We start from the raw sequence: 56,650 nt of genomic DNA, 5'->3' as shown, positions 1-56,650 counted from the left end.
GTGCTCCGCGAGGGGTGGGTCTCGGTCGTCGGCCGGGCCGCGGGCGCCTGAGCCGCAGTCCGGGCCGTGCGCCCGTGAGCCGTCACCCGGCCCTCGGACGCGTGAGCCGTCACCCGGGCCGCGGGTGCGTCACTCCTCCGCCGGTCTCCGGCCGGGCCCCGCCCCGCCCCGTGGGCGCGGCCCCCCGCTCACGGGCGCGTGACCCGTATCCGGTAGGTGCCGTCGTCCTCGTCCAGCACGGCTATCCGTACGCCGTTGGCCCGGTCGGTGAAGGTCTGGCCGGGGCGGAACGGGGCGTCGGACAGTTCCGCGTGCACGTTGGGGCGGCGGGTGCACCCGCCGCTGTCCTCCGTGGCGTCGGCGACGGAGACCGGGCCCTGGCCGGTGTCCACGTCCGAGCTGACCTTGTAGATCAGCACCCCGGGCCGGCAGACCGCCTCGTCGTTGCCCGCCGCCGTACGGACCTCCACGGCGTAGCCGGACTCCGCGCTGAGCGGGACGAACGCGAGCTTGGGGCCGCCCTCGGCGGCCAGCGGGCCGAGCGTGTGGTCGCTGACGCCGGGCCGGGACGCGCAGCTGATCTGGTCGTTGTCGAGCCAGCCGAGCTTCCACTTGTGCCAGGCCAGGAAGTCGTTGTTGGCCCCCCAGTCCTCCGACATGATGTCCCAGTGCCCCACCGAGCCGCCGCCCTCCATCGTGTAGAGGTCGGGCAGCCCGAAGACATGGCCGTTCTCGTGCGGCAGGACGCGGTAGCCGGTCTCGGCGTACGACCCCGAGCCGTCGTCCTGGCGGCTGTAGACGAAGGACGTGTTGGAGAGCGGCACGCCGTCCGCCTCCGGGGCCTCGTCGTTGCCGGAGAAGGTCACCGAGAGCACGGTGTCCAGCGCGGAGGGGCCGGCGTTCGGGGTGACGAGGACGTTGACCAGGTCGTACGCCGAGAAGTCGACCCGGGGGTCGGCCGCCGCGACGATGTCCTCCACCAGCCGGCGGTAGCCCGGCTCGAACGGGGAGCCGCGCTCTATCCCGTACTCCGCGAACGGCGCCGGCATCCGCAGCCACTCCTCGACGGGGGCCTCGGGCCGGTAGTCGAGCCGCCCGTAGGAGCTGGTCCTGAACCACTCGGAGGTCTGCGGGAAGAACTCCGCGTACCGGTCCGCAGCGGGTTCCGTGCCCTCCGCGTCCGGGAAGTCGATCATCAGGTTGAGCGCCTTGATCTCGCCGGTCGACCGGGCGTAACCGGGCGGCGTCGGCAGGCCCTCGGACATCTGGACGCCCATGGCGGCGGAGATCCGGCACGGCGCGAGTGCGGCGTCCTGGGAGGTGGCCGCCGGTCCCGCCGAGGCGCGGCCGCCGGCCGGGAGGGTGGTGCTGGCCGAGGCCATGGCCGCTATGACCAGCGCGGTCGCTCCGACCAGGGCGATCGGGCGGCGGTGTCTGCGTATCCGGTGGCGGGGCTGCTGCATAGAGGCGCCTTCGGGGTCCGCGGCAGCCGGCCGTCCCCTGACTGCGCTCTGGCGATCAGCCTGTGCCGGGCGGTCCGCGGGCGCTCGCTGGGTGCGCCGATCGGAGGGTTTTCCTCCCCAGAGGGTGTGGTCCAGGTCACAGGGAGAGGTGGAAATAAGTGGGGAGCTTTTCCCCGTTTACCCAGGTGCCCCGCTGAGCGGGGAGGCGGTCCCCGGCAGGGGGACGGCCGGTCCGGCAGAGGGCGGGAGGAGAAGCACCGTGGTGAAGACCGAGAGCGCCGTCGAGCCCGGCACCGGGAACGGGGGCGGCACCCGGGGCGCGGGCGAGGAGTCCGCACCGGCGGCGCCCTGCCGCTCCGCCCGCCCGCGCGCCGACGCGCTGCGCAACCGTGAGCGCGTCATCGCGGCGGCGCGCGAGCTGTTCGTCGAGTTCGGGCCGGACGTGGCGCTGGACGACGTCGCCCGCCGGGCGGGGGTCGGCAACGCCACGCTCTACCGCAACTTCCCCGACCGCGCCGCCCTCACCCACGAGGTCGTCCTCGCGGTCACCTCCCGCACCACCCTCCGGGCCGAAGAGGCCGCCGCCGCGGAGTCCGACCCGTTCGCCGCGCTCAGCCGCTTCGTCCACGCGGCCGCCGACGAACGGATCGGGGCCCTGTGCCCGATGATCTCCGGCGTCTTCGACCGGGACCACCCCGACCTGCTCGCCGAGCGCCGACGCCTCGAAGAGGCCGTCGAAGGGCTCGTGGCGCGCGCCATGTCCGCGGGGCGGCTGCGCACCGACATCGCCGTCGGTGACGTACTCGTCGCCCTCTCCCAACTCACCCGGCCGCTGCCCGGCATCGCCTGCCAGGGCATCGACCGGTTCACCCACCGCCATCTGCAGCTGTTCCTGGACGGGCTGGAGACCCCGGCCCGCTCGGAACTGCCCGGCACGGCGGCGACCCTGGAGGAGCTGCGGCGCTCCTGAACCCCGTGCCGACCCGCACCTTCCCGGCCCCGCCGCCCCTCACCGCCTGACCCGAACACCGGCCCGTACGCCCCTGTCGCGCACGGGCGGCCCACGTCACCGTCGCGCGTACGCCGCAGTGCGTACCGCCGACGCTCACCTTGCGGCGCCCCGGCGCCCCCGCACCTCCTTAGGCGGCTCCACCCATGCCGAAAACAGCCGGTACACCGCGTATCGCCGACACCGATCTTCCCGATCCGAGCCGCTGGAAAGCCCTGGCCTTCATCGCGCTCGCCCAGCTGATGGTCGTCCTCGACGCCACCATCGTGAACATCGCGCTGCCCTCGGCCCAGACCGACCTCGACATATCCGACGGCAACAAGCAGTGGGTCATCACCGCCTACGCCCTCGCCTTCGGCGGTCTCCTCCTCTTCGGCGGCCGGATCGCCGACCTCTGGGGGCGCAAGCGCACCTTCGTGGTCGGTCTGATCGGCTTCGCGCTGGCCTCCGCGCTCGGCGGGGCGGCCCAGAACGAGGCGATGATGTTCGGCTCCCGGGCCCTCCAGGGGGTCTTCGGCGCCCTGCTCGCCCCTGCGGCCCTCTCGCTGCTCGCCGTGATGTTCACCGACGCCAAGGAGCGCGCCAAGGCGTTCGGCATCTACGGGGCCATCGCCGGCGGCGGTGGCGCTGTCGGGCTGATCCTCGGCGGTTTCCTCACCGAGTACCTGAACTGGCGCTGGACGTTCTTCGTCAACATCCCGTTCGCCGTCGTCGCCGCCGCGGGCGCGTACTTCGTCATCCGCGAGCCCTCCGGCGCCCGTAACCGCGCACCGCTGGACATCCCCGGCGTCGTGCTCTCCACGCTCGGCCTGGTCACCCTGGTCTACGGCTTCACCCGCGCCGAGTCGGCCGGCTGGTCGGACGGGCTGACGATCGCCATGTTCGTCGCCTCGGCCGTGCTGCTGCTGGCCTTCGTCATGACCGAGGCGCGCGTGAAGTCGCCGCTGCTGCCGCTGCGCGTCCTCACCGAGCGCAACCGCGGCGGGGTCTACCTCTCGCTGGGGCTCGCCATCATCGCGATGTTCGGGCTGTTCCTCTTCCTGACCTACTACCTCCAGGTCGTGAAGGGCTACTCCCCCGTCAAGACCGGCTTCGCGTTCCTCCCGATGATCGCGGGCATGATCACCGGCTCCACCCAGATCGGCACCCGGCTGATGACCCGGGTTCCGCCGCGCCTGCTGATGGGCCCCGGCTTCCTGGTCGCCGCGGTCGGCATGCTGCTGCTGACCCAGCTGGACCTGGACACCAGCTACACGGCCGTCATCCTGCCCGGCATGCTGCTGCTCGGCCTCGGCATGGGCACGGCGTTCATGCCGGCGATGTCCCTGGCCACGCACGGCATCGAGCCGCGCGACGCGGGGGTGGCCTCCGCGATGGTCAACACTTCGCAGCAGGTCGGCGGCGCGATCGGCACCGCTCTGCTGAACACCATCGCCGCGAGCGCCACCACCGCGTATGTCGCCGACCACGCGGCCCGTGCCGCGGACCCGAAGCTCCTGGAGCTCCAGGCCATGGTCAGCGGCTTCGCCGCGGCGATCTGGTGGGCGGTCGGCATCCTCGTCGCCGCCGCGGCCATCGCGTTCGCCCTCATCAACACCGGCCGCCCCGGGGTGGGGACGGGCGGGGGAGCGACGTCCGACGCGGGCGCCGAGGAGGAGTTCAAGATCCCGGTCGTCGCCCACTGACGACGGCGGGTCCTTCCCGCCCCGCCCGGCCCCTGCCCTGGCCCCGCTCAGCGGAGCCAGGGCAGGTCCGCGTCCGCGCCCTCCGGCTCCAGGCCGGTGGCGAGGACCCTCATGATCTCCCCGAGGCTGCTCACCTGCTCGGGCGTGAGCCGGTCGAACATCGCCTGCCGGACGGCCTCGACATGGCCCGGCGCCGACCGGCGGAGCATCGCGTAGCCGTCGTCGGTGAGCACCGCGTTCTGGCCGCGCTTGTCGGAGGGGCAGTCCTCGCGGCGCACCCAGCCGTTCTTCTCCAGCCGGGCGATGGCGTGGGAGAGCCGGGACCGGGTGATCTTCGCGTTCCGGGCCAGCTCCGTCATCCGCATCCGGCGGCGCGGGGCCTGCGAGAGCTGGACGAGCAGTCCGTAGTACGTGTGCGGCATCCCGGCATCACGCTGCAACTGGCGGTCGAGATGGTCCTCCAGCAGCGTGGTGGCATGCAGGTAGGCGCGCCAGGTGTGCTGCTCCTCGTCGGTGAGCCAGCGCGGCGCGCCGGGGGGTGCCGTGGTCATGGACTCCACTGTACGACCTTTTCTTGAAAGTTTAACTAGATAAGGCTAAGGTCTCCTGAGGTTGGAACTTGAAGTTTCAATAAACCTGCCCCAGGAGGACCCCGCAGAGGGACCGAAGGAACTCCCCCGAGGATTCCGCAGGACCCCTGAACAACGATCCCCCGGATGACCTCGGGGAACTCCTGCTCTGACGAACTCGTGACCGGATCCGGATCTCCCGGCGCCCCCGCGGCGCCGGGGGGCCGTGCTCCGCGTCCCGTGGATGGGAGTGCCATGACCACCGCCGCGGAGCGCATGCCCGCCCTCTACCTCTCGCACGGCGCCCCGCCGCTGGCCGACGACCCCCTGTGGCCCGGCCAGCTCGCCGCCTGGTCCGCGGAGCTGCCGCGCCCGCGCGCGATCCTGGTGGTCTCCGCCCACTGGGAGGAGGCCCCGCTCGCCCTGGGCGCCACCGGGACCGTGCCGCTCGTGTACGACTTCTGGGGCTTCCCCGAGCGCTACTACCGGGTGCGGTACGGGGCCCCCGGAGCCCCGCAGCTCGCCGACAGCGTGCGCAAACTGCTGCGCGGGGCCGGCACCCCGGTCCAGGACATCCCCGACCGCGGGCTCGACCACGGGGCGTACGTCCCGCTGGTCGAGATGTTCCCGGACGCCGGTGTCCCCGTCCTCCAGATCTCCCTGCCGACCCTCGACCCGCGGAAGCTGATGGACGTCGGGCGCAAGCTCGCCCCGCTGCGCGACGAGGGCGTGCTCATCGTCGGCAGCGGCTTCTTCACCCACAACCTGGCGGCCCTGCGCCACCGGGGCGGCGGGGTCCCCGGCTGGTCGGCGGAGTTCGACGACTGGGGCGACCGCGCGCTGCGGGCCCAGGACATCGACGCGCTGCTCGACTTCGAGCACAGGTCCCCGGCCGGGGCGCTGGCCCACCCGCGCACCGAGCACTTCGCGCCCCTGTTCGTGACGCTGGGCGCGGCCGAGGACGAGCTGGACCGGGGGAAGAGCGTCATCGACGGCTTCTGGATGGGGCTGGCGAAGCGCTCGGTGCAGTTCGGCTGAGAGCGCCGGGGACGCGAGCCGGTGCGGAGTGGCGGTGACGGTGGCGGTGGTGGCGACGGAGTGATCAATACCCCTGGAAGGCCGGTGGATTCAGCTCGATCGCGCGCCGGGCGGCGGCGAACGCGAGCGCGTCGCCCACGTCCAGCGCGGTGTCGGTGAACTTGATGGTGTGGTCGTCCCCGTGGGCCGCCGCACGCGCGAACAGTTCCTCCGCGTCCGCCGGCCCGGCCGGCGACGGGACCGGGACGGCCGCCCGGGGCGTGTAGGCGGCGGTGACCGCAGCGGCGGCCGCCCAGGCGGCCCGCAGGCTCGGTTCCCACAGCCGAGCGGGGAGGGCGGGCAGGGTGCGCAGGACGGCGTTGGGGGCGGTTGCCGCGTGGACCAGCATGATCGGATCGCCGTGCCCGTGGGTCGCGTACCGGTGGGTCGACGCCCGTACCAGCTCCTGGAGCGCGGACCGGGCGGCCTCCGCGCCGAGGGGCTCCTGCCCCGGCCAGTCCGGGAAGCCGGTGAGCTGGACGAACCGGTCCCGGATGCCGCCGCTCCGCTCGGGCACCGGAGGGACCCGGTCCAGGGCCGCCATGGCGCTCGAAGCGGGGGCGAGCGGCGTCAGGACGGGCAGCGGCTGGTGCCGGGCGGCCCAGTAGCCGAGGGCGTGGGCCAGTTCCCGGACGCGCGGCGCGTTCGCCCGGCCGGCCAGCAGGGTCCGTACGGCATGGCCTGCCCGGATCACCGGATGCGTGGCCCCCGCCGCGATCCCCGGCAGCAGCCGGGGCCACCACTCGACCAGCACGTCCCGCCACGGTCGCCCGGCCGTCTCACGCTCGAAGTACGCCGTCCAGTCGGCGACGCGGCGGGGGTCGCCCAGCGCCTCGCGCCAGTTCCGCGCGGTCACCGGGGTGCCGGCCCCCGGCATCTCCTCCAGCTTGGGACCGTAACGGTCCAGCCAGCGGTGCACGGCCGACGCCTGGCCGTGCCGTACGAGCGCCTCCACGGCCATCGGCGCGTGATTGCTGAGCCAGCCGTCGCGCTCCGGCCCCGAGAGGTGGATACGCTCCAGCGCTTCGTCCAGGGTGCCCGTGGTGTCGTCCATGCCGTCAGGCTAGGCAGGCGCGGGGAGCGGGGGATCGGGCCGCGGTCCCGGCGTCGCTCGGTCCGGGGTCCCGGCGGTCCTCGGTCCGGGGCCCTGGTCCGGATGTCCTGGGTCGGAGGCCGTGGGCCGGATGTCCTGGGCCGGTTGTTCTGGTCCGAGACCGCGATCGTCGTCCTGAGCAACCCGCCCGCCGCCCCCGTCGTCCTTCGGGGTGGGTGAGCCGAAGCGGGCACGCGAGTGAGCGCGGTCTCATGGACGCGCCGATCGCGGGTATCCGGCCGAGGAGCCGGGAAGGGCCGCATCGCCTGCGATACCGGCTCTGACCTGCGTTTCCGGGGGAATCCGGGAGCGGCATCCAGCGGCCGGCGGCGGACAGGGTACTGCATGATCACGAAAATGAATGAGTGGCATGGGAATTCTGTCCGGATTCCAGTCGTTGTTTCCATCGGATGCAGGGCACCCGGAAGGGTGTCGCGACCTACTCAGCAAGGGAGCACGCATGGCAACCCGTGCCGTCGCCCGTCGTACGTCCACCGCCTCCGGTGGGACCGACCGGGCCAGCAGTGTTCGCGCCGTGGGCGGGGAAATCGCCGATCGCGACCTGGTCGGCATGTACCTGGACGAGATCGCCCGCACACCGCTGCTCGACGCCGCCAAGGAAGTCGACCTCTCCCAGACCATCGAGGCGGGCGTCTACGCCCAGCAGATCCTCGACGGCGAGGTGGAGAGCGCCGGCGGCGGTGCGAAGCGCGAGGAGCTGGAGGCGCTGGTCGCCGAGGGCGAGCGCGCCAAGGACATATTCATCCGTTCCAACCTCCGACTCGTCGTCGCCGTGGCCCGCCGCTACCCGCGCGCGGGGCTCCCTCTCCTCGACCTCATCCAGGAGGGGAACGCGGGCCTGGTGCGCGCGGTCGAGAAGTTCGACTACGCCAAGGGCTTCAAGTTCTCCACGTATGCGACCTGGTGGATCCGGCAGGCCATCACCCGGTCCATCGCCGACCAGTCCCGCACGATCCGGCTCCCCGTCCACCTGGTGGAGGAGCTCGGCCGGATCCGCAGGGTCCAGCGCGAGTTCAACCGGGAGCACGGGCGCGATCCGGAGCACGCGGAGATCGCCGCCGAGCTCGACTCCAACGCCGAGCGCGTGGGCAACGTGCTCGACTGGGCCCGCGATCCGGTCAGCCTCAACATGCCCGTGGACGACGACGGCGACACCCAGTTCGGCGACCTGCTGGAGGACACCTCCGCCGTCTCGCCCGAGCAGTCCGTGCTGACCCTGCTCCGCAGCGAGGAGCTGGAGGACCTGATCGGCAAGCTCGACAACCGGACCGCCTCCATCATCAAGATGCGGTACGGCATCGAGGACGGACGCGAGCGGACCCTGACCGAAGTGGGGAAGCAGCACGGCCTCACGAGGGAGCGGATCCGCCAGATCGAGAAGCACGCGCTGCTCGAATTGAAGCGAATGGCTCACGACACGGGCTTTGACGCTGTGGCATGAGCCAATAACCCCGTAATCTCCCCATCAAGCCGGTTCGCACCGGCCGGCCGACCGGGTCGTCCCGGTCGACCGACCGGTTTTCCGGTCCCTGAGCTGAGCCCCGGCGCCCACCCCCCCCGGCGCCGGGGCTCATCCCTGTTCCGGGCCTGTACCCGGGCCTGAGCCCGCTCCGGCGGGCCGGGGCCCGGGCCCCCGGGCTCCCCGGGCGGGGCGGCGCGGCTCAGGCGGGTCGTTCTCCGGGCCGGGCGGCGCGAGCCAGCCGGGAACCCAGGTCCGCGAGGTACTCGACCAGTCGCGGCGGCCCGTACGCGGAGAACTCGCAGTCCACCAGCGCCAGCCGCAGCGCCACCCACTCCAGCGAATCGGTGCACGAGGACCGCAGGCGGCAGCCGCCCTCCCCGTCCGGCTCCGGCGCGCCGAGGTGCGCGGGCAGCCGGGCCGCCACGAACTCCGCCGGTGCGCCGAACCACACGTCGAGCCGCAGCTCCGGCTGCATCCGCCGCATCGACCGGGTCAGGAACGCCGCCGCGTCCCCGTCCCCGCCGCTGTCTCCTCGTACGCCGGCTCCACCGCTTCCCCGCGTCCCGCCGCTCTCGTTCCCCACCGGGCCGTCGACCGGCAGCGGTCTCGGGGCGAACCGGGCCCCCGTCGCGTACGGCTCGCCGACCCGGTCCACCCGGAACGTACGCCAGTCCTCCCGGTCGAGGTCGTACGCCACCAGGTACCAGCGCTGGCCGGCGCTCACCAGGCGGTAGGGCTCGACCTGGCGCTTCGTCCGGGCGCCGTCGCCGCTGCGGTACGCGAACCTCAGCCGCTCCCGCCCGGTGACCGCCGAAGCCAGCGTCGTCAGGGTTCCCGGGTCGATGGTGGCGCCGTCCCCCCTGGTCAGCGCCACCGTGGCGTTCTGGAGGGCGGAGACCCGGTGCCGTAGCCGCGAGGGGAGCACCTGCTCCAGCTTCGCCAACGCCCGTACGGACGCCTCGTCGACGCCCTCGATCGCGTGCCCCGCCCCGGCGCGCAGCCCCACCGCGATGGCCACCGCCTCCTCGTCGTCCAGCACGAGGGGCGGCATGGCGGTACCCGCGACCAGGCGGTAGCCGCCCACCGCGCCGCGCGAGGCTTCGACCGGATAACCCAGCTCGCGCAGCCGGTCGATGTCGCGGCGGATCGTGCGGGGGCTGACGTCGAGCCGGTCGGCCAGTTCACCGCCCGGCCACTCGCGCGGGGTCTGGAGGAGCGACAGCAGTTTCAGCAGGCGTGCCGGGGTGTCGGTCATGGCATCCAGGGTGCCGAACCATCAGGTCACGTTCTGACCTATTGGCTCTTTAGGTTCCTCCCATGCCTTCTTCCGCACCTTCGCCGCTCGCGGCGCCCCAGCTCGATCCGCCCTCCCCGGCCGCGTCGCTCGCCCCGGCTGTACCGGCAGCCCCGGCAGCCCCTGTCGTGCCTGCCGCCCCGGCCACATCGGCCGACCGGCGGCGCTGGTTCGCGCTCGCCATCGTGATGACCGCGGCCTTCATGGACCTGGTCGACGTCACGATCGTCAACATCGCGATCCCCACCATCCGGCAGGAGACCAAGGCGTCGGTCTCCGCGATCCAGTGGATCACCGCCGGTTACGCCCTCGCGTTCGCGGCCGGACTGATCACGGGCGGCCGGCTCGGCGACATCTACGGGCGCAAGCGCCTCTTCCTCATCGGCATCGGCGGGTTCACGCTGGCCTCGGCGCTCTGCGGCTTCGCGACCGGCCCCGAGATGCTGGTCGTGGCGCGCATCCTCCAGGGGGCGACGGCCGCGCTGATGGTGCCCCAGGTCCTGGCGATCGTGCACGCCACCTTCCCCGCGCACGAACGCGGCAAGGTCTTCGGCCTCTTCGGCGCGATCGTCGGGCTCGGCGCGGTCTCCGGCCCCCTGCTCGGCGCGCTGCTCACCCAGTGGGACCTCTTCGGGCTCGGCTGGCGGCCGATCTTCCTGATCAACCTGCCCGTCGGCATCGCGGGGCTGATCCTCGGGGCGAAGTTCATCGGCGAGTCGAAGGCCCCCAAGGCGGCCCGACTCGACCTGCCGGGCGTCGCCCTGATCACCCTGGCCATGCTGATGCTCATCTACCCGCTCACCCGGGGACACGAGCTGGGCTGGCCGCTGTGGGGCCATCTGTCCATGGTGGGAAGCCTGTTCGTCTTCGGTGTGCTGGTCCGCTACCAGCGTCACAAGGCGCTGACCGACGGCTCGCCGTTGATCGAGCTGTCCCTGTTCCGGGTCAAGAGCTTCGCCGCCGGTATCGCCGTGCAGCTGGCCTTCGGCGTCGGCCTCGGCATCTTCTTCCTGGTCTGGACCCTCTACATGCAGACCGGACTCGGCTGGAGCGTGCTGCGCGCCGGTACGACGGGCGTCCCGTTCTCGGTGGCCGTCTCGGTGGCCGCCGGGCTCTCCGTGCAGAAGCTGGTACCCCGCTTCGGCCGCAAGGTCCTCCAGGCCGGCGCGCTCCTCATGATCGCCGGTCTGCTGGTCCACCTGTGGGAGAGCGAGCGGTACGGCATGGGCATCACCTCCCTGCAGATGGCCGTTCCCCTGGTGGTCATGGGCGTGGGGATGGGGCTGATCGTGGCTCCGCTGGCCGACGCGGTCCTCTCCGAGGTGCCCAAGGAGCACGCCGGTTCGGCGTCCGGCCTCTTCAACACGGTGCAGCAGATGGGGACGGCGCTCGGCCTCGGCCTGGTCTCCGTCGTCTTCTTCGGAGCGATCGGCGACCGGTTGGCGCCCGCCGAGGTCGGTCCCGCGTTCGTGGAAGCGTTCCAGCAGACGCTGTGGTGGGTGGCCGGAGTGCTCGCGGTGATCTTCCTGGTGATGTTCGCCCTCCCCGCCCGGCCACGCGCCCACACCGAGGGCGACGGTCCTGCGGAGGACGTGCCGGGACACCACGCCGCATGACCCCGGCGTGCGACGGAGCCACCCGGCACCGCGGTTCTCTCCCCGCCGTTCCGGCGCGGCGGGCCCGGTAGGCGGTCCGCTCTCTCCGGCGCGGTGGCCGGTCCTCGGCGGCGATCTGCCGAGGACCGGCCGTCCGCTTCGACGCCCCGGAGCGGACGGAACACCCGTGCCGAGGCCCAGAGTCCGCCGCCCGCGCCCCGGGGGTCAGCAGATGCGTGCGCGGCTTTCCATCGCCGCGCGGGCGGTCTGCTCGTCCTCGTAGACCTCGCACATGTGGCGGCCGTCGGGCGTCGCCGTGTGCTCGACCTCCCACAGACTCGTCTCGCTGCCGTCGAGGAGCAGGAACGCGTGCTCGTAGAGCGTGAACCCGGCGGGCCGGCCGTCGACATCGCACTGGCGGCCGAAGATCTGGGTGATGTGGTGGGCGAAGGCGGCCCGGAGCAGCCGTGCCGTCGGTTCGCCCGGGCGGTCGGCGTTCTCCGCACGGCGCAGCACCCGGCGGGCGTGGTCCGCCGAATTGTCCGGGGAGTACGTGCGGGGGAGCACGGACGGGGGCGCGGACATCAGGACCGTCAGCATCTCCAGCTCCCCCTGCGTCTCCTGTACGCCCTCGTCGGTGAAGAGGGGGGAGTCGGAGAAGCTGCCGGCCAGCCGGGACGCGGCGATACGGGCGTCGCCCTCCTCGTCGTACACCTCGTGCCGCGGCGGGGTCCGTACGTCGCGGTCCTCGCTGTACACCAGCTCCCACAGCGTCAGGGCGGAGCCGTCGGCCAGTAGATACGTGTGCCGGTAGGTCTCGCGGTGCAGCACGGCGCTGTGGTGCGACGAGTGCAGCGAGCTGCTGTGGGCGAGCGCGGTGCCGAGGCGGTCGACCGTGCTGTCGGGCAGGTCGAAGGAGTTGAGGGCGCGTCGCAGGAGTCGGTCGAGGTGATGCTCGGTTGTCTCGTACGGATCGCTCAAGGTGGTGTCTCCAGGCCGTCGCCGCGTGTGACATGGTGCGTGCTCAACGTAGTCCCTGGGTCCGACATCGTGACCGGGGTTGATAAAAACGTAGGGCGCACGCAGAAAGTTCCCCGCGTGTTCCCGGCGCATTTCGGGCGGTGGGGGGCGAACTCCCGTGCAGGGAAGGTGAATCGGCTGTCCCCGCGCGCCCCTCGCCCACCTCGCGCGCCCCTGCCCGGACCGCGTTTCCCGGCCCCCGGTTTCCGGTGCTCGGCCCGGCCTACCCGTAAAGCTCCGTGTACGAGAGGATGCTGCCGCCCGGCCCCCGCGTGCTCCGGGCCGTGCGCACCGCTTTCACGATGGCCCGCGCGAGGACGTCGGCGCCCGCCGCCAGGATCTCGTTGACCGCGCCGGGGTCCCCCGCCGGTACCGGCCTCTGCCCGGTGGCCAGGGTGAAAACGGTGTCCCCGTCGGTCAGCAGATGGACCGGGCGCACCGCGCGCGCCAGGCCGTCGTGTGCGGTGCCCGCCAGCTTCTGGGCCTGCGCCCGGGTCAGGTCGGCGTCCGTGGCGACGACCGCGATCGTCGTGTTGAACGGCGGTGCCCCGCCCCCGGCCGCCTCCGCCTCCTCCCGTAGGCGCGCGAGACGCCGCACCGCCGCCGCGTGGACCTCTGCCGGAGGATGCGCCGGAGGCTCCCCGGCCCCGTACTCCCCGAACAGCACGCCGGTCCGCGGGTCCACCACCGCACCCGCCGCGTTCACCGCGACGAGGGCGGCCACCGTGACCCCGGAGGCGAGGCGGACGCTCGCCGTGCCGATGCCGCCCTTGATCTGCCCGGCCACCGCTCCGGTGCCCGCCCCCACACCGCCCTCGGCCACCGGCTCCCCGAACCCCGTGGCGGCCGCCGCCTCCACCGCGGCGCGACCGGTCGAGGCGTCCGGGCGGGCCCGCCAGTCGCCTCCCCGGCCGAGGTCGAAGAGGGCGGCGGCCGGGACGACCGGCACCACCTGGGTGGGCCCGGACCCGACCCGGACGCCCCGGCCCTGCTCCTCCAGCCAGGCCATCACGCCGGACGCGGAGTCGAGCCCGTACGCGCTGCCGCCCGTCAGTACGACGGCGTCGACGCGCTGCACCAGATTGCGCGGGTCCAGCGCATCCGTCTCCCGCGTGCCCGGCCCACCGCCCCGTACGTCCACGGCGGCCACGGCCCCGCCCTCGGGGGCCAGGACGACGGTCGTGCCGCTCAACGCCCCCGCCCCGGCGACCTCGGCGTGCCCGACCCGGATGCCGGTCACGTCGGTCAACGCGTCCACCGGCCCCGCGCCCACCCCCTCGGGCGCCCCGCCCGCGATGCGCTCAGCCCCGGCGCCACCGCCGGTCCCGGTCGCGGCGGTGCCGGGACCTCCGGGCGCGGCTCCGGGGCCTCCGGCCGGGGCCGCGTCCTTCGGTTCCACGGGGCTTCCGGGGGCCACAGGGCCCAGGGAGTCGGCGGGGCCCAAGGGGTTCATGGAATTCACGGGGTTCACAGGGCCCAGGGGGTTCGCGGGATCCATCGGGTCCAGGGGGTTCACGGGGTCCATCGGGTCCACGGATGTCATCGTGCGGCTCCTCAGCTCAGGGGCGAGGCCCGCTGGGGCGCGAGCCGATGCCGTGCGAACGTATCGGTCCGAAGGACCACTGACCTCCACCGCCCGGTTCTGCGGCGGCTCCCCCCGCGCGGCGTGCCGCCGTACCCTGGAGACATGAGTGCCGCCCCCGCCCCCCGACCGCGCGATGCGAAGCAGCAGGAGCAGCAGCCGCAGGAGCGGCCGCCCGGGGAACCGAAACCCCGGCCTGTTCTGATCTTCGACGATCCGCTGGACCGACAGTCGGCGGACGATACGGACCAGGGGTGGGGCGAGCGGCCTCCGGCCGGCGGCAGTGCCGCGGACCTCGCGCGCTTCCTGGACGAGAAGCCGCCCCACCACATCTGAGCGGCGGCCCGGCGGGCTGCCCGCCCTCGCGCGGGCCCGCGGCAACAGTCCTGTCGGCGCCGCCCGGGCCTTCCTCCACGGCCGAGCGGCGCGGGTCGGCAGTGCCGCCGCCCGCGGGCGCACGGGGCCGGGCGGTCGTGCCCCCGCCCGAGACCGGCCCGGGCCGACAGGCCGTCATCCCCCGCCACGGTGAGCCGCCCCTCCTCAGTGCGCATCGGACACCGCCACGGCCAGCCGCCCCGAAACGCCCGCGCCCAGCAGCGCCGTGGCCGCCGACCGCTTCACGGACAACACCACCAGCGCCCCCGGGCCCGCCCCGGCCCCCGGGCCTGAAGTGGCGAAGCCGTCCGCCGCGTGCTCGCCGGGCCCCGTCCCGGACCCCGGCACCTCTGCCACCCGTGCTCCCCGGGCCACCACCCGCGCCTCGCCGCTCCCGTCACCGACCGCGATCACATCGACCCGGTCGCCCGGGCGCAGCAGCCGTACCGTCTCCGGGTCCGCGATCCGCACCGGGGCGGACACCAGCCGTACGGATGCCCGGCCCGCCCCCGGCGGAGCCTCCGAAGGGCGGGCCACCCCGTCGGCGCTGCTCAGGCCCGTGGTCGCCAGCGCCGCTCCCGCCAGCGCGAGTCCCGCCGCGGCCGCACGCCGCTGACGGCGCAGCATCCGGCGGAGCCGGTCCGCGCCGCCGCCCCGCACCCGCAGCGGAGCGAACGGCCCCACCCCGCACGGTGCGGGCACCGGGGAGGGAGCCCGGGGCGGCGGTTCTCCGCGCCCCCCGGAAGCGGAGACGGGAGGGGAACCGGAAGGACGCGCGGCAGCGGGGGAGCGGGGTGCGTTGTGCCGGCACGAGGAAGGGGCGGAGGCGAAGGAGGAGGCGAAGGAGGAGGCGGAGGAGGAGGCGAAGGAGGAGGCGGAGGAGAAGGACGGAACGGGAGCGGGCGCGGGGGGAGACGAGGACCGGGACATGGCACCACCTGGGATCGGGCCGACGCGCGCCAGGAGAGGCGCACGGAGAAGGGGGGTCCGGACCGGCCGACCCGGCCGAACCCCCCTCACTCTCCTCGGTCCGAGCAGGTCCCGCTGGGGCCTGTGGACGGCCTCGGGATTGGGGAAAACTCCGCCACTCGATCCGGTGACGATCCACCCCGCCCGGTGGGCCCCTCCCGTACGGGGAACCCCCCGGTGGCGGCCCCGTACGGCGAAACCCGCCCCCCGGTAAGGCCCCTGTACAGGGAAACTCGCCCACCCCGTGAGGCCCCCGGTACGGGGAAACCCGCCCTGCCCCGGGAGGCTCCACGGCGACCCCGCCCCGCCGAAGCGGCCGAGTGCCGGTGGCGGCGGGCCGGGTCCGCGGCTCGCGACCCCCGCTACGGCAGCGTGATACCCGTGTCGATCCCGTCCAGAGCGCGGGCGCAGGCGCAGTCGCGACCCCCGGTCTGCGGCAGTCCGGCCACCGCGTCGAACAGCACCGAGCGCAACCGGTCCACGTTGGCCGCGAACACCTGGAGCACTTCCTCGTGGGAGACGCCTTCGCCCGCCTCGGCCCCCGCGTCCAGGTCGGTCACCAGGGTCATCGTGGTGTAGCAGAGGCCCAGCTCCCGGGCGAGGACCGCCTCGGGATGCCCCGTCATGCCCACCACCGACCAGCCCATCGCCGCGTGCCAGCGCGACTCCGCGCGGGTCGAGAACCGGGGGCCCTCGACCACCACCAGGGTGCCGCCGTCCACCGGCTCCCAGCCCCGACCGCGAGCAGCCGCGAGCGCCGCCTTGCGACCTGCGGGGCAGTAGGGGTCGGCGAAGCCGAGGTGGACGACGTTCGGCACGGTTCCGTCGGGCCGGGGCTCACCGTCGTAATAGGTCTGCACGCGGGTCTTGGTGCGGTCCACCAGCTGGTCGGGGACGAGCAGGGTGCCCGGTCCGAACTCCGGCCGCAGCCCGCCCACCGCGCACGGCCCGAGCACCTGGCGGACCCCTACGGAGCGCAGCGCCCACAGGTTGGCCCGGTAGTTGATGCGGTGGGGCGGCAGGTGGTGGCCCCGTCCGTGGCGGGGCAGGAAGGCGACCCTGCGGCCGCCGAGTTCACCGAGGAAGACCGAGTCGCTCGGCTTGCCGTAGGGGGTGTCCACGGTGACCTCGGTGACGTCCTCCAAGAAGGAGTAGAAGCCCGAACCGCCGATGACACCGATCTCCGCCGTGCCCCCGGCGTCCGCTGCGCCCGTGCTCGTCAGGGCCGTGTCCGTGCTCGCCGTACCCGTGCCGGAGCCCGTTTCCGTATGTGCGTTCGCCATGCGGTCACCGTATCCGCAAGGAGCGCGCCCCGGACGGACGCCCGCGCACGCCCCCGGATGGACACCCGGGCACGGACACCCGCGCACGCCCCCGCACGGATACCCGTGTGCAGGCCCCCACGGGGACCTCCCGGCGGGCGCCCGCGCAGGGCTCCCTACAAGGGCGCCCGCACAACGCCCGGACCCCGCCGAGGGGCTCGGCGGGGTCCGGGGAAAAGCCGGTGGGGCGTACGCGGGCTCAGGCGGCCGACGTACCGCTCGACGAGGCCGGCGTGGAGGCCGACGACGAGGAGGAGGCGGACGACGACGCGCTCGCCTTCGTGTCCGAACCCGACGACGAGGACGACGTGGAGTCGGACGACTTCGAGGACGTCGACGCCGGCGTGCTGCTCGACGAGGAGCCGCGGCTGTCGTTCCGGTAGAAACCGGAACCCTTGAAGACGATGCCGACCGCGGAGAACACCTTCTTGAGGCGTCCGTCGCAGTTCGGGCACACGGTCAGGGCATCATCGGTGAACTTCTGCACCGCCTCGAGGCCCTCGCCGCACTCGGTGCACTGGTACTGGTAGGTCGGCACTTGCTCCTCCTGGCACTCTCACTCAATGAGTGCTAACGACGCTCCATACTGACGTATTCCGGCGGTTCAGTCCACCGTGACCGGCTCGCGGTGACCGATCCCACGTGCCACGGTGCGCTCCGAGGGCGGGGGAGCCAGCCGGGAACGCAGGGCCAGCAGGGTCACCAGCGCCAGCGCGGTTCCGGCCAGCGGCACCAGGAAGCCGGTGCTCGCACCGTGGGCGTCGGCGAGCTGCCCCGCGGCGGTCACGGCCGCCGCCTGGCCCAGCGCCACCGCGCCCGTCAGCCAGGTGAACGCCTCGGTACGGGCGGTGGCGGGCACCAGCGCCTCGACCAGCGTGTAGCCGCTGATCAGGGCCGGGGCGATGCAGAGGCCGACCAGCAGGCCGAGCCCGGCCAGCAGCGGCACCGAGTGCACGGCCCACAGCCCGGACGCGGTCAGGGTCAGCGCCACGTACCCGACGATCAGCCGGCGGCGCGGGCTGCTCTTCCAGGCGATGGCGCCGCAGGCGATTCCGGCCAGCATGTTGCCCGCCGCGAAGATCCCGTAGAGCACGCCGTTCACCCCGGGGTGGCCGATCTCCTCGGAGAACGCGGTCAGGGAGACCTGCATCCCGCCGAAGACCGCGCCGATGCCCAGGAAGGTGACGATCAGGACGCGGACGCCGGGCACGGAGAGCGCCGAGGCGTGCGGTTGGTCCGCGGTGGCCGCGGGGCGGGGGGCCGGCTGGGTGGCCCGCTGCGCGGCGAAGAGCAGGCCGCCGAGCAGGGTCAGGGCGGCCTCGGTGACCAGTCCGGCCGCCGGGTGCACGCCGGTGCACAGCGCGGTGGCGATCACCGGGCCGAGCACGAAGGTGAACTCGTCCGTCACCGACTCGAACGCGGCCGCGGTGGACATCAGCGGGGAGGCGGGCCGGTCGCCGGAGGCCCCCAGCATCGCCGCCCAGCGGGCCCGCACCATGGGGCCGATCTGCGGGATCGACGCCCCGGTCGGCACGGCGGCGGCGAACAGCGCCCACAGGGGCGCGTCCGCCAACGCCAAGGCGGTCAGGACGCTCACCGAGGCGGTGTGGAGGAGGACCCCGGGCAGCAGGACGGCGCGCTGGCCGAAGCGGTCGGCGAGCTTGCCGCTCTGCGGGGCGAACAGCGCCATGGAGACGCCGGAGACGGCCGCGACGGCGCCCGCGCTGCCGTACGAGCCGGTCGTGTGCTGTACGAGGAGGACGATGCTGATGGTGAGCATCGCGAAGGGCTGCCGTGCGGCGAAGCCCGGGAGGAGGAAGGTCCACGCACCGGGGGTGCGCAGCAGTTGCCCGTATCCGGGGCGGTCGGAGACCGTGGTCGCCACGGTCCTTGCCTTTCTGCCGCCTGGTAGCCCTGCTTCCCGGCGCCCTCGTGGGGCGGGCCGGACGGAAGCGGCCGAGAGCTGTCCTCTTCGCGCGGAACTGCGGTAGATGCCGGGTGACTCGCTGCCATCGGCGGGAGAGCCGCCGGGCGAAGAGGCACCACGACCGCCATACGGTCGCGCCAGCTCTGCTTCAGACAGAGTTGGTCGATCAGGTTTCCTTCATGCTACAGGCAGGAAAGGCTGTGCGCCTGTGAATGCGCACAGCGCTTCCCCGCCCGCCTGTGATCGGGGACGCGTTCTGCCCCGCCCGCCTGTGTTGTCCCCCGGTGATGATTCAGGAGCGTCGGGAGGATTCAGGAGCGCGTCCGGCCCTGCTGCCGTCGGCGCCCGTGCCCGTCCGTGAGGCGGCCCCGGCCCCGCCGAGCTTCTTCGCCAGCTTCATGGCCTGCGGTATGGCGGACCCGGCGTGCGGGCCCGCCGCGCCGGGCGAACCGGACGCGGGGGACCCGCCGGGGCCCAGCCAGCCGGCCAGCTTGCCGCCCTCGGCGACCGCCCGCAGCCGCTCCTCCGTCCGGTCGCGCACCGGGTCGGTGGCCACCACCAGCAGTTCGTCCCCGCGCCGCAGGACCGTCGCCGGGGACGGCACGAAGCTCTTGTTCTCCCGGACCACCAGCGTGACCCCCGCGCCGGCCGGGAGCCGCAGCTCACCGACCTCGACGCCGTGCATCTTCGACTTGGCGGGGACGGCGACCGAGAGCAGGTGTCCGCGCAGCCGCTCCAGCGGCGCCGACTCGATGCCGAGGTCGTCGGCCTCGGCCGGGTCCTCGGCGATGTTCAGCTTGTTCGCGACCCAGGGCAGCGTCGGGCCCTGGATCAGGGTGTAGACGATGACCAGGACGAAGACGATGTTGAAGATGCGGGTGCTGCCCTCCACCCCGGACACCATCGGGATGGTCGCCAGGACGATGGGCACCGCCCCGCGCAGTCCGGCCCAGGACATGAGGGCCTTCTCGCGGGCCGGCAGCCGGAACGGGGCGAGGCTCAGGAAGACCGACAGCGGCCGCGCCACCATCGTCAGCACCAGGCCCACCACCACGGCCGGCCAGAAGTCGTCGATCAGGTCGTGCGGGGTGACCAGCAGGCCGAGCAGGACGAACATGCCGATCTGGGCCAGCCAGCCGAGCCCGTCGGCGAATCCGCGGGTGGCGGGCCAGTGGGGCAGCTTGGAGTTGCCGAGGATCATGGCCGCGAGGTAGACGGCGAGGAACCCGCTGCCGTGGGCCATGGCGCCCGCCGCGTACGCCGAGACGGCGATGGCCATCACGGCGATCGGGTAGAGACCGGAGGCGGGCAGGGCCACGTGCCGCAGCCCCAGGGAGCCCAGCCAGCCCACCGCGATGCCGATGGCGGCGCCGATGGCCAGCTCCATGGCGATCTCCGCGACCAGGACGTACCAGTGCTCGACCGGGCCGACCGCGGAGAACGCGACGACCAGGATGACGACCGGGGCGTCGTTGAAACCGGACTCGGCCTCCAGGACCCCGGTGATCCGGGGCGGCAGGGGCACCCGGCGCAGGACGGAGAAGACGGCCGCCGCGTCGGTCGAGGAGACGACCGCGCCGATGATGAGGGCCTGGCGCCAGTCCAGGCCGACGAGGTAGTGCGCCGCGGCGGCGGTGACGCCCACGCTGATGCCGACGCCGACGGTGGAGACGACGGCCGCCGCCGGCAGGACCGGTCTGACCTCTTTCCACTTCGCTCCGAGCCCGCCCTCGGCCAGGATGACGACCAGGGCGGCGTAGCCGAACACCTGGGTCAGCTCGGCGTTGTCGAACTTGACGTCGAAGATGCCGTCCTGCCCCAGGGCGATCCCGATGCCGAGATACAGGAGCAGGCTGGGGAGTCCGCTGCGCGAGGAGATCCGTACCGCCGCCACGGCGACGAGCAGGACGAGCGAGCAGACGAGCAGGAGTTCGTTGAGCGCGTGGACAGTCAGGGTCCGTTTCCTTCCCTGCGTGCGCCTGCCGGATCGTCCTCCGGCAGCCAGGTACTTCGTTACCTTACCTAATCTTTAACGATTCCTTGACGGGTTCGAGCGTTCGTGCGAGGAAGACGCAAATGGATGCATCCCCATACCGCGTCCGAGTGGCTTCTCCGCTGCGCCTATGGTTGCTCCTGCACTCCCAGGACCACCCTGCCCCTCGAAGGACAGCGATGCCCGCCAACACAACCGCCTCTTCCGGCCCTTCCGACGCGAAGAAGCCCGGCAGGAAGAAGGGGCGACGCGCCCGCCTGTTCGTGCTCGTCCTGGTGCTGGCGCTCGTCGCGGGTGTCGGCTACGGGACGTACTGGTCCGTGTCCACCGTGCGGGCCTCGTACCCGCAGACCACCGGATCGATGACCCTCGACGGCCTTTCCGGGGAGGTCGAGGTCAAACGCGACGCGTACGGGATTCCGCAGATCTACGCGGACACCGACGCCGACCTCTTCCGCGCCCAGGGCTTCGTCCACGCCCAGGACCGCTTCTGGGAGATGGACGTCCGGCGGCACATGACGTCGGGCCGGCTCTCCGAGATGTTCGGCTCCGGCCAGGTGGAGACCGACTCCTTCCTGCGCACGCTCGGCTGGCGGCAGGTGGCGCAGAAGGAGTACGACGAGGTCCTGGACGAGGGCACCAAGAAGAACCTCCGGTCGTACGCGGATGGCGTCAACGCCTACCTCAAGGGCAAGGAAGGCCGGGACATCTCGGTCGAGTACGCGGCGCTGGGGCTGACCAACGACTACCGGCCCGGCGAGTGGACCCCCGTCGACTCGGTGGCCTGGCTCAAGGCGATGGCCTGGGACCTGCGCGGCAACATGCAGGACGAGATCGACCGTTCGCTGCTGACCAGCCGCCTCGACAAGGACCAGATCGAGGACCTGTACCCCGGCTACCCGTACAAGCAGCACAAGCCGATCGTCGAGAGGGGCGCGGTCTCGCCGGTCACCGGGAAGTTCGACCCCGAGGCGACGCCGTCGGACAACGTCGGCTCCGCGACGCCCGAGGGGGCCGCGGAGGGCCTGAACACGCAGCTCGCCGCCCTCTCCGACACCCTCGACGCGATTCCGGCGCTGCTCGGCCCGAACGGCAACGGCATCGGCTCGAACTCCTGGGTCGTCGACGGGAAGCACACGACGTCCGGCAAGGCGCTGCTCGCCAACGACCCCCACCTCGCGCCGATGCTGCCCTCCCTCTGGTACCAGATGGGGCTGCATTGCCGTGAGCTCTCCGAGAGCTGCCAGTACGACACGGCCGGCTACACCTTCTCCGGGATGCCCGGTGTGATCATCGGTCACAACCAGGACGTCTCCTGGGGGCTGACCAACCTGGGCGCCGACGTCACCGACCTCTTCCTGGAGAAGGTCTCCGACGACGGCTACCTGTACGACGGGAAGACCCGCTCCTTCAAGACCCGTGAGGAGACCATCAAGGTCGCCGGCGGGAAGGACCGGAAGATCACCGTCCGCGCGACGAACAACGGGCCCCTGGTCTCCGACCGCAGCAAGGAGCTGGACAAGGTCGGCCGGAAGGCGCCCGTCAGCAACGCCGCCCCCGACCGGGCCGACGGCTACGCGGTGGCGCTGAAGTGGACCGCGCTGGAGCCCGGCAGGTCGATGGACGCCGTCTTCGAGCTCAACCGGGCCAAGGACTTCACCACCTTCCGGGCGGCCGCCGAGAAGTTCGAGGTCCCCTCCCAGAACCTCATCTACGCCGACACCGAGGGCAACATCGGCTACCAGGCCCCCGGCAGGATCCCGGTGCGCTCCGAGGGCTACGACGGAACGCGTCCGGCGCCGGGCTGGGATCCGGATTACGCGTGGAAGGGCTACATCCCCTTCGACGAGCTGCCCTACGAGTACAACCCGGACCGCGGCTTCATCGTCACCGCCAACCAGGCCGTCATCGACGAGAAGAAGTACCCCTACCTGCTGACCGAGGACTGGGGGTACGGCGCCCGCAGCCAGCGGATCAACGACCTGCTGACCCAGAAGATCAAGGGCGGCGAGAAGGTCTCGACCGATGACATGCAGAAGATCCAGATGGACGACTTCAGCGAGATCGCCGCGCTGCTGACGCCCGAGCTGAAGAAGATCAACATCTCTGACCCGAGCGTCCGCGAGGCCCAGAAGCTGCTGGAGGGCTGGGACTACTCCCAGGCGTCCGACTCCGCCGCCGCGGCGTACTTCAACGGCGTCTGGCGCAACATCCTCAAGCTCGCCTTCGGCAACAAGCTGCCCAAGGAGATGCGCGTCAAGGGCGACTGCATCAACGTCCCGCCGGCCAAGAACAGCGGCCCGGCCGACCAGCAGAGGAAGCTCGTCCGCGAGTGCGGTCAGCGCGACGGGGACACCGCGCAGCCGGACGGCGGCGACCGCTGGTTCCAGGTGGTCCGCGAGATCGTGGACGACCAGGACAACGCGTGGTGGAAGGCGCCCGCCCGGGGCCGCGAGGAGGCCCTGGAGAGCCGGGACGACCTGTTCGCCCGCGCGATGGAGGACGCCCGCTGGGAGCTGACCGCCAAGCTCGGCAAGAACATCGACACCTGGAGCTGGGGCCGGCTGCACCGGCTGACCCTGACGAACCAGACCCTCGGCACCGAGGGCCCCGGCCTGCTCCAGCGGGCGCTCAACCGCGGCCCCTGGAACCTCGGCGGCGGCGAGGCGGCGGTCAACGCCACCGGCTGGAACGCGGCGAGCGGCTACGAGGTCGTCTGGGTGCCGTCGATGCGCATGGTCGTCAACGTGGGCGACTGGGACAAGTCCCGCTGGATCAACCTCAGCGGGGCCTCCGGGCACGCGTTCCACGCCCACTACACCGACCAGACCGACAAGTGGGTCGACGGCGAACTGCTCGACTGGTCCTACGGGAAGGAAGCGGTCGACGCGGCCACGGTCGACACGCTGACGCTGAAACCGTAGGGGCCGGGCCGCCGCCCGGGAGGCTCACGAAGCGAAGCGGCGCGTTCCGGCCGGGGTGACCACGGCGTCCACGGGGTGGTCGTGCGGTTCCGAGGGAACCCGCGCGACCACCTCGTTCCCGTACAGGAGCACGACGAGCGGAGGGTGCGCCCCGGCCGCCGCCAGCCGGGCCAGCACCCGGTCGTAGCTGCCGCCGCCGCGCCCCAGCCGCATCCCGCTCCCGTCCACCGCCAGCCCCGGCAGCAGCACGGCGTCGGCCTCCAGGACGGCGGCCGGGCCGAGGCGCGGCCCGGCCGGTTCGAGGAGGCCCCGTCCGGCGGGCAGCAGCCGCTCCGCCCCCTCGTACGCGGCCCAGTCCAGGTCGTTGTCGGGCAGGAGGACCGGCAGCAGCACACGCGCCCCCCGCTCGCGCAGCGCTTCCAGGAGGTCGCGGGTGCCCGGTTCGCGGCCCACGGAGACGTACGCGGCGACCGTCCGGGCCCCGGCCAGCTCGGGCAGCAGCAGCGCCGACCCGGCGAGGAGCGCGGCGGTCCGGGCCACGTCCTCCTCTGTCAGGAGGGCCCGCGCGGCGAGCAGTTCGCGGCGGAGGAGGCCCTTCGCGGAGGCCCTCGGGGAGGGACCGGCGAGGAAACCGGACCTGTCCGTGCTCATGTGTGACTCACGCGACTCTCTTATAGGCATATGTCAGGATGAAGTTAACCGGAATATCGACCTTCGGCCGTGTGCAGCCGGTAAGGTCTGCCCATGACTCAGTCGCGCCCCAGGATCAGCAAGGCCGTCATTCCGGCAGCAGGTCTCGGCACCCGGTTCCTGCCCGCCACGAAGGCCACTCCCAAGGAGATGCTGCCTGTCGTCGACAAGCCGGCCATCCAGTATGTCGTCGAGGAGGCCGTCGCGGCGGGCCTCTCCGACGTGCTGATGATCACCGGTCGCAACAAGCGTCCTCTTGAGGACCACTTCGACCGCAACTACGAGCTGGAGTCCGCCCTCACCCGCAAGGGCGACGCCGAACGCCTCGCCAAGGTCCAGGAGTCCAGCGACCTGGCCACCATGCACTACGTCCGCCAGGGCGACCCCCGCGGCCTCGGCCACGCCGTGCTGTGCGCCGCTCCGCACGTGGGCGACCAGCCCTTCGCGGTGCTCCTCGGCGACGACCTGATCGACCCGCGCGACCCGCTGCTGGCCCGGATGGTCGAGGTCCAGGAGCGCGAGGGCGGCAGCGTCGTCGCGCTGATGGAGGTCGAGCCCTCCCAGATCCACCTGTACGGCTGCGCGGCGGCGGAGGCCACCGTCGACGGCGACGTCGTCCGTGTGACCGACCTGGTCGAGAAGCCGGACCCGGCCGACGCCCCCAGCAACCTCGCCATCATCGGCCGGTACGTCCTGGACCCCGCGGTCTTCGACATACTGCGACACACCGAGCCGGGCCGCGGCGGCGAGATCCAGCTCACCGACGCGCTCCAGCTGCTCGCCGCGGACGAGACGATCGGCGGCCCCGTGCACGGCGTCGTCTTCAAGGGCCGCCGCTACGACACCGGCGACCGCAGCGACTACCTGCGCGCCATCGTCAGACTGGCGTGCGAACGTGAGGACCTGGGGCCGGACTTCCGGACCTGGCTGCGCAAGTACGTCGCCGAGGAGATGTGACCCCGTGAGCAGCACGATCTGGTCGGTCGACGAGCACCTGGACGACATCCTCGCCTCCGTGCGTCCGCTGGAGCCCATCGAGCTGCAACTGCCCGACGCCCAGGGCTGCGTCCTCGTCAAGGACGTCGTCGTGGAGGTGGCCCTGCCGCCCTTCGACAACAGCTCCATGGACGGTTACGCGGTCCGGGTCGCCGATGTCGAGGGCGCGAGCGAGGAGTTCCCCGCGGTCCTCACCGTCATCGGCGACGTGGCCGCGGGCAGCGCGGGGCTCGCCGACGACCAGGTCGTGGGACCGGGACAGGCCGCCCGCATCATGACGGGCGCCCCGCTGCCCCCCGGCGCCGAGGCCGTGGTCCCGGTCGAGTGGACCGACGGCGGTACGGGCGAGGGCCCGGCCGCCGCCATGCGGGCCCACAGCGACGCCCCCGAAGGCGCCACCGGGGAGGTCCGGGTGCACCGGCCCGTCGCGGCGGGCGCCCATGTGCGCGAGGCCGGCGGCGACGTCAAGCCGGGCGACCTGGCCCTGGCCGCCGGATCGGTCGTCGGCCCGGCGCAGATCGGGCTGCTCGCGGCGATCGGCTGCTCCACCGTGGTCGTCCGGCCCCGCCCCCGGGTGGTCGTCCTGTCCACCGGCAGCGAACTGGTCCAGCCCGGCGAGAAGCTGACCGCCGGCCAGATCTACGACTCCAACAGCTTCGCGCTGACGGCCGCCGCCCGGGACGCCGGGGCCATCGCCTACCGGGTCGGCGCGGTGACCGACGACGCCGAGACGCTGCGCGCCGCCATCGAGGACCAGCTGATCCGCGCGGACATCGTCGTCACCACGGGCGGCGTCAGCGTCGGCGCGTACGACGTCGTCAGGGAGGCGCTCTCCTCCGTGGGCGACGAGGACGAGCCGGGCAGCGGCGTCGAGTTCCGCAAGCTCGCCATGCAGCCCGGAAAACCCCAGGGCTTCGGCTCGATCGGCCCGGACCACACCCCGCTGCTGGCCCTGCCGGGCAACCCGGTCTCGTCGTACGTCTCCTTCGAGCTGTTCGTCCGCCCCGCCATCCGCGCCCTGATGGGCCTCGACGACGTGCACCGCCCCACGGCCCGCGCCCGGCTCGACGTGGACGAGGCGCTCACCTCGCCGCCGGGCCGACGCCAGTTCCTGCGCGGCCGTTACGACGCGGAGGAGGGCACGGTGAAGCCGGTCGGCGGCTCCGGCTCGCATCTGATCGCCGCGCTGGCGCAGGCGGACGCGCTGATCGTGGTGGACGAGGACGTCGTCTCGGTCGAGCCCGGCACGGAGACGGACGTGATCCTGCTCCGCTGACCGCCGCCCCGTGGCGGTACGGTATCTGCCGCCGTGCCTTCCGGAGGTCCCCCTCCGGGCCCGAGGCCCACCGGCGCCCCTACCGCTAGGCGGAGTGAGTTGAGTACGCAGAACAGGCTGACGCACATCGACGAGGCGGGCGCGGCCCGGATGGTCGACGTGTCGGCGAAGGACGTCACCACCCGCGTCGCCCGCGCGTCGGGCCGGGTGCTCGTCGCGCCGCGCGTGATCGAGCTGCTGCGCGGCGAGGGGGTGCCCAAGGGCGACGCCCTCGCCACCGCCCGGATCGCCGGGATCATGGGGGCCAAGCGCACCCCGGACCTGATCCCGCTCTGCCACCCGCTGGCCGTCTCCGGGGTGAAGGTCGAGCTGGCCGTGGCCGACGACGCGGTGGAGATCACGGCGACGGTGAAGACGACGGACCGCACGGGCGTCGAGATGGAGGCGCTGACCGCGGTGTCGGTGGCGGCGCTCACGGTCGTCGACATGGTCAAGGCGGTCGACAAGGGCGCGGTCATCACCGACGTCCGGGTCGACGCGAAGTCGGGCGGCACCTCCGGCGACTACCGGCGCCCCGCGCCCGAGGGAACCGACGCGTGACCCCGCCCGAGCACGAGACCCCCGCCCCCGGGCCGCACGCGCCGCAGACCTCCGCCGCGCCGCGCACCCCGTACCGCGCCCTCGTCGTCACCGCCTCCAACCGGGCCTCCGCCGGGGTGTACGCGGACAAGGGCGGCCCGCTCATCGCCGAAGGGCTGGCGGGACTCGGCTTCACGGTCGACGGCCCGCAGGTCGTGCCGGACGGCGACCCGGTCGAGGCGGCCCTGCGCGCGGGCGTCGCCGCCGGGTACGACGTCATCGTCACCACCGGCGGTACGGGTATCTCGCCCACCGACGCCACCCCCGAGGCCACCCGCCGCGTCCTCGACCACGAGGTCCCCGGGATCCCGGAGGCGATCCGGGCCGAGGGCCTGGCCGAGGTGCCGACCGCCGCGCTCTCCCGGGGGCTGGCGGGCGTGGCCTCCCGCACCCTGATCGTCAACCTCCCCGGCTCCACGGGCGGGGTGAAGGACGGGCTCGCGGTCCTCGGCCGCCTCCTGGTGCACGCCGTCGACCAGCTCCGCGGCGGCGACCACCCCCGGCCGGGGAGCCCCAACTGAACATCGCGACCTGGCCGGTGACGCTGAGGGACGGCGAGATCGTCCTGCGCCCGATAAGGATGCGCGACCAGCGTGCCTGGCGCGAGGTCAACCGGCGCAACCGCGACTGGCTGCGCCCCTGGGAGGCCACGATTCCGCCGCCCGCCCCCGGCGGCCCGGTCGCGCAGCGCCCCACGTACCGGCAGATGGTCCGCCACCTGCGCGCCGAGGCGAACGCGGGGCGGATGCTGCCGTTCGCCATCGAGTACGAGGGCCGGCTGGTCGGCCAGCTCACGGTCGCGGGGATCACCTGGGGCTCGATGTGCTCCGGGCACATCGGCTACTGGATCGACCGGGGCGTCGCCGGGCGCGGGGTCATGCCGACGGCCGTGGCCCTCGCCGTGGACCACTGCTTCCGCACGGTGGGCCTGCACCGTATCGAGGTCTGCATCCGCCCGGAGAACGCACCGAGCCGCCGGGTGGTGGAGAAACTCGGATTCCGTTCGGAGGGCGTGCGCCCGCGCTATCTGCACATCGACGGGGCCTGGCGGGACCATCTGATCTTCGCCCTCACCGCCGAGGAGGTTCCCGACGGGATGCTCCGGCGGTGGCGCAGGTCGAGGCCCGGGACACCGCGCGATCCGGGACCGCCGGAAGAAATGAAATAGGTGTTCGAATATGATCGCCGGCCGACCGTAAGAGGACGGACGAACGACGGTTGTCGAATCGAACCATCACAAAAAAAGTCGTTGATATCAGCCAGTTCGTGCGACACACCGGGCCAATTGGCGGATCCTTCCGTGCAAACCCCTCTACGGTGTGAGCGTGAGCAGCAGCGGCCTCATCTACGCAGTCATCGTCGGGGCCTGGGCCGCCTACTTGGTGCCGATGTGGCTCCGCAGGCAGGACGAGCTGAACGAGGCCCGTCCGACAGAGCGCTTCAGCACCGCCATCCGGCTGCTGTCCGGCCGGGCGGCGATGGAGCGCCGGTACGCCAAGGAGCTGCGGGAGCGCACCGCCGAGGAGGCGGGGCCCGACGCCGACCCGGACCGGGAAACGGACCGTATGGAGTCCGTGGACGTCCGGGCCTTCGCCGCGCCTCCGGCGCACACGGAAGCCAGACTGGGCGACCCGGCGCACGCGCCCGAACGCGCCCACGGGGGCCCGGCGTCCGACCGGCCGGCGCACGAGCGCAGGGCCGGACACCACGCCCCGGAGCGCCAGGCGCACGACCGCCGGTCCGGCGAGCGCCCCGCCGAGCAGGCGCCGTTCGCCCGGCAGCGCCCGCACACCGACGCCGAACGGGCCCGGCGCGCCCAGCGCTCCCAGGTCCTGGCGCGGCGCAGGCGCACCACCGTCGTCCTCTTCCTCGCCTTCACCCTCGGCGCGATCGTCGCGGCGGTGGGCGGTCTCGCCTTCCTCTGGGCGCCCGCCGTGCCGGCCGTGCTGCTGAGCACGTACATCGTGCACCTGCGCGCCCAGGAGCGACGGCGGTTCGCCTTCACCATGGACCGCCGCCGGGCCGAGGACGCGGCGCAGCGGCTGCGCGAGAACCGCCCGCGCAGGCACCAGCCCGCCGCCCCCGACGCCGTCGAGCCCGACGACGACCAGGAGGCCCACGCCGCCGAGCCGGAGCCCACCCCCACGGTCTCCCCGCAGGAGGCCGGCCGCCGGGCCCTCGTCGAGCAGACGGACCACGCGGAGTGGGTGGACCAGCAGCGTGAGCGCGGCCGCGTCCAGGGCGACAGCTGGGAGCCCGTCCCCGTGCCCCTGCCCACCTATGTCACCGCGCCTGTCGCCCCTCGGGCCACGGGCGGCGTGGAGGTCGGCGACCCGGAGACCTGGAGCGCGGCCCGCTCCAGCACCGCCGAGCCGCAGACGGGCACCTCGCACCCGACGCCCCCCTCGGTCGACCCGGCGCCGCGCCAGCGCACCCCCCAGTCCCGCCGCAACCGCGACCGGGGCCGCACCCCCCTCTTCGACCAGTACGACGACGAGGACCGGCCGCGCGCGGCCAACGAGTGACACGTGTGGGGCCCGGAAACCCCGACACCGCTGACCAGCGGAGGAACGGATTTCCAAGCACCCCCTGGAGGGTGCTAGAGTTTCACACGTCGCAAGGGCCTGTGGCGCAGTCTGGTAGCGCACCTCGTTCGCATCGAGGGGGTCTGGGGTTCAAATCCCCACAGGTCCACCAGCGGCCCGTTTCACGAGGTCACTCGTGAAGGGTTCACGAAATCCCGTCCGGTTGTTTCAACTGGGCGGGATTTCGTGGTTTTCGGGCTGAGTGCGACGCGCATGCCGTCCGGACGCGTACCGGCGGCCGCTCCCCGTCGCGCGGCCCGGGCGGCGGGAATTCCCCCGCGGCGGTCCCGGGCGCCGTGCGGAGGAAACCGGTCCCGCCTGCTCCGCCTCGGCGGACCGCCCCTCAGGTCCGCTGCGTTCCGGGCGGGTTGGCGCCGGCGGGGAGGGGCTCTGCGGGGCTTCTCCGGTGCGTGGTGATGCGGCGCCGAGAGTCCGATAAACGTGCCTCGCGCTTCGGATAGCGATGCCCCCCTCATCCGGCCGATTCGCCATCGCTTCCCCCGAGCGTGACCTGCGTCACTAAAGTGTCGGCAAAGGGCGTGGTACAAATACCCGACTTCGCAGGCGGGACCGCCGAGGCGGAGTGCCGGAGCCGATCCGGCGTCGTACCTCCGCCCCGCGTGACGCACCAGGTCGCCGCACCGGACCAACGACGTTCGCCTGCCCCCCCCCACCGCACACCGAACGGCGAAGACGCCCCCGGTCGCCGTTCCCGCGTCATCGAGGAAGCCAACGTGTCACTCGAATCCATAACCGAGAACGTCGACGAAGCCGTCAGCGGGTTCTTCGAGCCCATAGCCACCTGGCTCGGCGAAGTCGTCTTCTACGCCGTCCCCGTCGGGGGGACGGACCTCCCGCTCATCGTCGCCTGGCTGGTGGTGGCGGGCCTCGTCTTCACCTTCTGGTTCGGGGGCGTCCAACTGCGAAAGTTCCGCCTCGCCGTGAACGTGGTGCGCGGCAAGTACGACGACAAGGACTCCGCCGGCGAGGTCAACCACTTCCAGGCGCTGACCGCCGCCGTCTCCGGCACGGTCGGCCTCGGCAACATCGCCGGTGTCGCCGTCGCCGTCTCCATCGGCGGCGCCGGAGCCACGTTCTGGATGATCCTCTGCGGTCTCCTCGGGATGGCCACCAAGTTCGTCGAGGTCACCCTCGGGGTGAAGTACCGCGAGGTCCACGCCGACGGCACCGTCTCCGGCGGACCGATGCACTACCTGCCCAAGGGGCTCGCCGAGCGCTTCGGGAAGAACGGCAAGACCTTCGGCAAGGTCCTCGCCGTCCTCGCCTCGATCATGATCCTGTTCTTCGGCCTCTTCGGCGGCAACCTCTTCCAGGTCAACCAGTCCTACGCGCAGCTCGTCTCCGTCACCGGCGGCGAGGACGGTGTGGTGGGCTCCTCCGCCGGCGCCCTCTTCTTCGGCATCCTCGTCGCCGCCCTCGTCGGCGTCGTCCTGCTCGGCGGCATCCGTTCCATCGCCCAGGTCACCAGCCGGCTCATCCCCGCCATGGCCGGGATCTACATCGCCGCCTGCCTCGTCGTCATCCTCGTCAACGTCACCGCCGTGCCCGCGGCGATCGGCGAGATCATCGAGGGCGCGTTCAACCCCGAAGGCGTCGCGGGCGGTGTGCTCGGCGCGCTGATCATCGGGTTCAAGCGTGCCGCGTTCTCCAACGAGGCCGGCCTCGGCTCCGCGCCGATCGCCCACTCCGCGGTCAAGACCAAGCACCCCGCCAGCGAGGGCCTGGTCGCCCTGCTGGAGCCGTTCATCGACACCGTCGTCATCTGCACCATGACCGCGCTGACCATCGTCATCGCCAACCCCGCCAGCTGGGGCGAGGCCCGCACCGACGAGTCCATCGGCGGCGTGACGATCACCTCGGACGCCTTCGAGACCGTGCTGCCCTGGTTCCCGTACGTCCTGACCGTCGCGGTGCTGCTCTTCGCCATCTCCACGGTGCTCACCTGGGGCTACTACGGACTCAAGGCCTGGACGTACCTCTTCGGCCGCAGCCGCACCAGCGAGATCGTCTACAAGTCCCTCTACACGCTCTTCGCCGTCGCCGGGTCGCTGCTCACCCTGCAGACCCTCATCGACCTGGCCGACGCGGTGCTCTTCTCCCTCGCCGTCATCAACATCATCGGCCTCTACCTCCTCGCCCCCGTCGTCAAGCGCGAACTGGGCACGTTCCTGACGTACGTCCGCAGCCGCGATGCGGGCGGGGACGCTCGCGACGAGGACGAGCCGGTGAAGACGGACGCCTGACCGCCCTCCGCCCCCACGACCGCGGGGCCGTGACCCGTCCTGGGCCACGGCCCCGCGGCCGTCGCCGGGGACGCGCGCGCCCGGGGGCGAGCGCCTGGCCGCGGTCAGCAGCCGCCGGAGGAGGCGGGGGTCTCGCCGCCGATGGTCACCGGGGTGGGAGCCGTGCAGCAGCCGCTGCCGCCGGCCCGGTCCGCCTCGGGCTCGTCGAAGAGGCCGGCCCCACCGCAGACACCGGTCTCGGGCAGGGTGAGTTCGACCCGCTCGGCGGCTTCCCGGTCGCCGGCGAGGGCGGCGGCGACCGAGCGGACCTGCTCGTAGCCGGTCATGGCCAGGAAGGTGGGTGCTCGGCCGTAGGACTTCATGCCGACGAGGTGGACGTCCTTCTCCGGGTGGGAGAGCTCCTTGGCCCCGTGCGGGTGGACGGTGCCGCAGGAGTGCTGGTTCGGATCGATGAGAGGGGCGAGCCCGACGGGGGCCTGGAGGCGCTCGTCGAGGCCGAGGCGGAGTTCGGAGACGAAGGACAGGTCCGGGCGCAGGCCGGTGAGCACGATGACCTCGTCCACGGGGTCGAGGCGGCGGCCGTCCTCGGCGACCAGGACCACCTGGTCGCCCGCCCTCTCGACCGACCCGGTGCGGAAGCCGGTGACCGCGTCGGCGTGCCCCTCGTCGACGGCGGCCTTCGCGGCGAGGCCGAGGGCCCCGCGGGCGGGCAGCTGGTCGGCGGCCCCGCCTCCGAAGGTCGAGCCGGAGATGCCCCGGCGCACCACCCACACCGCGTGGGTGCCCTTCTCCTGCCGTGCGAGGCCGGCCAGCGAGGCCAGGGCGGTGAAGGCGGAGGCCCCGGAGCCGATGACCGCGGTGCGCCTGCCGGCGTAGCGGGAGCGGACGGCCGGGTTCCCGAAGTCGGGGATCCGGTAGGAGATCCGGTCGGCCGACGCCTTCTCGCCGATCGCGGGGAGACCGTCGCCGCCGAGGGGTCCGGGGGAGGACCAGGTGCCGGACGCGTCGATGACCGCGCGGGCGGTGAGGCGCTCCTCGGAGCCGTCGGAGCGGCGCACGTGGACGGTGAAGGGCTGCCGCTCGCGGTCGGCGTCCACGGTGCGGTCCCGGCCGCGACGGGAGACGCCGGTCACGGTGGCGCCGTAGCGGACCTTGTCGCCCAGGACGTCGGCGAGCGGCTGGAGGTACTTCTCGGCCCAGTCCGCCCCGGTGGGACAGATCGTGGCGTCGGGGGAGGACCAGCCGGTGGGCGCCAGGAGCTCGGCCGCGGCGGGGTCGACCACTTCGGGCCAGGGGGAGAACAGGCGTACGTGGCCCCACGCGCGCACCGCGGCCCCCGCCTCGGCCCCGGCCTCCAGGACCAGGGGGTCGAGACCGCGGCCGGTGAGGTGGGCGGCGGCGGCGAGGCCGACCGGGCCGGCGCCGATGACGACGACGGGAAGCTGGTGTTCGTTCATGGCGGGTGGCCTCCTGGGACGGGCCGGCGGGCGACCGGGGGACGGGGGTGGGGGCGTCCCGCCCTCCGGCGGTGTGCGGTCGCCGGGGGACGGAGGCGGACGCCAGTGATTCGATGGTTGTCGATGTCTCCTGATATGCGGAGCTTGCCACTCGCATCTACGGGTGTCAATATAGACACATGTCGAATTCACGAACGGGGAAGCCGCCGGTGGTGCTCGTGGGGCAGGTGGAGCCGTGCTGTCCGCCGCTCACCTCGGCCGAGCTCTCGCAGGCGGACGCGGAGAGGATGGCCGCGATGTTCAAGGCCCTGGCCGACCCGGTGCGGCTGCGCCTCTTCTCCAAGGTCGCCTCGCACCCGGACGGGGAGGCGTGCGTGTGCGACATCGCCGACGTCGGCGTCTCCCAGCCGACCGTCTCCCACCACCTGAAGAAGCTGCGCGAGGCCGGTCTGCTCGCCTCCGAGCGGCGCGGTACCTGGGTGTACTACCGGGTCGAGCCGTCGGTGGTCGCCGGAATGGCGGCTCTTCTCGGCGGCCCCGGATGATCGGGCGGGACTGCTGGGCGGCGGTCGGCCCCTACCGCCGGGCGGGGGAGCCGGACGCCGGGGGGAGAGAGGCGGCGGCCGGTACCGGTCGTGCCGCTGCTCCTCGGGGCGGTCGGGGCCGACGCGCGGAGTTCTCGGCGACGAAAGGCCGTGAGGTGGTCTCGGCCCGGGCCGACGCAGGGAGCGCTCACGGCTCCCGGCGGCCGGCGACGAGGCGCCGGATGCCGTAGGCGGCTGCGCCCAGGGCGAGTACCGCGGTCCCGGTGAGGACCGAGGAGGCGGGCAGGGCGAAGGCCAGGACCAGGCAGCCCGCCAGCCCGACCGCCGGGACGGCGCGGGGCGGGCGGCCCTCGGCCCGGGAAAGCGTCCAGGCCGAGGCGTTGGCGACGGCGTAGTAGGCGAGCACGCCGAAGGAGGAGAACCCGATCGCCCCGCGTACGTCCACCGTCGCGGCGAGGACCGCCACCACCGCGCCCACCGCCAACTCGGCCCGGTGCGGCACCTGGTGGCGGGGGTGGACAGCCGCCAGGACGTGCGGCAGATGCCGGTCGCGGGCCATCGCCAGGGTCGTACGGGAGACGCCGAGGATCAGGGCCAGGAGGGAGCCGAGCGCCGCGACGGCCGCGCCGACGCGGACGACCGGGGCCAGCCAGGGGGCGCCTGCGGCCCGCGCGGTGTCCGAGAGCGGCGCGGTGGCCTCCGCCAGCCCCCGCGGGCCCAGCACCAGGAGGGCGCAGACGGCGACGAGGGCGTAGACGGCCAGGGTGATGCCCAGCGCGATCGGGATGGCGCGGGGGATGGTGCGCGCCGGGTCGCGGACCTCCTCGCCCAGGGTGGCGATGCGGGCGTACCCGGCGAACGCGAAGAACAGCAGCCCCGCCGCTTGGAGCACACCGCCCGGATCGGCATCCGGACCGAGGGTCAGGCGGGCCGCGTCCGCCTCGCCGGAGGCGAAGGAGGCGACCACCACCGCGGCGAGCACGGCCAGCACCGCGGCGACGACGGCCCGGGTCAGCCAGGCGGACTTCTGCACCCCGGCGTAGTTGACCGCGGTCAGCGCCACCACGGCGGCGACCGCCACCGCGTGGGCCTGTCCCGGCCAGACGTACGAGCCCACGGCGAGCGCCATGGCCGCGCAGGAGGCGGTCTTGCCGACCACGAACCCCCAGCCCGCCAGGTACCCCCAGAAGTCGCCGAGGCGTTCGCGGCCGTAGACGTACGTGCCGCCCGAAGCCGGGTAGCGGGCGGCGAGCCGGGCGGAGGAGGTGGCGTTGCAGTACGCCACCGCCCCGGCGAGCGCGAGGCCGATCAGCAGCCCGGAGCCGGCGGCGTGCGCGGCGGGCGCCAGGGCGACGAAGATCCCCGCGCCGATCATCGACCCCAGGCCGATCATCACGGCGTCGGCCACGCCGAGCCGCCTCCGCAACTCGTCCGGCACGCCGTCGGGGACGGACCGCTTGGTCATGGCTGACTCCTCGGTGGCTCGGGCACAGCCGTGCCGGAAGACGATATCGGTAGGCGGTAGAAGGGTGCGGGCCGGGCCGAGCGGTCCCCCACCGGTGCGAGCCGCCCCTCCCGGCCGGTGGCGGGGCGGCCGGACCCCGCGGCCGGTTACGCGACCTGGGCGGCGGTGAACTTCTTGCGCCAGGCGAGCGAGACGTACACCAGGGCCACCAGCACCGGGACCTCGATCAGCGGGCCGACGACCCCCGACAGGGCCTGGCCGGACGTGACGCCGAAGGTGGCGATGGCGACGGCGATGGCGAGCTCGAAGTTGTTGCCCGCGGCCGTGAAGGCGAGGGTGGCGGTGCGGTCGTAGGTCAGGCCGATGGCCTTGCCGAGGAGGAACGTGCCGAACCACATCACCGCGAAGTAGACGAGCAGGGGGAGCGCGATGCGGACGACGTCCAGCGGCTGCGAGGTGATGGTCCTCCCCTGGAGGGCGAAGAGGACGACGATCGTGAAGAGCAGGCCGTAGAGGGCCCAGGGCCCGATCCTCGGCAGGAACTTCTGCTCGTAGGAGTCGCGGCCCATCCTCTTCTCGCCCAGGCGGCGGGTGAGGAAACCGGCGAGCAGGGGCACGCCGAGGAAGATGAGGACGTTCAGCGCGATCTTCCCCATGGAGATGTCGAGCGCCTCCCCGTCGCCGAGGCCGAGCCACCCCGGCAGCAGGTCCAGGTAGAACCAGCCCAGGACGCCGAAGGCGATGACCTGGAAGACGGAGTTCAGGGCGACGAGGACGGCGGCGGCTTCGCGGTCGCCGCAGGCGAGGTCGTTCCAGATGACGACCATGGCGATGCAGCGGGCCAGGCCGACGATGATCAGGCCGGTGCGGTACTCGGGCAGGTCCGGCAGGAAGATCCAGGCCAGCGCGAACATGAGCGCCGGTCCCAGGACCCAGTTGACGACCAGTGAGGAGACCATCAGCCTGCGGTCGCCGGTGACGGCGTCGAGCCTGTCGTAGCGGACCTTGGCCAGGACCGGGTACATCATGATCAGCAGGCCCGCGGCGATGGGCAGGGAGATCCCGCCGATCTCGACCTCGGCCAGCGCGTCGTTCAGCCCGGGAACCAGCCTGCCGAGCCCCAGCCCGAGGGCCATGGCCAGGAGGATCCAGACGGCGAGGAAGCGGTCGAGCGTCGAAAGCTTCGCGACGACCGAGGGCTCCTCGGCGGTCGCGGTCGCGGGCGCGGGGTTCACGGACAGGCCCTCTTGTTCTCGGAGGCGGTACGGGCGGACTCGGCCAGGTCGGCGAACCGGCCGGCGAGGTGGGCGATGACGTCCGGACGGAGCTTGTAGTAGGTGAAGCGGCCGCAGGGCTCGGTCTCCACGACTCCGGCCTCGCGCAGCACTCTCAGGTGGTTGGAGAGGTTGGTCTGCCGTGCGCCGGTCTCCTCGACGAGGTGGGTGGTGCAGAGGGTCTCGCGGGCGAGCAGGGTCACGATCCGCAGACGCAGGGGGTCGCCCAGCACCCGCATCAGCTCAGTGTCGACCGACGTCATCATGGGCTGATACTTTCACATCAGTGGCGGCTGACGTCATCGGGCGCTGAAGTCGTTCGTGCCCGACTTCTTCGTGAGAAAGAGAGACCGCCGTGCCGGAGAAGCCCTCCGTCCTGTTCGTCTGCGTCCACAACGCCGGCCGCTCCCAGATGGCCGCCGCCTGGCTCACGCACCTGGCCGGGGACCGCGTCGAGGTCCGCTCCGCCGGCTCCGCCCCCGCCGACCGGGTCAACCCCGCCGCCGTCGAGGCCATGCGCGAGGTCGGCATCGACATCGCCGCCGAGACCCCCAAGATCCTCACCGTCGCGGCGGTCGAGGCGTCCGACGTCTGCATCACCATGGGCTGCGGCGACACCTGCCCCGTCTTCCCCGGCAAGCGCTACCTCGACTGGGCGCTGGAGGACCCGGCGGGCCAGGGCGTCGAGGCCGTCCGCCCGATCCGCGACGCGATCAAGGAGCTCGTCGAGAACCTGATCGAGGAGATCGCCCCGGCCGGGCCGGAGCGGGCCGTCTGAGCGGGATCCGCGAAGCCGTCCGGGGGCCGGTCGGCGTGCGGAGAGACGTCTTCTCACAGGTCGGCGGCCGGATTCCTTCGTCCGCGCGTTTCCCGTCCTTGCTCTCTTCCGCGCTCTCCGGGGCCGTGGAGGACGGCGCCGGGCGGTGAACGGCCGGTGTCTTCTCTACAGTTCTCGGCCAGTTCTGTAGAAAAGAGCCCCATCTCCGCTCCTTGTGGCGGCAGTTCCCGCTGGGCCAGAGTTCGGGGCGCGGCGACAGGAACATGTCATCGCCGCCGGGCAGTGTCCATGGAACACGTCGCGCCTCCCCAAGCGCGGTGTGGCCACCCCCCCATTGTCTGGACGCTCGCCCGCGGAGCGGAAGGAACCGCGTGAACCACGGAAAGAAGAACGCGCGCAGATACCTCGTGGCCGCCTCCATCGGCGCCCTTCTGTCGGCCGGAGTCGCCACAGGGGCCCACGCCGGTACGGCGGCCGAGGCCGCGGCCCCCGCCTCGGCTCCGGCGTACCAGCCGGAGATGGTCGAGGCGCTCGCCACGACCCTCGGCGTCGGCGAGAAGGCCGCCGTGGAGCGGCTGGACCGCGAGGCCGAGCAGCAGGACCGGTTCGCGGAGCTGCGGAAGGACCGGGTCGACACGCTCGGGGCCTTCTTCGCCGAGGACGGCGCGCTGGTCGTCAACGCCGCCGACGCCGCGGCGGCGAAGGAGGTACGGGCCGCCGGCCTGCGGGCCCGGATACCCGAGCGCGGGGAGAGCGAACTCGGACGCATCAAGGCCCGGCTCGACGCCGAGGCGCTCAGGAGCGCCCCGGCCGGAGTGTCCGCCTGGTCGGTCGACCTCGCGTCGGACACCGTGACCGTCGAGGTCAACGGGGACTCGGACGCGGCCACCCGCGGCTTCCTCAAGGCCGCGAAGAGCCACGGCGACGCCGTGCGCGTCGTGAAGGGCCGGGAGAAGCTGGAGACCCAGGCCGTCGTTCCGCCCGGCAGCCGGATGACCTTCAACGGCTACCTCTGTTCCGTCGGTTACGGCGCCAAGGACCGCAACGGCAGGCAGGTGCTCGTGACGGCCGGGCACTGCATCGAGGACCTGCCGGTGCTGGCGTACAACGGCACCCGGTTCGCGCGGGGCGCCCACACCCGGTTCGCGCTGGGCACCCGCAGCGTGGACATGGGCATCGCGACCGTCGACGCCGGCAACGCGATCGGCCTCGACGTCACCACGTACGGCAAGGCCGGAACCGTCCCGGTCCGGGGCGGCAAGCGGGCCCCCTCCGGCGCGGCGCTCTGCAAGTCCGGCCAGACCACCGGCTGGACCTGCGGCAAGGTCGGTTCGTACAACGTCAGCGTCACCTACACCGACCAGAACGGCGGTCCGGACACCGTCGTGACCGGTCTGGCCAGCTCCAGCGTCTGCACCCAGGGCGGGGACAGCGGCGGCGCGTACGTCTCCGGCGACCAGGCCCAGGGCATGACGTCAGGCGGCCCTTCCGGCCAGCGCTGCAGCGGACAGGTCAACTCGCCCGGCTCGTCCTACTTCCAGCCGCTGGACGACGCCCTCGCGTACTACGGGCTGACGCTCAACACCAAGTAACCCGCGCCGGGAGCGGAACGGAGCAGCCCGGCCACGGAGCAGCCCGGCCACGGAGCAGCCCGGCCACGGACCGGCCGAAGGCCGGCCCTTGAACGCGGGAGGCCGTCCACTCATCCTGGGCGGCCTCCCGTCCCGTCCGTTCCGGCCCCGTACCCCCACGCCACCCCGTGCACGCCCGGCTTGCACCGGGAGGTGAGCACGTGGACGTCGTGCGCGGCGCCCAGCGGGACACGCCGCTGGGCGCGGGGCGGGGCGCCGACCTTCTCCCGGACGTAGCGGTGGCAGTCCACCGGCAGGGCGCCGGGGTGGAAGAAGACCTGCTGGAGGTATGCGTGGAGGTTCGTCCGCGACCAGCGCTCGTAGTGCGTGGCCGGGGTCCGGGACGGGCTCACCTCGACCGAGTAACTCACCACCGTGGTGTCCAGCTTGGCCAGCTCCCGGCCGAAGTGGATCTCCAGCACCAGGGAGTTGAGCCGCTTGAGGTACGTCGCCTCGGCCAGGCGCCCGCAGGTGACCCTGATGTCGACCGGCTCGGCCGCCTCGTCGTCGAAGCTGAGCACGAAGACCGCCCGGTCGGCCCCGGCCCGGCCGGCCCGCAGCACGGTGGTGGTGGAGATCCCGCTCAGCGTGCCGCTCTCGCCGACCCGCACGATGTCGTGGACCATCAGCGAACCGGTCTCCTGGTTGAAGTGGCGGAAGCGCGCGCCGAGCGCCTTCTCCACCACCGAGTCCTCCCCGAGGATCTGGAGCGCCGCGCCCTCCGTGCCCGGCGGGGCGGTCCGGCCGCGCGGGCGGCGCGGGCCGAGCAGCGAGCGCAGGGTTCCGGCGGGCAGTTCCAGGATCTCCTCCAGCACCTCCACCGCCCGCAGGGAACGGGCCCGCTCCGGCTGGCTGCGTCCGCGCTGCCAACTGCTGAGGGTGGCCCGGCTGATGGTGATGCCGCGCGCCTTGAGCCGTTCGCTCACCCGCTCCAGGGACAGCCCGCGCCGGCTCAGCGCCTCCCGCAGGACCGCCGGGAAGGTGCCGGCGCCGGTCGCCGCCGCGTGAAGGGCCGAGGAGGTGAGGGCCCGGCCCGTGCGCGCCGCGGTGATGTGCGCCTCCTCCGTCCCCGCCCGTGCGGTGGGCGCCTCCTCCGTCCGCGCCGCGGGGGCCCGGCCCCCGGGGGCGCGCGCCTCGTCGGTCTCCGCTCTGCTCGCCATGTCTCTCCCGTTTCCCGGCACTCTCCCGGCGGGCGGCCTGCGGGCCCCCGCATACTGGTGGACCACCGGGCGGGGGTCGGATAACAGAACCCCCGGGTGTGACCTGTCCCACGCCCGGAGGCGAACCGGAACGGGTGGACCGCGGGACGGGGCGCACGTGGGCGACCGAACGCACGTGGTGAACGGAACGAAGGGCGTGATGGGCGTGGAGGGCACCGCTCTGGTCGTCGCGGCGAGGGAGGGCGACCGGGCCGCCGGGGAGCGGCTGGCCGCCCAGTACCTCCCCCTCGTCTACAACGTCGTCGGGCGCGCCCTCAACGGCCACCCCGACGTCGACGACGTGGTGCAGGAGACCATGCTCCGCGCCCTGTCCGGGCTGCACGCGCTGCGCGACCCGGCCCGCTTCCGCTCCTGGCTCGTCGCCATCGCCATGAACCAGGTCCGCAGCCGCTGGACCGGTCTCGGCCACCGGCCCGCCCCGCTGGAGGCGGCCGAGGAGCCCGCCGACCCGGCCGCCGACTTCGTCGACCTGACGATCCTGCGCCTGGAACTCTCCGGCCAGCGGCGCGAGACGGCCGAGGCGACCCGCTGGCTGGACGACGCCGAACGCGATGTGCTGGCGCTGTGGTGGCTGGAGGCGACCGGCGAACTCGCCCGGCCCGAGCTGGCCGAGGCGCTCGGCCTCTCCCCGCAGCACGCCGCCGTACGGGTCCAGCGGGTGAAGAACCAGCTCGACGTCGGTCGCACCGTCGTCCGGGCGCTGGCGTCCGACCCCCGATGCCCGGCCCTGGCGGAGCTGCTGGGCGACTGGGACGGTACGCCGACGCCCCTGTGGCGCAAGCGGATCGCCCGCCATGTGCGGGGCTGCGCCGCCTGCTCCGACGGCGCCACGGGGCTGGTTCCGGCGGAGGGGCTGCTCTCCGGGCTCGCCCTGGTGGTGCCGCTCCACGACACCGGGCAGACGGCGACGGCCGCGGCCTCCTCGGCCGCGGCGACCGCACCCGCCGCACCGTCCGTGCCCGCCGCGCCGCCCGCCCCGGCCGCGTTCCCGGCGGGGAAGGCGGCGGGGCTCCTGGCCGGGGCGGCCGCCGTGACCGCTCTCGCCGTCCTGATCTGGCCCTCCGCTCCGGCCCCGCCCGAACCCCGGGGCGGCGGCGTCGCCTCCACCCCCGCACAGCCGCCCGCCAACGCCCCCGCCCGGCCGCGCCCCACCCCGTCCACGGCGCCGCCGACGCCGACGCCCGCACCGGCCCCGAGCCGGGCGCCCACCGCGTCACGGCCGCCCGCCGCGGCCCCCACACCCGCCGCGGCCTCCACCCCCGCGCCGCCCGCGCCCGCCGGGCCGGACGCCCGCGTGGTCGCCCGGGTCAACACCCTGCGCGCCGCCACCGGCTGCCCTCGGTTGGCGACCGACCCCCGGCTGACCCGGGTCGCTCGGCAGCACTCCGCCGACATGGCCGCGCGGAACTACTTCGGCCACACCGACTCCTCGGGCCGGGGCATGGGCGAGCGGGTCGAGGCCGCGGGGTACGACTGGTCGGCGGTCGGGGAGACCATCGCCACCGGTACGAGCGATCCGGCGGCGGTCGTCGAGGAGTGGCGCGCCAGTCCGGACCGCGATCGCGCCCTGTTCAACTGTGCTTTCACCCACGTCGGCGTGGGCCTCGCCGACTCCCCGCGCGGCCCCTACTGGACCCAGGTGCTGGCCGCCCCGAGGTGATCGGAGGGGCGCCCCGGGGAAGGCGCTCCTCGGCGCGGGCCCGACCGCGCGGGCCGGGTCGTACGAGCGGTGACCGGCATCCACCGCCGGACGGGCGGAGCGACCCGGGCGCGGGGGCGCGTTTCCGGCGGGCGGGGTCAGGTCTCCGCGCGCCGGCTCACGCTCCGGGCTGCCGGAGCGGCTTGGCCATGCAGATACTGCTCTCGTACTCCCGGTAGTGGCCGAACTTCTTGCACACGGAGTAGCCGCTCGACGTGTACAGCGCGACGGCTTCCGGCTGCTGGTCGCCGGTCTCCAGGACCATGCGGACACGGCCGGCGGCGCGGGCGTCCTCCTCCAGGGCGGCCAGCATCCGCCGGGCCAGACCCCTGCCACGCCCCTCGGGTATCACGAACATCCGCTTGATCTCGGCGTCGCCGTCCTCGTAGCCCTCGGCGTTGCGGTTCTGGGTGCGCCAGCCGCCGGTGGCCACCGGGCGCTCGCGCTCGTCGTAGGCGATCAGATACAGGCCGTGCGGGGGGAGGAACATGGAGGGGTCGAGCGGTGTGACATCGCCCTCGTCGCCGTAACGCTCGGCGTATTCGAGCTGCACCTGGTCATTGAGTTTGACGGCGTCGGGGTGGTCGAACGTCCGGCGGTGAATAAGCATGCTGAATATCGTATATCTGTGCGGAGGGGGTGAGTAGGTACTGTTTCCGGATGCTTCTCACAGTTACCTCCGTGAATGTTAACGGCCTGCGCGCCGCCGCCAAGAAGGGCTTCGTCGCGTGGCTGGCGGAGACCGACGCCGATGTGATCTGCCTCCAGGAGGTGCGGGCCGAGCTCGCCCAGCTGCCCGCGGAGGTCGGCGACCCCGAGGGGTGGCACACCGTCCACGCGCCCGCCGCCGCCAAGGGCCGGGCAGGCGTCTCGCTCTACTCGCGGCAGACCCCCGAGCGGGTCCAGATCGGCTTCGGCGGCTTCGGGGCCCCCGGGGCGGAGGAGTTCGACGCGAGCGGCCGGTACGTGGAGATCGACCTTCCCGGCGTCACCGTCGCCAGCCTGTACCTGCCCTCCGGGGAGGTCGGCACCGAGCGCCAGGACGAGAAGGAGCGCTTCATGGCGGCCTTCCTGCCCTACCTCCGGGGGCTCAGGGAGCGGGCCGCGGCGGACGGCCGCGAGGTCGTGGTCTGCGGTGACTGGAACATCGCCCACCAGGAGGCCGACCTGAAGAACTGGAAGGCCAACCGCAAGAGCTCCGGCTTCCTCCCCGAGGAGCGCGCCTGGCTGACCCGGGTGCTGGAGGAGGCCGAATACGTCGACGTCGTACGGGCGCTGCACCCGGGCGTGGAAGGGCCGTACAGCTGGTGGTCCTACCGCGGGCGCGCCTTCGACAACGACACCGGCTGGCGCATCGACTACCAGATGGCCACCCCCGGGCTGGCCGGGCGTGCGGTGAAGGCATGGGTCGAGCGGGCGGCCACGCACGGCGAGCGCTGGAGCGACCACGCGCCCGTCACGGTCGTCTACGAGCGGTAGGCCCCGCTGCAGCGGTAGGCCCGGCCACGAGCTGTGGGCCCGACCACGAGCTGTGGGCCCGGCTGCGAGCGGTGGGCGCGGCTGCGAGCCGTGGGCCCGGCGCGCGGGGGCTCGCAGGGCATGCGCGGGCGCTCCCGGGGGGTTCCCGTGCGCGGGTGCTCGCGAGTCGGGCGCGCGCGGGTGCTCACGCCTTCGGGGGCTGTGTGCCGTCCTCGCGCCGGAGCCTGCGGTCCAGGGCCATGGAGAGCTCGGCGTCCACCACCGCGCGGGCCAGCGGGCGCAGTTGGGCTGGTTCGGTCTCCTTCGTGTGGGCATGCAGTACGCGTACGAAGATTTCCGCGAGCGCGTCCGCGTGCTCGCGAACGCGGCGGCCCGAGGAGAGCACCGTGGACAGCGGCACCCCTTCCCGTACCAGCTCGGCCGACACCTCCAGCAGGCGGCGGCTGATGTGCACGATCTCGTCGCCGTCGGTGGCGAGGTATCCCAGGTCCAGGGCGGTGGCGAGGTTCTCGGGGGTGACCTCGCCCTCGAAGTAGTCCGCGAGCTGCTCCGGGGTGAGGCGGACCGGCGTCTCCTCGGTCGGTTCGCCCAGGCCCAGCACCTCGGCGACGTCGCGCCCGCTCTCGAAGGTGGCGGCCAGGTCGGCGATGCCGTTGAGGGTGTGGCCGCGCTCCAGCAGGCCGGTGATGGTGCGCAGGCGGGCCAGGTGGTGGTCGTCGTACCAGGCGATACGGCCCTGGCGGCGGGGCGGCGGGATCAGTCCGCGCTCGCGGTAGAAGCGCAGGGTCCGCACGGTGATGCCCGCCGCCTCGGCCAGCTCCTCCATGCGGTATTCGCGGTGCTCGCGTCCTTCAGCCACAGGGGCACCCTATGTTGTACCGCCGGTAACTTTCCCCGGTCCGCCCCCTACCCATCAGTACGGTCCTGCTCTACTCTCCGAACCATGCCAGTGATTGCTGGCAGAGTGGTGTGACGTACCGCGGGGAGGCGGCAGCATGGCCCAGCAGGAACACGTACGTGTGGCGGTGATCGGAACCGGATTCGGGGGCCTGGGGGCCGCCGTCCGGCTGCGCCGCGAAGGCATCACCGATTTCGTCGTCCTGGAGAGGGCCGGTTCGGTGGGCGGCACCTGGCGCGACAACAGCTACCCCGGCTGCGCCTGCGACGTACCGTCCCACCTCTACTCCTTCTCCTTCGCGCCCAACCCCGACTGGCCGCGCACCTTCTCCGGCCAGGAGCACATCCGGGCCTACCTGGAGGGCGTCGCCGACAACTTCGGGCTCCGTCCGCACATCCGGCTGAACCACGAGGTGAAGCTGATGACGTGGGACAAGGAGAACCTGTACTGGGTGATCGAGGGTGCTGACGGATCGATCCTGCGCGCCGACGTCGTCGTCTCCGCGACCGGGCCGCTCTCCGACCCCAAGATGCCCGACATACCCGGGCTGGACTCCTTCCCCGGCAAGGTCTTCCACTCCGCGCGCTGGGACCACGACTACGACCTGGCCGGCAAGCGCGTCGCGATGGTCGGCACGGGCGCCTCCGCGATCCAGATCGTCCCGGCCATCCAGCCGAAGACCGCCAAGCTCACCCTCTTCCAGCGCACCCCGCCCTGGGTCATGCCCCGTATGGACCGCGCCATCGGCAAGGCCGAGCGCGCGCTCCACCGCGCTATCCCCGTCACCGGCACCGCGCGCCGCGGACTGCTGTGGGGCATCCGGGAGTTGCAGGTGAGCGCCTTCACCAAGCACCCCCAGCAGCTGGGGCTGGTGGAGAAGCTGGCCAAGTCCAACATGGCGCGGGCCATCAAGGACCCGGTGCTGCGGGCCAAGCTGACGCCGGACTACCGCATCGGCTGCAAGCGCATCCTGCTCTCCAACGCCTACTACCCGGCGCTGGCCCAGCCCAACGTGGACGTGGTCGCCGCCGGGCTCAGCGAGGTGCGCGGCTCCACGGTGGTCGGCGCCGACGGGAGCGAGGCGGAGGTCGACGCGATCATCTTCGGCACCGGCTTCCACGTGACGGACATGCCCATCGCGGAACGGGTCGTCGGCACGGAGGGCATCACCCTCGCCGAGACCTGGAAGGACGGGATGAACTCGCTGCGCGGCGCGACCGCCGCCGGGTTCCCCAACTGGATGACGATCATCGGCCCGAACACCGGGCTCGGCAACTCCTCCATGATCCTGATGATCGAGTCCCAGCTGAACTACATGGCCGACTACCTGCGGCAGTTGAACGTGCTGGGCGGACGCGCCGCACTCGACGCCCGGGACGCCTCCGTCACCGCGTGGAACGACAAGGTCCAGCAGCGGATGAAGCGCACCGTGTGGAACACCGGCGGCTGCACCAGCTGGTACCTGGACGCGGAGGGCCGCAACACGACGGTCTGGCCGGGCACCACGGCCGAGTTCCGGCGGCAGACCCGGTCGGTGGACCTCGCGGAGTACGACGTCGTCCGGGCCGGCGGCACGGGTGGCGCACGGCGGGGCGTCGGCAGCGGGCGCGTACCCGAACAGCCCGGCCGCACCGACCGCGAGGCCGTGACCGCCGCGACGGACGCGGGACCGGTCGCCGAGGAGGCCGCGCGATGAGCCGCCTCCTGCACCGCGACACCGTACCGCCGGTACCCGCCGCCGAGTTGGCCGTACGGTCCGCCGACGGCGCCCGCGTCCACGTCGAACTGCACGGCCCCGAGGACGCCCCCGCGGTGGTGCTGGCCCACGGCTGGACCTGCAGCACCCGCTTCTGGGACGCCCAGATCCGCGACCTGTCCGCCGACCACCGGGTCATCGCCTACGACCAGCGCGGCCACGGACTCAGCCCCGAACCGGGCCCCGGCGGCTACAGCACGAACGCCCTGGCCGACGACCTCGAGGCGGTCCTCACCGCCACGCTCGAACCGGGCCGCAGGGCGGTGATCGCCGGGCACTCCATGGGCGGGATGACGGTGATGGCCGCCGCCGCCCGGCCCGCCCTGCGCGAGCACGCCGCCGCCGTCCTGCTCTGCTCCACCGGCAGTACGCGGCTGGCCGCCGAGGCGCTGGTCGTGCCGATCCGGGCGGGCGCGCTGCGGACCCGGATCACCACGGCCGTACTGGGCGCCAAGGCCCCGCTCGGGCCGGTCAACCCGGTCTCCAGGAAGATCCTCAAGTACGCGACGATGGGGGCGGGTTCGGCCCCGGACCGGGTGGACGCCTGCGCCCGGATCGTGCACGCCTGCCCGCGCCGCGCCCGGGTGGCGTGGGGCCATGTGCTCGCGGAACTGGATCTCGCGTCGGGCGTACGGGAGTTGAGGGCGCCGACCGCGGTGATCACCGGGACGGACGACCGGCTGACGCCGCCGGTCCACGCGCGGGCCCTCGCGGGCGCCCTGCCGGTCGGCCTCGGCCTGACCGAGCTGACGGGCATGGGGCACATGACGCCGGTGGAGGCCCCGGAGGCCGTCACCGCGAAGATCAGGGAGCTGGTCGCCCGGTACCTCGCCACGGGGACGGGTGCGAAGGGAGCGGCCGCCGCGAGCGGGGCCGTGCAGGGGAAGGCCACCACGGGCAAGGCCGCCACGGCCGAGAAGGAGGATGTCGCATGAGCGGCAAGCGGAGTCTGGAGGGCCAGGTCGTCGTCGTCACCGGCGCGGCCCGGGGCGTGGGCGAACTGCTGGCCCGCAAGTTGTCGGCGCGCGGGGCGACGCTGGCGCTCGTCGGCCTGGAGCCGGACGAGCTGAAGCAGGTCTCCGAGCGGCTGCACGGCGAGAGCGACCACTGGTTCGCGGACGTCACCGACCACGAGGCGATGGCCCGGGTGGCCGGCGAGGTCAAGCAGCGCTTCGGCAAGGTGGACGTGGTCGTCGCCAACGCGGGCGTCGCGGTCGGCGGCCCGTTCGCCGAATCCGACCCGGACGCCTGGCGGCGGGTCATCGAGGTCAACCTCATCGGCGGCGCGGTCACCGGGCGGGCCTTCCTGCCGGTGCTGATGGAGAGCCGCGGCTACTTCCTCCAGATAGCCTCGCTGGCCGCGATCACCCCGGCCCCGATGATGACCGCGTACTGCGCGTCCAAGTCGGGCGTCGAGGCGTTCGCGCACAGCCTGCGCGCCGAGGTCGGATACAAGGGCGTGAAGGTCGGCGTCGGCTACCTCTCCTGGACCGACACCGACATGGTGCGCGGCGCGGACCAGGACGACGTGATGCGCGAGCTGCGGCAGCGGCTGCCCTGGCCGATGAACCGCACGTACCCGCTCGGCCCGGCCGTCGACCGGATCGTGGAGGGGATCGCCCGCCGCTCCCCGCACGTGTACGCCCAGGGGTGGCTGCGCGGGATGCAGGCGGTCCGCGGCTACCTGCCCTCCGTCCTCGCGATCGGCGGTCGGCGCGAGATGCGGCGCTTCGAACCGCGCCTGCACACCGTGCCCAAGGGGCTGGTGGGGGCCGGGGGAGCGGCGGACCAGGACGCGCGTGCGGAGCGTGCGGCCCGGTAGGCGGCGGGGCGGCCGGGCCGTGCGTCACGGTGGGTAGCGGTCCGACATGCGCGGGGTGCCGGTGCGTGCGAGGCTGATCACGGCCCCTCCGGGGGCCGCCCCCCACGTACCCCCACGCATCCCACAGGAGTGAACAGCATGGGTATCGCAGACCAGTTCAAGGACAAGGCGCAGGAGCTCGCCGACCAGGCCAAGCAGAAGGGCGGCCAGGGCAAGGACGAGGCCAAGGACCGGTCCTCCGAGTCCCGCGACCGGAAGCCGGACACCTCGGGCATGAAGGACCGTGCCCAGGACGCGACGGACCGGGCGCGCGAGCGTTTTGACCGTTGACGGTCGCTGAAGTGTGACGCGTGCGCGCTGCGGTCCGCGCGTGCGCGCGCGTCGCGCCAGGAGGCGCACCCGGGTTTCCGGGTGCGCCTCCGTCATGTGCGGGGGCGCGGACCGGCGCCCTCCACCACCGGTCCCCCGATCAGCGCGGCGGCAGCGGGGGCCTGCTCAGGTTCGGGGCCGTGTCGTACGACGGAGGGGTCGCCGCCGGGTGGGCCGCGAGCAGTTCCAGGGCCAGGCGGACCGCGTCGTCCAGGACCGCGTACCGGCCCTCGGCCCAGTCCAGCGGTGTGCGCAGGGCCTCGACGTCCGGCTCCACGCCGTGGTTCTCCACCGACCAGCCGTACGTGTCGAACCAGGCCGCGTTCATCGGCACCGTGATCGACGTGCCGTCGCCCAGCCGGTGGCGGCCGGTCATGCCGACCACGCCGCCCCAGGTGCGCTGGCCCACCACGGGCCCCAGCTTCAGCAGCCGGAACGCTGCGGTGATCATGTCGCCGTCCGAGGAGGTCGCCTCGTCGGCCAGCGCGACCACCGGTCCGCGCGGCGCGTTCGAGGCGTAACTCACCGCCTGCGCGTTACGGGTCAGGTCCCAGCCGAGGATCGTGCGGGTCAGCTTCTCCACGACCAGTTCGCTGATGTGGCCGCCCGCGTTGCCCCGGACGTCCACGATCAGCGCGGGCCGCGCCACCTCCAGGCGCAGGTCCCGGTTGAACTGGGCCCAGCCGGAGCCGCCCAGGTCCGGGATGTGCAGGTAGCCGCACTTGCCGCCGCTCAACTCCCGCACCACTTCACGGCGTTTGGCCACCCAGTCCTGGTAGCGCAGGGGCCGCTCGTCCACCAGCGGCATGATCGCCACCCGGCGTGAGGGGCCCCCGCCCGCCGGGGAGAAGGTCAGTTCCACCGTGGTCCCGCCCGCCGCCGTCAGCAGCGGGAACGGGCCGGCCACCGGGTCCACCGGGCGGCCGTCGACGTGGGTGAGGACCGCGCCCTCCCTGATCCCGGTGCCCGCCAGCGGCGAACGCGCCTTGGAGTCCGAGGAGTCGCCGGGCAGGATGCGCTGGACGATCCAGGAGCCGTCCCGGCAGACCAGGTTGGCGCCGAGCAGGCCGATCGCGCGCTGGTAGTGCGGCGGGCCCTCGTTGCGGCGGGCCGGGGAGACGTACGCGTGCGAGGTGCCCAGCTCGCCCAGCACCTCGCGCAGCAGATCCGCGAACTCGTCGGGGGACGCGACCCGTTCGACCAGCGGGCGGTACTGGTCCAGCACCCCGTCCCAGTCGATGCCGCACATGTCCGGCTCCCAGAAGTAGGCGCGGATGATCCGCCCCGCCTCCCCGTACGCCTGGCGCCACTCCGCTCCCGGATCGACCTCGTGCAGGATGCGGCGCAGGTCCAGGTAGACCGTGGAGTCGCCGTCGCCCGGCTCGGTCGCGGGGACCGCCCGCAGTTCACCGTCGTCCATCACGACCAGCCGGGAGGAGTCGCCGCTGACGGCGAACCAGTCGAGGTGGTCGACCAGTTCGGTCCTGCGGGCCTTGGCGATGTTGAAGTGCTCCAGGGTGGGCCGCCCCGACATGTCGGCCGGGTTGGCGAAGGTCTCGCCCAGCGCCCCCGAGATCGGCCAGCGCAGCCACACCAGCCCGCCGCCGCTCACCGGAGCGAGCGCCGAGTACTTGGAGGCCGAGACCGGGAACGGCGTCACCCGGCTCTCCAGCCCCTCGAACTCCACCAGCACCGTCGAACCCTCCGAACCGCCCCCGTCCGGTACGTCCACGGGGTCCAGGCCGCCCGCCGCCGGACGTCCGTCCGGGGAGAGCGCGAAGGGGGAGGGGGTCGCCGAGGAGAGCGGGACCAGGTAGGGGCGGCAGCCGAGGGGGAACGACAGGTCGCCGGTGTGGACGTCGTACACCGGGTCGAAGCCGCGCCAGGAGAGGAACGCCAGGTAGCGGCCGTCCTCGGTGAAGACCGGGTTCTCGTCCTCGAAGCGGCCGTTGGTGACGTCCACGATCACCGGGGCCCCCGGCCCGGAGATCCGGGCCAGCTTGATCTGCCGCAGCGAGCGGCCCACGCCCGGGTGCGACCAGGTCAGCCAGTCGCCGTCGGGGGAGAAGGCGAGGTCCCGGACCGGGCCGTTGACCGAGCGGATCAGCTCGGTGAGGCCGGGGTGCTCGTCGATCGGGGCGGCGCTCTGCGGGACCGGTGCGCCGGTGGCCGCGTGGAGGTCGGCGCGGGTCGAGCCGGTGGGGGACCGCTCGGCCCCCGTGGCTCCGCCGGCCGCCCCGGGCTCCTCGGCCGCCCTCGGGCCCCCGGCCGCCCCGAGCGGTTCCGCCTCCGGTTCGCCCGTGTCCAGGAGCAGCAGCCGGCCGTCGTCGGAGGCGATGGCGAGGCGCTCCCCGTCCGGGTCGGCGACCATCTCCTGGACCCGGCCCAGCAGCCCGGTGGCCAGCCTGCGCGGCGGGCGGTCGCCGCTGGCGCGCGGCAGGTAGGCGATCTCGACCGTGTCCGGGCCCTCCGCGTCGGTGACGTACGCGACCCGCCCGCCGCTGCCGAGCATCTCCGGCAGCCGCACCCGTACGCCCGGGGTGTCGGCGATGGTGCGGGCGGGGCCGTCGCGGTGGGTGAGCCAGTAGAGGCTGCCTCGCACGGTGACGGCGCTGGCCCGGCCCGTCTCGTCCACGGAGAGCGAGTCGACGTTGCTGGCGGCGGGCACCTGGTGGACGCGCCGCCCGGTGCGCGGCCCCCCGAGGCGTACCTCCAGCTTGCGCGGGACGGCGTCGGGCGACTCCAGGTCCTCCACCAGCCACAGCTCGCCCGCGCACTGGTAGATCACCCGGTGGCCGTCGCTGGAGGCGTTGCGGGCGTAGAAGGCGTCGTGGTCGGTGTGGCGGCGCAGGTCGGCGCCGTCGGTCCGGCAGGAGTAGAGGTTGCCGACGCCCTCGTGGTCGGAGAGGAACGCGATGCGGCGGCCGACGAACATCGGGTTGGCGAGGTGGCCGCCGATCTCCGGGAGCAGCCGCTCGCCGTGCAGCCACAGCCGGCCCATGGCCCCGCCCCGGTAGCGCTTCCAGGCGGCCGGCTCGTGCGGGGGCGTGCCGGTGAGCAGCAGGGTGCGGCGCTCGCCGTCGAGGTCGGCGACCGCGATGTCGGAGACCGGGCCCCAGGGGAGCCTGCCGCCGGGGCTGCCGTCGGTGGGGACGCTGTAGGCCCAGGAGAAGTACGAGAACGGCTGGTTGTGCGAGGAGACGGCGAGGATCTGGGACGCCTCGCCGGGATCGGGGGTCCAGCCGCAGACGCGGGCGTCCGTCGACCCCCAGTAGGTGAGTCTGCGGGCCGGGCCGCCGTCCACCGGGGCGAGGTGGATCTCGGGGTCCAGGGTGCGCCAGCTCGTGTACGCGATGGAGGCCCCGTCCGGCGAGAAGCGGGGATGGCTGACCCGGGTCCGGTCGACCGTCAACCGCCAGGCCCGTCCGGGGCGGTGCCCCGCGGCGGCGAGGGGGGCGACCCAGAGGTCGTCCTCCGCCGCGAAGCACAGCACGTCCTGGTGGAGGTGCGGGAAACGGAGATACGCGACGTCGTCACTCACCCCCCAATGTTTTCGGTGCGCGGGGCCGGGGGCAACTTGTGGTGCACGACACAAGCGAAACGATTTCGTTTCGCTGAGGGGTGGCGGTACCGTCAAGGTGTACGAAACAGTTTCGTTCAATCTTGAGCGAGGTCAGTGTGCGAAACTGCCGAGCGGAAAACGGTGATCAAGCGCGAAGGAGGTCGGCCCATGGCACGCACCAGGCTGACCCCCGAGCGCGAGGGCGAGCTGTACGAGGCCGTCCTCGACCTCCTGCGCGAGGTCGGTTACGACGCCCTCACCATGGACGCCGTCGCCGCCCGCACCCGGTCGAGCAAGGCCACCCTCTACCGCCAGTGGGGCTCCAAGCCCGAGCTGGTCGCCCGAGCGCTCCGGCACAACAAGCCGGGGGACCTCGCGGACATCGACACCGGAACGCTGCGCGGCGACTTCCACGCCGTGCTCAGCCGGTCCGACGACTGCCAGATGGAGAAGGACGCCGCGCTGATGCGGGGTCTGAGCCATGCCGTCCACGAGTACCCCGAGCTGCTCCAGGCCCTGCGCGAGCTGCTGATCGAACCGGAGATGACCGGTTTCGACCAGATGCTGCAACGGGCGGTGGACCGGGGTGAGCTGCGCGCGGACAATCCGGCGCTGAAGTACCTCCCGCACATGGTGATCGGCGCGCTGGCCGCCCGGCAGCTGATCGAGGACCGCCCGGTCGACCAGGCGTTCCTCATGGATTACGTGGACGCCGTGGTCCTCCCCGCCCTCGGCGTCTGACGTCCCCGTACCCGCCCCACCCGTACAGCCCTCTCCCCGACACCCCACCTGACACGCCGCTCTCGTCGTCGGGCTGGTTCCCCATGCCCTGTTCCCCTCATACGACCTGACCGGGAGAACGCCCCCGTGGCCACTTTCCTCTACAAGCTCGGACGGCTGACCTTCCGCCGCCGCCGCTTCGTCGCCCTGATCTGGGTGGCGCTGCTGGCGGTCGCCGGAGTCGGTTTCGCCACCGCGTCCACCGACACCTCCAACTCCTTCTCGATCCCCGGCACGGAGGCGCAGCGCGCCTTCGACCTGCTGGAAGAGCGCAACCCCGGCATGAGTGCCGACGGCGCCACCGCCCGGATCGTCTTCAAGGCGCCCAATGGCGAAAAGGTGACCGATCCCGCCAACCAGCGCGAGATCACCGGCATCGTCAAGGAGCTGGAGTCCGGCTCGGAGCAGGTCGCCTCGGTCGCCGACCCGTTCCAGCGGAAGGCGGTGAGCCAGGACGGCTCGACCGCGTACATCTCGGTCAGCTACGAGGTCAGCTCCATGGAGCTGACCGAGAAGACCAAGGGCGCTCTGGAGGAGGTCGGGAAGGACGCCCGGAACAGCGGTATGAAGGTGGAGATCGGCGGTGACGCTCTCCAGGTCATGCCGCACACCGGGACCGCCGAGGCCATCGGTGTGGCCATAGCCGCCGTGGTGCTGGTTATCACCTTCGGTTCGCTGGTCGCCGCCGGGCTCTCGCTGCTGAGCGCGATCGTCGGCGTCGCGATCGGGGTCGGGACCATCACCGCGCTGGCCGATGTGCTGGACCTGGGCTCCACCACCGCGATCCTCGCCACGATGATCGGCCTCGCGGTCGGCATCGACTACGCCCTCTTCATCGTCTCCCGCTACCGAGCCGAACTGGCCGAGGGGCGCGAACACGAGGAGGCCGCCGGGCGGGCCGTGGGGACCGCCGGATCGGCTGTCGTCTTCGCGGGCCTGACCGTGGTCATCGCCCTGGTCGGCCTCTCCGTCGTCAACATCCCGATGCTGACGAAGATGGGTCTGGCCGCCGCCGGGGCCGTCGCCGTCGCCGTCCTCATCGCGCTCACCCTCGTCCCGGCCGCCCTCGGCTTCGCCGGCAAGCGGATCATGGGCCGCAGGGCGCGCAGGTCCGCCGAGGCGGAGAGCCGCCCCGCGGCCAAGCCGAACATGGGCACCCGCTGGGCGCGGTTCGTGCTGCGCAAGCCGGTCTGGGTCCTCCTCGTCGGCGTCCTCGGCCTCGGCGTCATCGCCGTACCGGCCGCCTCGCTGGAGATGGGCCTGCCCGACGACGGCGCCCAGCCGAAGTCGACCACGCAGCGTCAGGCGTACGACATGCTCTCGGACGGCTTCGGCCCCGGGTTCAACGGTCCGCTGATGGTCGTCGTCGACGCGAAGAACAGCTCCGACGGGAAGGCCGCCGCGGACCGGGTGGCCGAGGAGATCGAGTCGATCGGCGTCAGCGCCGTCGTCCCGCCCGTCTTCAACAAGGCCGGCGACACCGCGACGATCACGGTCATCCCGAAGGACCGGCCGTCCTCCCACGCCACCGAGGAGGTCGTCCACGCCATCCGCGACGCGGGCCAGGACATCAAGGCCGACACCGGGGCCGAGGTGCTGGTCACCGGGGCGACCGCGATGAACATCGACTTCTCGCAGAAGATGAACGACGCGCTGCTGCCCTACCTGGCGCTCGTGGTCGGCCTGGCGTTCCTGCTGCTGATGCTGGTCTTCCGTTCGGTCCTCGTCCCGCTGAAGGCGGCCCTGGGCTTCCTGCTCTCGGTGGTCGCGGCGCTCGGCGCGGTCGTCGCGGTCTTCCAGTGGGGTTGGCTCGGCTCGGTCTTCGGCGTCGAGCAGACCGGCCCGATCATGAGCATGATGCCGATCTTCATGGTGGGCGTGGTCTTCGGCCTCGCGATGGACTACGAGGTCTTCCTCGTGACCCGGATGCGGGAGGCGTACGTCCACGGCGAGAGCCCCGGCCAGGCCATCGTGACCGGCTTCCAGCACGGCGCCCGGGTGGTCACGGCGGCCGCGGTGATCATGATGGCGGTCTTCTCCGGCTTCATCGGCTCCAGCGAGCAGATGATCAAGATGATCGGCTTCTCGCTCGCCGTCGCCGTCCTCTTCGACGCCTTCGTGGTGCGCATGGCGATCGTGCCCGCGGTCCTGGCCCTGCTCGGGAAGAAGGCGTGGTGGCTGCCGCGCTGGCTGGACCGGGCGCTGCCCAATGTGGACGTGGAGGGGGAGAAGCTGCAGAAGCAGCTCACCGAGGAGCCCGGCTCCGAGGGCGGGGACGGCGGCGAGCGCGAACTCGCCCGCGTCTGAAGCCCGTTCGAACACCGGGGCCGCGCCCGAGCGGAGCGCGGCCCCGGAAGCGCCGGTCACCCGGGGGACGGGGGGCCGGGGCGCGGCGAAGGCCCCCGTGCGAGCGGCACGGGGGCCTTCGCCGCGCCCCGGAGGTTTCGGGTCTGCGTCCGGGGCTCGGGGGTTTCGGGTGCACGTCCGGGTTCCGGGCGGTCGGCCGGGGGCTTCGGGCGTACGTCTCGGGTTCGGACGGTCAGCGGTGGGCCGGCTGCGCGCCCCGCTCCGGGCGGACGGCCTCCGGGCGGGGGGCGTGGGACGACGGCTGCGGCTTCCGCCCGGCGTCCGCCGGCGCGGCCGCCGTCTGCGCACGGGTGCGGGCGAGGAAGCGGATCAGCGTCCGGATCTCGAACTGGAACACCTCGACCCCGTCCGTGGAGTGCAGCTCCACGATCAGCTGCGTACGGCCGCAGGGCCAGACGCGGACGTCGCCGCGTTCGATCGGGGCGAGCAGCCCCCGTTCCAGCAGGTCGCGCCCGAACGCCCAGTCGGTCCCGTCCGGCAGCCCTATGTGGACGGTGCGCCGTTCGTCGGCGGGGTCGTAGCGCAGCTCCACGGGGACCGGGCGGGTCAGCGGACCATCGGTGATGAGCCGGGCGCGTGCGTGTTCTTCGATCACAGGGGACATGGCCGGCTCCTCCTACGTGTATAGCTTTGTCATCTAATGTCCCATATTTCGCGGGATCGGCACGGTGAGCGTGTGCGTACCGTGACCGTGTGCGACCGGGTACGGAGGCCGTGCGGTCCCGGTGGAACGGCGCCCCCTTTCCGCGTACCCGTAGGAAGCTCCCCTTCCGTCTACCCGCCGGACGGCCCGGCTTACCTGTTGCCCCGCTCACGCGGCCCCGCCCGCTCCGCCGCACCCCGTCGTGCCCGCCCGCTCCGCCGCACCCGGCCGCGCGCCGCCGGGGACGGATCGTGACAGGTCGGCGGTCCCGGCGACCCGCCCCTCGAACGCCCCGCCGGGGCGTGCACCATGGGGGGATGAGCGGGAGCGCGGGAGTGAGCACGACGGCGGGCGCGGAAGCGGAAGACGGGGCCGGAGCCGCGGGGGCGGACGTGGACGTACGGGGCACGGTGGCCCCCGGGTACGAGCCGGTCGCGGACGCGTTCGTCCGCAACTTCGAGCAGCGCGGCGAGCGGGGCGCGGCCGTCGCCGTCTACCGCCACGGACGCAAGGTCGTCGACCTGTGGGCCGGTACGCGGGACGTCGACGGCGTCGAGCCGTGGGCCGTCGACACCGTGCAGATCGTCCGCTCGGCGGGCAAGGGCATCGCCGCAGCCGTCCCCCTGATGCTCCATCAGCGTGGACAGGTCGACCTGGACGCACCGGTCTCCACGTACTGGCCGGAGTTCACGGCGAACGGCAAGGAGCGCGTCCTGGTCCGCGACCTCCTCGCCCACCGGGCCGGGGTTCCCGCCCTGGACACCGCCCTCACCCCCGCCGAAGCGGCCGACGGGGTCTCGGGGCCGGCCGCCGTCGCCGCCCAACGCCCGTACTGGGAGCCGGGAACCGACCACGGGTACCACGCCCAGACCTACAGCTGGCTCGTCGGCGAACTGGTCCGGCGCGCCACCGGCCGCACCATCGGCCGCTGGGTCGCCGAGGAGATCGCCCGCCCGCTCGGCCTCGACTTCTGGTTCGGGCTCCCGGCGGACGAGGCCCACCGCGTCGGCCGCGTCGGCCCGGTGGAGCCCCCGGCCCCCACCGCCGCCCCCGGGGGCCTGCGGGTGCGCCCCAA

Annotated in this window: 48 protein-coding genes and 1 tRNA gene (2 of these 49 only partly in view); 28 read left to right on the top strand and 21 right to left on the bottom strand. The window is 73.0% G+C overall.

Annotated features, from left to right (window positions below; translation table 11 throughout):
- Positions 1–51, top strand: partial view of an AMP-binding protein gene (locus ACH4K1_RS11760; protein ID WP_398088710.1) — the 3' end only. 1,302 nt of this gene lie to the left of the window's left edge; only the last 51 of its 1,353 coding nucleotides appear in the window; the start codon falls outside the window, past its left edge; it ends in the stop codon at positions 49–51.
- A 137-nt stretch (positions 52–188) separates the two neighbouring features.
- On the opposite strand, the gene ACH4K1_RS11755 is transcribed toward ACH4K1_RS11760, so the two are convergent.
- Positions 189–1,463 carry a M6 family metalloprotease domain-containing protein gene (locus tag ACH4K1_RS11755; RefSeq protein ID WP_398088708.1) on the bottom strand — a complete coding sequence of 425 codons (1,275 nt, stop codon included), beginning with the start codon at positions 1,461–1,463 and terminating at the stop codon, positions 189–191.
- A 259-nt stretch (positions 1,464–1,722) separates the two neighbouring features.
- Here ACH4K1_RS11755 and ACH4K1_RS11750 point away from each other — a divergent pair, with 259 nt between their 5' ends.
- Both ACH4K1_RS11750 and ACH4K1_RS11745 read left to right on the top strand, forming a co-directional pair.
- Positions 1,723–2,433, top strand: coding sequence for a TetR/AcrR family transcriptional regulator (locus ACH4K1_RS11750; protein ID WP_398088707.1), 711 nt, complete (start codon positions 1,723–1,725; stop codon positions 2,431–2,433).
- A gap of 185 nt (positions 2,434–2,618) precedes the next feature.
- Positions 2,619–4,157, top strand: coding sequence for an MFS transporter (locus tag ACH4K1_RS11745; RefSeq protein ID WP_398088705.1), 1,539 nt, complete (start codon positions 2,619–2,621; stop codon positions 4,155–4,157).
- 47 nt (positions 4,158–4,204) lie between these two features.
- Here the strand turns inward: ACH4K1_RS11745 and ACH4K1_RS11740 are convergent, their stop codons facing one another.
- Complete coding sequence (locus tag ACH4K1_RS11740; RefSeq protein ID WP_398088704.1) at positions 4,205–4,717, bottom strand: MarR family winged helix-turn-helix transcriptional regulator; 513 nt, start codon at positions 4,715–4,717, stop codon at positions 4,205–4,207.
- Positions 4,718–4,981: 264 nt separating this feature from the next.
- Here ACH4K1_RS11740 and ACH4K1_RS11735 point away from each other — a divergent pair, with 264 nt between their 5' ends.
- Positions 4,982–5,764, top strand: a complete 783-nt coding sequence (locus ACH4K1_RS11735; protein WP_398088702.1) for a dioxygenase — start codon at positions 4,982–4,984, stop codon at positions 5,762–5,764.
- A gap of 64 nt (positions 5,765–5,828) precedes the next feature.
- On the opposite strand, the gene ACH4K1_RS11730 is transcribed toward ACH4K1_RS11735, so the two are convergent.
- Complete coding sequence (locus ACH4K1_RS11730; protein WP_398088700.1) at positions 5,829–6,857, bottom strand: questin oxidase family protein; 1,029 nt, start codon at positions 6,855–6,857, stop codon at positions 5,829–5,831.
- A gap of 499 nt (positions 6,858–7,356) precedes the next feature.
- Between ACH4K1_RS11730 and ACH4K1_RS11725 the strand changes: the two genes are divergently transcribed.
- On the top strand, positions 7,357–8,358 hold the full coding sequence (locus tag ACH4K1_RS11725) for an RNA polymerase sigma factor RpoD/SigA (protein ID WP_398088699.1): 1,002 nt from the start codon (positions 7,357–7,359) through the stop codon (positions 8,356–8,358).
- 220 nt (positions 8,359–8,578) lie between these two features.
- Here the strand turns inward: ACH4K1_RS11725 and ACH4K1_RS11720 are convergent, their stop codons facing one another.
- A complete protein-coding gene (locus tag ACH4K1_RS11720) occupies positions 8,579–9,634 on the bottom strand; it encodes a helix-turn-helix transcriptional regulator (protein WP_398088698.1) in 1,056 nt (351 codons plus the stop codon).
- Positions 9,635–9,696: 62 nt separating this feature from the next.
- Between ACH4K1_RS11720 and ACH4K1_RS11715 the strand changes: the two genes are divergently transcribed.
- Positions 9,697–11,289, top strand: coding sequence for an MFS transporter (locus ACH4K1_RS11715; protein WP_398088696.1), 1,593 nt, complete (start codon positions 9,697–9,699; stop codon positions 11,287–11,289).
- Between the two features lie 204 nt (positions 11,290–11,493).
- Here ACH4K1_RS11715 and ACH4K1_RS11710 read toward each other — a convergent pair whose 3' ends face one another.
- Positions 11,494–12,249 carry a DUF6227 family protein gene (locus ACH4K1_RS11710; protein ID WP_398088694.1) on the bottom strand — a complete coding sequence of 252 codons (756 nt, stop codon included), beginning with the start codon at positions 12,247–12,249 and terminating at the stop codon, positions 11,494–11,496.
- Positions 12,250–12,511: 262 nt separating this feature from the next.
- On the bottom strand, positions 12,512–13,813 hold the full coding sequence (locus ACH4K1_RS11705; RefSeq protein WP_398088866.1) for a P1 family peptidase: 1,302 nt from the start codon (positions 13,811–13,813) through the stop codon (positions 12,512–12,514).
- A 162-nt stretch (positions 13,814–13,975) separates the two neighbouring features.
- Here ACH4K1_RS11705 and ACH4K1_RS11700 point away from each other — a divergent pair, with 162 nt between their 5' ends.
- Positions 13,976–14,206, top strand: coding sequence for a hypothetical protein (locus ACH4K1_RS11700; RefSeq protein WP_398088692.1), 231 nt, complete (start codon positions 13,976–13,978; stop codon positions 14,204–14,206).
- 204 nt (positions 14,207–14,410) lie between these two features.
- Here ACH4K1_RS11700 and ACH4K1_RS11695 read toward each other — a convergent pair whose 3' ends face one another.
- From ACH4K1_RS11695 to ACH4K1_RS11675, 5 genes are all read right to left on the bottom strand, one after another.
- Positions 14,411–14,905: a hypothetical protein gene (locus ACH4K1_RS11695; protein ID WP_398088865.1), complete on the bottom strand. Its 495-nt coding sequence runs from the start codon at positions 14,903–14,905 to the stop codon at positions 14,411–14,413.
- 671 nt (positions 14,906–15,576) lie between these two features.
- On the bottom strand, positions 15,577–16,497 hold the full coding sequence (locus ACH4K1_RS11690; RefSeq protein WP_398088691.1) for an S-methyl-5'-thioadenosine phosphorylase: 921 nt from the start codon (positions 16,495–16,497) through the stop codon (positions 15,577–15,579).
- A 238-nt stretch (positions 16,498–16,735) separates the two neighbouring features.
- Complete coding sequence (locus tag ACH4K1_RS11685; protein WP_398088690.1) at positions 16,736–17,074, bottom strand: FmdB family zinc ribbon protein; 339 nt, start codon at positions 17,072–17,074, stop codon at positions 16,736–16,738.
- A 66-nt stretch (positions 17,075–17,140) separates the two neighbouring features.
- Complete coding sequence (locus ACH4K1_RS11680; protein ID WP_398088689.1) at positions 17,141–18,421, bottom strand: MFS transporter; 1,281 nt, start codon at positions 18,419–18,421, stop codon at positions 17,141–17,143.
- A 334-nt stretch (positions 18,422–18,755) separates the two neighbouring features.
- Positions 18,756–20,357, bottom strand: a complete 1,602-nt coding sequence (locus ACH4K1_RS11675) for a potassium/proton antiporter (RefSeq protein ID WP_398088687.1) — start codon at positions 20,355–20,357, stop codon at positions 18,756–18,758.
- A 278-nt stretch (positions 20,358–20,635) separates the two neighbouring features.
- Between ACH4K1_RS11675 and ACH4K1_RS11670 the strand changes: the two genes are divergently transcribed.
- Positions 20,636–23,380, top strand: coding sequence for a penicillin acylase family protein (locus ACH4K1_RS11670; RefSeq protein ID WP_398088685.1), 2,745 nt, complete (start codon positions 20,636–20,638; stop codon positions 23,378–23,380).
- Positions 23,381–23,404: 24 nt separating this feature from the next.
- On the opposite strand, the gene ACH4K1_RS11665 is transcribed toward ACH4K1_RS11670, so the two are convergent.
- Entirely contained in the window at positions 23,405–24,031 is a 627-nt protein-coding gene (locus tag ACH4K1_RS11665; protein ID WP_398088683.1) for a 5-formyltetrahydrofolate cyclo-ligase, read from the bottom strand.
- A gap of 93 nt (positions 24,032–24,124) precedes the next feature.
- Here ACH4K1_RS11665 and galU point away from each other — a divergent pair, with 93 nt between their 5' ends.
- The 8 genes from galU to ACH4K1_RS11625 all read left to right on the top strand — a co-directional run bounded on the left by galU (position 24,125) and on the right by ACH4K1_RS11625 (position 31,830).
- Positions 24,125–25,027 (top strand): UTP--glucose-1-phosphate uridylyltransferase GalU, encoded by a 903-nt coding sequence (gene galU, locus ACH4K1_RS11660; protein ID WP_398088681.1) that lies wholly within the window; start codon positions 24,125–24,127, stop codon positions 25,025–25,027.
- Positions 25,028–25,031: 4 nt separating this feature from the next.
- On the top strand, positions 25,032–26,342 hold the full coding sequence (gene glp, locus ACH4K1_RS11655; protein WP_398088679.1) for a gephyrin-like molybdotransferase Glp: 1,311 nt from the start codon (positions 25,032–25,034) through the stop codon (positions 26,340–26,342).
- 99 nt (positions 26,343–26,441) lie between these two features.
- Positions 26,442–26,942, top strand: a complete 501-nt coding sequence (gene moaC / locus ACH4K1_RS11650) for a cyclic pyranopterin monophosphate synthase MoaC (RefSeq protein ID WP_398088677.1) — start codon at positions 26,442–26,444, stop codon at positions 26,940–26,942.
- Positions 26,939–27,502, top strand: a complete 564-nt coding sequence (locus ACH4K1_RS11645) for a molybdenum cofactor biosynthesis protein B (RefSeq protein WP_398088675.1) — start codon at positions 26,939–26,941, stop codon at positions 27,500–27,502. Before moaC ends, ACH4K1_RS11645 begins: the two co-directional genes overlap by 4 nt.
- A 17-nt stretch (positions 27,503–27,519) precedes the next feature.
- Positions 27,520–28,149, top strand: coding sequence for a GNAT family N-acetyltransferase (locus ACH4K1_RS11640; RefSeq protein ID WP_398088674.1), 630 nt, complete (start codon positions 27,520–27,522; stop codon positions 28,147–28,149).
- A gap of 157 nt (positions 28,150–28,306) precedes the next feature.
- On the top strand, positions 28,307–29,506 hold the full coding sequence (gene glpR / locus ACH4K1_RS11635) for a gephyrin-like molybdotransferase receptor GlpR (RefSeq protein ID WP_398088672.1): 1,200 nt from the start codon (positions 28,307–28,309) through the stop codon (positions 29,504–29,506).
- Between the two features lie 95 nt (positions 29,507–29,601).
- A tRNA-Ala gene (locus tag ACH4K1_RS11630) sits at positions 29,602–29,678 on the top strand.
- A 622-nt stretch (positions 29,679–30,300) separates the two neighbouring features.
- Positions 30,301–31,830 (top strand): alanine/glycine:cation symporter family protein, encoded by a 1,530-nt coding sequence (locus ACH4K1_RS11625; protein WP_398088670.1) that lies wholly within the window; start codon positions 30,301–30,303, stop codon positions 31,828–31,830.
- Between the two features lie 104 nt (positions 31,831–31,934).
- Here the strand turns inward: ACH4K1_RS11625 and ACH4K1_RS11620 are convergent, their stop codons facing one another.
- Positions 31,935–33,287: an FAD-dependent oxidoreductase gene (locus tag ACH4K1_RS11620; protein WP_398088669.1), complete on the bottom strand. Its 1,353-nt coding sequence runs from the start codon at positions 33,285–33,287 to the stop codon at positions 31,935–31,937.
- 179 nt (positions 33,288–33,466) lie between these two features.
- Between ACH4K1_RS11620 and ACH4K1_RS11615 the strand changes: the two genes are divergently transcribed.
- The gene (locus tag ACH4K1_RS11615; RefSeq protein ID WP_398088667.1) at positions 33,467–33,832 is read left to right on the top strand and encodes an ArsR/SmtB family transcription factor; all 366 of its coding nucleotides are present in this window, start codon (positions 33,467–33,469) and stop codon (positions 33,830–33,832) included.
- A 187-nt stretch (positions 33,833–34,019) separates the two neighbouring features.
- Here ACH4K1_RS11615 and ACH4K1_RS11610 read toward each other — a convergent pair whose 3' ends face one another.
- From ACH4K1_RS11610 to ACH4K1_RS11600, 3 genes are all read right to left on the bottom strand, one after another.
- On the bottom strand, positions 34,020–35,297 hold the full coding sequence (locus ACH4K1_RS11610; protein WP_398088665.1) for an APC family permease: 1,278 nt from the start codon (positions 35,295–35,297) through the stop codon (positions 34,020–34,022).
- Between the two features lie 146 nt (positions 35,298–35,443).
- Positions 35,444–36,532: an ACR3 family arsenite efflux transporter gene (gene arsB / locus ACH4K1_RS11605; RefSeq protein ID WP_398088664.1), complete on the bottom strand. Its 1,089-nt coding sequence runs from the start codon at positions 36,530–36,532 to the stop codon at positions 35,444–35,446.
- On the bottom strand, positions 36,529–36,837 hold the full coding sequence (locus tag ACH4K1_RS11600) for an ArsR/SmtB family transcription factor (RefSeq protein WP_398088663.1): 309 nt from the start codon (positions 36,835–36,837) through the stop codon (positions 36,529–36,531). The genes arsB and ACH4K1_RS11600 overlap by 4 nt, the downstream gene beginning before the upstream one ends.
- Before the next feature lie 89 nt (positions 36,838–36,926).
- Between ACH4K1_RS11600 and ACH4K1_RS11595 the strand changes: the two genes are divergently transcribed.
- Complete coding sequence (locus tag ACH4K1_RS11595) at positions 36,927–37,349, top strand: arsenate reductase ArsC (protein ID WP_398088661.1); 423 nt, start codon at positions 36,927–36,929, stop codon at positions 37,347–37,349.
- Positions 37,350–37,720: 371 nt separating this feature from the next.
- The gene (locus ACH4K1_RS11590; RefSeq protein ID WP_398088659.1) at positions 37,721–38,941 is read left to right on the top strand and encodes a S1 family peptidase; all 1,221 of its coding nucleotides are present in this window, start codon (positions 37,721–37,723) and stop codon (positions 38,939–38,941) included.
- 110 nt (positions 38,942–39,051) lie between these two features.
- On the opposite strand, the gene ACH4K1_RS11585 is transcribed toward ACH4K1_RS11590, so the two are convergent.
- Complete coding sequence (locus ACH4K1_RS11585; RefSeq protein WP_398088658.1) at positions 39,052–40,140, bottom strand: multiprotein-bridging factor 1 family protein; 1,089 nt, start codon at positions 40,138–40,140, stop codon at positions 39,052–39,054.
- A 199-nt stretch (positions 40,141–40,339) separates the two neighbouring features.
- Here ACH4K1_RS11585 and ACH4K1_RS11580 point away from each other — a divergent pair, with 199 nt between their 5' ends.
- Complete coding sequence (locus ACH4K1_RS11580; protein ID WP_398088863.1) at positions 40,340–41,860, top strand: sigma-70 family RNA polymerase sigma factor; 1,521 nt, start codon at positions 40,340–40,342, stop codon at positions 41,858–41,860.
- A gap of 157 nt (positions 41,861–42,017) precedes the next feature.
- Here ACH4K1_RS11580 and ACH4K1_RS11575 read toward each other — a convergent pair whose 3' ends face one another.
- Positions 42,018–42,509 carry a GNAT family N-acetyltransferase gene (locus ACH4K1_RS11575; RefSeq protein WP_398088656.1) on the bottom strand — a complete coding sequence of 164 codons (492 nt, stop codon included), beginning with the start codon at positions 42,507–42,509 and terminating at the stop codon, positions 42,018–42,020.
- Positions 42,510–42,559: 50 nt separating this feature from the next.
- On the opposite strand from ACH4K1_RS11575, the gene ACH4K1_RS11570 reads away from it, so the two are divergent.
- Complete coding sequence (locus ACH4K1_RS11570) at positions 42,560–43,378, top strand: exodeoxyribonuclease III (RefSeq protein ID WP_398088655.1); 819 nt, start codon at positions 42,560–42,562, stop codon at positions 43,376–43,378.
- A gap of 184 nt (positions 43,379–43,562) precedes the next feature.
- On the opposite strand, the gene ACH4K1_RS11565 is transcribed toward ACH4K1_RS11570, so the two are convergent.
- The gene (locus ACH4K1_RS11565; protein ID WP_073772101.1) at positions 43,563–44,204 is read right to left on the bottom strand and encodes a MerR family transcriptional regulator; all 642 of its coding nucleotides are present in this window, start codon (positions 44,202–44,204) and stop codon (positions 43,563–43,565) included.
- A gap of 169 nt (positions 44,205–44,373) precedes the next feature.
- On the opposite strand from ACH4K1_RS11565, the gene ACH4K1_RS11560 reads away from it, so the two are divergent.
- The 4 genes from ACH4K1_RS11560 to ACH4K1_RS11545 all read left to right on the top strand — a co-directional run bounded on the left by ACH4K1_RS11560 (position 44,374) and on the right by ACH4K1_RS11545 (position 48,184).
- Positions 44,374–45,972 carry a flavin-containing monooxygenase gene (locus tag ACH4K1_RS11560; RefSeq protein WP_398088653.1) on the top strand — a complete coding sequence of 533 codons (1,599 nt, stop codon included), beginning with the start codon at positions 44,374–44,376 and terminating at the stop codon, positions 45,970–45,972.
- The gene (locus tag ACH4K1_RS11555; protein WP_398088652.1) at positions 45,969–46,967 is read left to right on the top strand and encodes an alpha/beta fold hydrolase; all 999 of its coding nucleotides are present in this window, start codon (positions 45,969–45,971) and stop codon (positions 46,965–46,967) included. The genes ACH4K1_RS11560 and ACH4K1_RS11555 overlap by 4 nt, the downstream gene beginning before the upstream one ends.
- Positions 46,964–47,854 (top strand): SDR family oxidoreductase, encoded by an 891-nt coding sequence (locus ACH4K1_RS11550; RefSeq protein ID WP_398088650.1) that lies wholly within the window; start codon positions 46,964–46,966, stop codon positions 47,852–47,854. Before ACH4K1_RS11555 ends, ACH4K1_RS11550 begins: the two co-directional genes overlap by 4 nt.
- Positions 47,855–47,992: 138 nt before the next feature.
- A complete protein-coding gene (locus ACH4K1_RS11545) occupies positions 47,993–48,184 on the top strand; it encodes a hypothetical protein (RefSeq protein WP_398088649.1) in 192 nt (63 codons plus the stop codon).
- 139 nt (positions 48,185–48,323) lie between these two features.
- Here the strand turns inward: ACH4K1_RS11545 and ACH4K1_RS11540 are convergent, their stop codons facing one another.
- On the bottom strand, positions 48,324–51,764 hold the full coding sequence (locus ACH4K1_RS11540; RefSeq protein ID WP_398088648.1) for a S41 family peptidase: 3,441 nt from the start codon (positions 51,762–51,764) through the stop codon (positions 48,324–48,326).
- 189 nt (positions 51,765–51,953) lie between these two features.
- Here ACH4K1_RS11540 and ACH4K1_RS11535 point away from each other — a divergent pair, with 189 nt between their 5' ends.
- Entirely contained in the window at positions 51,954–52,526 is a 573-nt protein-coding gene (locus ACH4K1_RS11535) for a TetR/AcrR family transcriptional regulator (protein ID WP_398088647.1), read from the top strand.
- A gap of 126 nt (positions 52,527–52,652) precedes the next feature.
- Positions 52,653–54,872 (top strand): MMPL family transporter, encoded by a 2,220-nt coding sequence (locus ACH4K1_RS11530; protein ID WP_398088646.1) that lies wholly within the window; start codon positions 52,653–52,655, stop codon positions 54,870–54,872.
- 232 nt (positions 54,873–55,104) lie between these two features.
- Here ACH4K1_RS11530 and ACH4K1_RS11525 read toward each other — a convergent pair whose 3' ends face one another.
- Positions 55,105–55,536, bottom strand: a complete 432-nt coding sequence (locus ACH4K1_RS11525; protein ID WP_398088645.1) for an SsgA family sporulation/cell division regulator — start codon at positions 55,534–55,536, stop codon at positions 55,105–55,107.
- Positions 55,537–55,967: 431 nt separating this feature from the next.
- On the opposite strand from ACH4K1_RS11525, the gene ACH4K1_RS11520 reads away from it, so the two are divergent.
- Positions 55,968–56,650, top strand: the 5' portion of a protein-coding gene (locus ACH4K1_RS11520) for a serine hydrolase domain-containing protein (protein ID WP_398088860.1). It continues 484 nt past the right edge of the window; the window shows 683 of its 1,167 coding nt (coding positions 1–683); its start codon is at positions 55,968–55,970; the stop codon falls past the right edge of the window.

It is taken from the genome of Streptomyces sp. NPDC017448 (assembly GCF_044330565.1).
Lineage (GTDB): Bacteria > Actinomycetota > Actinomycetes > Streptomycetales > Streptomycetaceae > Streptomyces.
This window is presented reverse-complemented; position numbering and strand designations above follow the sequence as displayed.

What these genes read in the sequence shown, in the direction of transcription:
- ACH4K1_RS11755 (WP_398088708.1), bottom strand. Translation starts at nt 1,463, where the DNA reads ATGCAGCAGCCCCGCCACCGGATACGCAGACACCGCCGCCCGATCGCC.
- ACH4K1_RS11745 (WP_398088705.1), top strand. Translation starts at nt 2,619, where the DNA reads ATGCCGAAAACAGCCGGTACACCGCGTATCGCCGACACCGATCTTCCC.
- ACH4K1_RS11735 (WP_398088702.1), top strand. Translation starts at nt 4,982, where the DNA reads ATGACCACCGCCGCGGAGCGCATGCCCGCCCTCTACCTCTCGCACGGC.
- ACH4K1_RS11730 (WP_398088700.1), bottom strand. Translation starts at nt 6,857, where the DNA reads ATGGACGACACCACGGGCACCCTGGACGAAGCGCTGGAGCGTATCCAC.
- ACH4K1_RS11725 (WP_398088699.1), top strand. Translation starts at nt 7,357, where the DNA reads ATGGCAACCCGTGCCGTCGCCCGTCGTACGTCCACCGCCTCCGGTGGG.
- ACH4K1_RS11720 (WP_398088698.1), bottom strand. Translation starts at nt 9,634, where the DNA reads ATGACCGACACCCCGGCACGCCTGCTGAAACTGCTGTCGCTCCTCCAG.
- ACH4K1_RS11715 (WP_398088696.1), top strand. Translation starts at nt 9,697, where the DNA reads ATGCCTTCTTCCGCACCTTCGCCGCTCGCGGCGCCCCAGCTCGATCCG.
- ACH4K1_RS11705 (WP_398088866.1), bottom strand. Translation starts at nt 13,813, where the DNA reads ATGGACCCCGTGAACCCCCTGGACCCGATGGATCCCGCGAACCCCCTG.
- ACH4K1_RS11700 (WP_398088692.1), top strand. Translation starts at nt 13,976, where the DNA reads ATGAGTGCCGCCCCCGCCCCCCGACCGCGCGATGCGAAGCAGCAGGAG.
- ACH4K1_RS11690 (WP_398088691.1), bottom strand. Translation starts at nt 16,497, where the DNA reads ATGGCGAACGCACATACGGAAACGGGCTCCGGCACGGGTACGGCGAGC.
- ACH4K1_RS11670 (WP_398088685.1), top strand. Translation starts at nt 20,636, where the DNA reads ATGCCCGCCAACACAACCGCCTCTTCCGGCCCTTCCGACGCGAAGAAG.
- ACH4K1_RS11665 (WP_398088683.1), bottom strand. Translation starts at nt 24,031, where the DNA reads ATGAGCACGGACAGGTCCGGTTTCCTCGCCGGTCCCTCCCCGAGGGCC.
- galU (WP_398088681.1), top strand. Translation starts at nt 24,125, where the DNA reads ATGACTCAGTCGCGCCCCAGGATCAGCAAGGCCGTCATTCCGGCAGCA.
- ACH4K1_RS11620 (WP_398088669.1), bottom strand. Translation starts at nt 33,287, where the DNA reads ATGAACGAACACCAGCTTCCCGTCGTCGTCATCGGCGCCGGCCCGGTC.
- ACH4K1_RS11615 (WP_398088667.1), top strand. Translation starts at nt 33,467, where the DNA reads ATGTCGAATTCACGAACGGGGAAGCCGCCGGTGGTGCTCGTGGGGCAG.
- ACH4K1_RS11610 (WP_398088665.1), bottom strand. Translation starts at nt 35,297, where the DNA reads ATGACCAAGCGGTCCGTCCCCGACGGCGTGCCGGACGAGTTGCGGAGG.
- ACH4K1_RS11600 (WP_398088663.1), bottom strand. Translation starts at nt 36,837, where the DNA reads ATGATGACGTCGGTCGACACTGAGCTGATGCGGGTGCTGGGCGACCCC.
- ACH4K1_RS11585 (WP_398088658.1), bottom strand. Translation starts at nt 40,140, where the DNA reads ATGGCGAGCAGAGCGGAGACCGACGAGGCGCGCGCCCCCGGGGGCCGG.
- ACH4K1_RS11580 (WP_398088863.1), top strand. Translation starts at nt 40,340, where the DNA reads ATGGGCGTGGAGGGCACCGCTCTGGTCGTCGCGGCGAGGGAGGGCGAC.
- ACH4K1_RS11575 (WP_398088656.1), bottom strand. Translation starts at nt 42,509, where the DNA reads ATGCTTATTCACCGCCGGACGTTCGACCACCCCGACGCCGTCAAACTC.
- ACH4K1_RS11570 (WP_398088655.1), top strand. Translation starts at nt 42,560, where the DNA reads ATGCTTCTCACAGTTACCTCCGTGAATGTTAACGGCCTGCGCGCCGCC.
- ACH4K1_RS11565 (WP_073772101.1), bottom strand. Translation starts at nt 44,204, where the DNA reads ATGGAGGAGCTGGCCGAGGCGGCGGGCATCACCGTGCGGACCCTGCGC.
- ACH4K1_RS11560 (WP_398088653.1), top strand. Translation starts at nt 44,374, where the DNA reads ATGGCCCAGCAGGAACACGTACGTGTGGCGGTGATCGGAACCGGATTC.
- ACH4K1_RS11555 (WP_398088652.1), top strand. Translation starts at nt 45,969, where the DNA reads ATGAGCCGCCTCCTGCACCGCGACACCGTACCGCCGGTACCCGCCGCC.
- ACH4K1_RS11550 (WP_398088650.1), top strand. Translation starts at nt 46,964, where the DNA reads ATGAGCGGCAAGCGGAGTCTGGAGGGCCAGGTCGTCGTCGTCACCGGC.
- ACH4K1_RS11545 (WP_398088649.1), top strand. Translation starts at nt 47,993, where the DNA reads ATGGGTATCGCAGACCAGTTCAAGGACAAGGCGCAGGAGCTCGCCGAC.
- ACH4K1_RS11535 (WP_398088647.1), top strand. Translation starts at nt 51,954, where the DNA reads ATGGCACGCACCAGGCTGACCCCCGAGCGCGAGGGCGAGCTGTACGAG.
- ACH4K1_RS11525 (WP_398088645.1), bottom strand. Translation starts at nt 55,536, where the DNA reads ATGTCCCCTGTGATCGAAGAACACGCACGCGCCCGGCTCATCACCGAT.